A 57671-nucleotide genomic window follows, 5' to 3' on the forward strand; every position below is an offset into this window, starting at 1 on the left:
ACACCAGTTTCGAGGTCCATCTGGCCCAAAGCGGCCAAACCTTCGAAGTACCTGTCGGCAAGTCGGTTCTCGATGTCCTGATCGACGAAGGCGTCGATCCGCTTTACGACTGTAAAAAGGGCAATTGCGGAATCTGCACGTCTGTCGTCGTTGCGCATGACGGCGACCTGTCCCACCGCGACGCCTATCTCAGCGACAGCCAGAAAGCCCAGAACGACCAGATGTGCATCTGTGTCTCCCGCATGCAAAGCGGCGGTCGCCTGACACTTGATCTCTAAACAAAAACGGCCCGGAATTCCCGGGCCGTTTTGCGCACACAAATTCTCGGATCAGGCAAACAGCGGATCAATCAACCGTGCCGCTGCCAAGATCGCCTGATCATGGCCATGCGGCGCCCCGATCATCAGTGCTGCCGGGGCGGCCTCCCCCGCGACCGGCACCGGCATCGACAACGCACAGGCATCCACCAGGTTCAGATAGCTGGTATTGCGCAACATCAGGGCATTGAGGTTGTCAAAATCGGCTTCGACCTCGGCAATCTTTGGCGCCATCTGCGGCAATGTTGGCGCGATCATTACGTCAACATCCGCCATCGCCGCCCCGAACAACGACACAAGATCGGTTCGCTTGGCATAGGCATCAATCACTTCATCACTTGATAGCGTATCGGCAAACTTGATCCGCGACAGCACGCGCGGATCGCCAACAGTTTCAAGCTTTGCCAAATCCTTGGCATAGATCTGGTGCGCTTCAAAAGACACCAGCATTTTGTTGAGGATCGCATTCTTCGCAATGAAGCCAAGATCAATCTCGACCAACTCATGCCCCGCATCTTTAAGACGGGCACAGATCATCGCAAAACCGGACTTCACCCGATCATCAAGCCCATCAACAAACGCATTGACCGGCACACCGATGCGAAGCGTCTTTGATGGATTTTCCAGCGGTGCAACGGTGATGTCCGTCAGGACCTCAAACGCGCAGATGGCCGTTTCAAGATCACCTGCCAACGGCCCCGGCGTATCAAAGCTTTTCGCCAGCGGATGAACACCCTGCCCCGGCACCGCAAGGCGGCTGGGCTTGATGCCATAAAGCCCGTTGATTGCCGATGGAATGCGGATCGATCCGCCCGTATCCGTGCCAAGGGCGATATCAACAATGCCATGTCCAACAGTCAATCCACCGCCCGATGTCGACCCGCCCGGAATACCTTCCGTGTCAAAGATATTGCCCGGCGTGCCGTAATGCGGATTAAGCCCGACACCGGAATAGGCAAACTCGCTCATGGTGGTCCGGCCAAACGGAATGGCCCCCGCCGCCTTGATCCGAGCAACGCATTCGCTATCGGTTTCCGCAGGCGCGCGCCCCTTCAAAAGCTTGGATGCCGCCGTGGTGGCAATTCCGGTCTCGTCATACAAATCCTTGACCGACACCAGCATCCCGGCAAGCGGCGCACCGGGGTTTTGCGCGCAATAGTCTTCGGCTTCACTGGCGGTTTTTAAAATCCGGTCTTCGTCAAGCTCGGTAAAGATCTTGTCTTTCAGATCACCAAGCTGATTGACCTTGTCGATTGCCGCTTTTGCCTTGTCGATCATTGCACCCATCTGGCACCCCGATTTTGTTGTTTTCTGGCGGCGACGGCCCCGTATCCGATCCATCCCGCCAATTGGTGTTTCACTGTCATAAGATGCTGCTTGTGCACGATCAAGGATCAGATCGGCAAATTTCCCCGTACAAGATCACAGTTTCACCACCCGATCACCGAGCCGTGACTTGCCCAAATCGGTTTTTGCACGGACATTAGGATCAGGATCAACGGAGGACACCATGCTGATACGCCGCAAGAAGGGGTGGGAAATCCCCGAAAAAGACGCCACACCAGAATCGATCTATAAGAACCGCCGCCAGTTCCTCAAGGGGATCGCGGCTGGCTCGATTGGCGCGACAGCATCCAGTCTTCCGCTTGGCAGTGCATTGGCACAGGGATCAGGATCAACCGCCGATCTTTATCCGGTGGATCGCAACCCGGCCTATACGGTCGAACGCGAAATGACCGAAAAGGCCAAGGCGCTGACCTATAACAACTTCTATGAGTTCGGTTCACACAAATCGATCTCCGAAGCCGCTCAGGCCATGCGCATTCGCCCATGGACCGTTGTGATCGACGGGCTGGTTGAAAAGCCGATTGAAATCGATTTTGAAGACCTTGTGCGCAAGATGCCGCTTGAAGAGCGCGTCTATCGCTTCCGCTGTGTCGAGGCATGGGCGATGACCGTGCCATGGTCGGGTTTCCCGATGAAGGCGCTGGTTGATTTCGCCAAGCCCCTGTCGGGTGCGAAATATGTTGAAATGGAAACTGCCAGCCAAAAGGACACCATGCCGGGCCTGCGTCAGTTCTGGTATCCGTGGCCCTATATCGAAGGCCTGTCGATGGCAGAGGCCACCAACGAGCTGACCATGATCGCCACAGGCATTTACGGCGAAGAATTGCCCAAACAGAATGGTGCACCGCTGCGTCTGGTCACGCCGTGGAAATACGGCTTCAAGAACATCAAATCCATCGTTCGCTTTACCTTCACCGACAAGCGCCCCAAAAGCTTCTGGGAAGACATCAACGCCGATGAATATGGTTTCTGGGCAAACGTAAACCCCGAAGTCCCCCACCCGCGCTGGAGCCAGGCGCGTGAACGCCTGCTCAATAACGGTGAAAGTGTTCCGACCCGGATTTATAACGGTTATGGCGAATACGTTGCCGATATCTACAAAGGCATGGAAAACGAACGCCTGTTCATGTGATCCGTGACCTCTGTATCAAAACAGCAAAAGCCGGTGTTACCAAGCACCGGCTTCTTTGCATGAAGGTCACTCGGCATTCCTAATCAGTATGGGCGTAACGGCCATAGATATCGTCGAACGTTCCATCCTGACGCATCTCCACCAAATGCTGTTCAAGCGCGGTAAAACTGCGATCAAGGAAGAAGTCAGACTTGCGCGATATCGCAATGAATGAAGGTTGCCCCTGCAACACCAGATCAGACTTTTTGATCCGGAAAGGCCCGAATTTCTGAATATGTTGAATGGCAAGAAGTTCCGGCGCAATCAGTGCATCAATGCGACCAAGATCAAGCATTCGAAACAACGTCTCGTAATCGACCGCCTCGACAAAGCGAATATCGCGCGCCTCTTCGAGTTGCCAGCCATAATTGGCTCCACGCAGAACCCCGATCAACTTGTGCTCAAGATCTTCGATCTCGATCACATTGGCATCCATGGGAGCAGTATAAATCACCTTCGGCTCGCTCGGCAGCGCCGCGCCGAAATAGTACATGTATTTCAAACGTTCATCCGTGCGATTGGGCCCAAGCATCAGGTCTGCATCCCCGCTTTCCATCAGGAAAAGGGCACGCTTGAACGGAACGACCTCAAACACAAGGTCCAGGCCCGCACGGCGAGCGGCCTCGCGGACGACATCTACATAAATGCCTTCATATGATTGACCGTCGGGTGTGTCCGAGACAATGCGATAGGGCGGAGCATCATTTATGGCGACGACCAACGTGCGGGCGGCAACGTCATTTCCAAACCATCCCTCTCCAAGCAGGAATGCCGTGATGACCAAACACCAGGCTTTCAGACGCCGCATTATAAGTTTTCTCCATGGCGATCACATCTGCAGTAAGCGGTGAGTTCGTTATATGTATATGTGATCGCGATGAATATTCTCAACCACGAATACAACCTTGGTTTGTATTTTTAGAGACCTTTATGCCCCCTTGCGACGGCGGCCCTTGTATTTTGGTTTATTGGCCGATTTTGATCCAGGCCCAACAGTGCCAATGTCGCGTGCCATCGGTCCGGCCTCGGCAAGGCCAAGCTCCTGATCTTCAAGACGCTTGATCTCGTCACGCAAACGCGCCGCTTCCTCGAACTCAAGGTTCCCGGCCGCATCACGCATGCGTTTTTCCAGATCCTCAATATGGGCGCGTAGGTTATGACCGACCATGGTGTCGCCCGAAACCCCGGTATCGACGGTGACGTAATCCTGCTCGGCCACACTTTCGAGAACATCATTGATCCGCGACCGCACGGTTTCGGGCGTGATGCCATGTTCCTCGTTATAGGCCATCTGCTTTTCACGCCGACGATTGGTCTCGTCAATCGCATATTGCAGGCTGTCGGTCATCTTGTCCGCATACAGCAACACCCGCCCGTCAACGTTACGCGCCGCACGGCCAATCGTCTGTACAAGCGATGTTTTCGACCGCAGGAAACCTTCCTTATCCGCATCCAAAATCGCCACCAGCGCACATTCCGGGATATCAAGCCCCTCACGCAGAAGGTTGATCCCGACCAGAACATCAAACACACCAAGCCGCAAATCACGGATGATCTCGATGCGTTCCAGCGTATCGATGTCGGAATGCAGGTATCGCACCCGAATACCGTGCTCGTGCAGGTATTCGGTCAAATCCTCGGCCATGCGCTTGGTCAGGGTCGTCACCAGAACACGCTGCCCCTTGGCAGCACATTCCTTGGCCTCACCCAGCAAATCATCAACCTGGGTTTCAACCGGGCGCACGATACAGACCGGGTCGATCAGCCCTGTGGGACGAATGACCTGCTCGGCAAACACACCACCGGTGCGTTCCATTTCCCAATTACCCGGAGTTGCCGAAACAAACACGCTTTGCGGGCGCATTGCTTCCCATTCCTCGAATTTCAGCGGCCGGTTATCGACACAACTGGGCAGCCGGAAGCCATGCTCGGCCAGGGTGAATTTGCGATTATAGTCCCCTCGGAACATGCCACCGATTTGCGGCACGGCAACGTGGCTTTCATCAACAAACAGCAATGCATTTTCCGGAAGGTATTCAAACAGGGTCGGCGGCGGCTCCCCCGGGGCACGGCCCGACAGCCAGCGGGAATAGTTTTCAATACCCTTGCAGTGACCAACCGTTTCCATCATTTCCAGATCAAAGGTCGTGCGCTGCTCGATCCGTTCAGCCGCCAGCAATTTGCCCTCTGCCTGGAACTGCGCCAGACGGTCTTTAAGCTCCTGCTTGATACCGGTCATCGCCTGCACCAGCGTCGGGCGCGGCGTGACATGGTGCGAATTTGCATAAACCGTGACCGAGTCCATGGTGGCGAACTTATGCCCGGTCAGCGGATCAAATTCCGCCAGTTCCTCGATCTCGTCACCAAACATCGAAACGCGCCAGGCGCGATCTTCGGCGTGGGCCGGGAAGATTTCCAAAACGTCGCCCCGCACCCGGAAGGTGCCGCGCGAAAACGCCGCGTCATTGCGGGTATATTGCAATTCCACCAGACGCTTCATGATGTCGTTGCGATCAACTTCATCACCGACCGAAATACGCTGGGTCATCTCAAGGTAGGTTTCCACCGCCCCGATACCGTAAATGCACGAAACAGACGCCACGATGATACAGTCATTACGCTCAAGGATTGCACGCGTCGCGGCATGGCGCATCCGGTCGATCTGCTCGTTGATCGAACTGTCTTTTTCGATATAGGTGTCAGAACGCGGGATATAGGCTTCGGGCTGGTAATAGTCGTAATAGGAAACGAAATATTCCACCGCATTGTCCGGGAAGAAATGCTTCATTTCCGCATAAAGCTGGGCCGCCAATGTCTTGTTCGGCGCCAGAACCAATGCCGGGCGCTGGGTCTTGGCGATGATATTGGCCATGGTAAAGGTCTTACCCGACCCGGTGACACCAAGAAGAACCTGATCGCGCTCGCCGTCATCGATGCCAGACATCAACTCGGCAATCGCCTGTGGCTGATCGCCGGCTGGCTCGTACTCGGTCACCAGTTTGAATTCCCGCGAACCGTCCACGGGCGGGCGACGTTTGGTCAAAAATTCCGGCAGCGCATTCATCGGGCAGACCCCTGTTTTATACTGCTCCTAGTTATAGGTCAGATATGCCCAACCGCAACCCCCACCCCTGACAGTTCCTGTCAGGAAATGTCAGCAGACGTCAGGATGAAATCGGGGGAACATCCGGTGACCTGATGCGTTTGCACATCAGTTCTTTCCGCTCGGACTTCTTAAAGGCTGCGAAATTGGATAAAATCATCCCAAAGAACCCGCAGAAGGCCCTAAACAGCCTTGAATTGGAATTAAGGCAGGCGTAGGGTCCGAACCGAAAGAACACGATTCTTTTCACTTCTCATAAATTCCAGGGAAACAGACCAATGGCGTTCATTGCCGACCGTTTGAGCCGTATCAAACCCTCCCCCACCATTGCTGTCACCACCAAGGCTGCCGAGCTTAAGGCTGCTGGCGTTGATGTGATCGGTCTTGGCGCAGGTGAGCCGGATTTCGATACCCCCGACAATATCAAAGATGCTGCCAAAGCAGCGCTCGATGCTGGCAAGACCAAATACACTCCGGTCGCCGGCACTCCGGAGCTTCGCAAGGCGATTGTCGAAAAGTTCAAGCGTGAAAACGATCTGGAATACACCATCGACGAAATCACCGTCGGTTGCGGTGGCAAGCAGACCCTGTTCAACGCCCTGTTTGCAACGCTCAACCCGGGCGACGAAGTTGTTATTCCGGCGCCGTACTGGGTCTCCTATCCGGACATGACCCTGATGGCCGAAGGCACCCCGGTCATCGTCGAATGCCAGGAAGAAAACGACTTCAAGATCACGGCCGCCGAACTTGAAGCTGCCATCACGCCGAAAACCAAATGGCTGGTTCTTAACTCGCCGTCCAACCCGACCGGTTCGGCCTATTCGCGCGACGAACTGCGCGCGATTGCCGACGTTCTGCTCAAGCATGAAAACGTCTATGTCATGTCTGACGACATGTATGAGCACCTCGTCTATGACGGTTTCGAATTCACCACCATTGCCCAGGTCGAGCCGAAGCTCAAAGACCGTACGCTGACCTGTAACGGTGTCTCGAAATCCTATGCCATGACCGGCTGGCGTCTGGGTTATGCCGCTGGCCCCAAAGAGCTGATCAAGGCGATCAACAAGGTACAGTCGCAGTCGAGCACCCATACCTCGTCGATCAGCCAGGCAGCTTCGGTCGAAGCGCTTAACGGCCCGCAGGACTTCCTTGCAGAACGCGCTGAAGTATTCAAAAAGCGTCGTGACCTTGTCGTTGCGGCCATCAACGAATGCGAAGGCCTGTCGTGCAAAACCCCGGAAGGTGCGTTTTATGTCTATCCGTCCTGTGCGGGCGCAATTGGCAAAACCACCCCGGACGGCAAGAAAATCGAAACCGATACCGACTTCGTCACCTACCTGCTTGAGGCAGAAGGCGTTGCTGCGGTTCAGGGGTCGGCATTCGGTCTGGCACCGTATTTCCGCATTTCCTATGCGACGTCTGACGATGCCCTGATCGAGGCTTGCAAGCGTATCAAACGTGCGTGCGCAGCCCTGAAATAAGCTCCGCCAACCCGATCTTCGGGATTAAAACCCATCAAACAGGGTCCGGCACTTGCCGGGCCCTGTTTTTTTGTCCATGATTGCAATTAAACAATTACGCACCGAATTACCGATATACACCCAGTCAAAGCCCCAACAAAGTTTGCCCCCATGAATGCCACAAGCCCGATGAAGATTGAAAATTTCTACGCCACCGTGAATGGCATCAGCCTGTCCTGTCAGCGGATTATTCCTGATGACGTTCAGGCCGATGCGCCCACCATCCTGATGCTGCACGAGGCGCTTGGCACCATTCGCATGTGGCGTGACTTTCCCGCCAGGCTGGCAACTGCAACCCGCCACCCAGTGATCGTCTATGAACGGCGCGGTCATGGAAAATCCGATCCGCACGCAGTTGGCGACATTCCGCGCGCACTTGATTTCCACAACACCGAAAGTGATGTCTATCTGCACGGCCTGATCACCGAACTTGGCCTCACCAAACCGATCCTGTTTGGCCACAGCGACGGGGCGACCATCGCGCTTAAATATGCCGCCCGCTTTCCAAACAATGTGACAGCGGTGATTTCAGAAGCCGCCCATGTATTTGTCGAGGATGTTACAGTTACCGGCATTAACGAGGCCGCCAAGATCTATGCCGATACGGATTGGAAAACCAAGCTCGAACGCCATCACTTTGCCCAGACCGATGATGTCTTCCGCGCCTGGGTCGATACCTGGCGTCAACCGGCGTTTCTGGACTGGAACATGGTCGATGAACTGCCAAACATCACCTGCCCGCTTCTGGTCATTCAGGGCGATGATGACCAGTTTGGCAGCGACGAACAGGTCCATACCATCTGTGCCAACACGGGCGGCCCGGTCACCAAGATGCTGATCAGGGGATGCGGCCACATCCCGCATTTTGATCAACCTGATCAGGTGATCGCAGCAACGCTTCAACATCTCGGCATTACAGAACCCGCAACCGCTTAACGGCGTAACCAGCGAACCAATGCAAAAAAAGCCCCGGCGCCATCAGGCGACCGGGGCTTTCTGCTGGGCTAATGCCCGAATGTTTATGGCTTAGTCAGCCAGTGCGTCTTCGGCGTCAATCACGACGGCAACCGCATGGATCACAGATGCGATGCGGATGGCGTTCTGGATGGTTTCCTTTTTGACACCGGCGTTTTTCAGAACCTTGTCATGGGAATCAATGCACATACCGCAACCATTGATCGCCGAAACAGCGATCGAAAACAGTTCGAAGTCGGCTTTATCGATGCCCGGCTTGCCGATGATGTTCATCCGCAGACGCGCTGGCATCGAGCTGTATTCTTCATCTGAAACCAGATGGTTGAACCGGTAATAGATGTTGTTCATGCCCATGATCGCCGCCGCACCCTTGGCTGCCTCGACGGCTTCCGGGCTCAGTTTATCTGCGGCTTCGTTGGCAATCGCCTTGGTCAGCTTGGCATTGCGCGACGCAAAGGCGCACGCCAAGGCAGTGCCATAAACCTGCTGGTCGGTCATGCCCGGATTGTTGGCCATGCTCGAAAGGTTCAGCTTAAGGTCCTTGGCATAGGCCGGCATGGAGTCCTTGATTTCAACGATCGACGTCATGGGAAAAATCCTCTGAAACTGTCTGAAACGATAAACGGGTAATTTAAAAACGAATGCGTCATCAGCCTGGCCGGTGCCACGCCCGAATGGGGCAGGCAATTCAAAACTCGGTAAAACTCACAGGCTGAAAAGCGGGACCGGGCCAAAGCCCGATCCCGAAATCATGTCCGAACGGGACTTAGAGGGTTTCGTCACCCTGGGTCCAGTTGCACGGGCAAAGTTCGTCGGTCTGCAGAGCGTCGAGAATACGAAGCGCTTCCTGCGGGTTACGACCAACGTTCAGGTCGTTGACCTGTACGTGACGGATGATGTTGTCCGGGTCGATGATGAAGGTCGCGCGCAGCGCAACACCGGCGTCTTTGGCCAGAACACCAAGGGCGGTCGAGAGTTCTTTTTTCTCGTCAGCCAGCCATACGAACGGGCTGTCGCCAAGGTCTTCGTGGTGGGTACGCCATGCAGCGTGGACGAAGTCGGTGTCGGTCGAGCAACCCAGAAGAACCGCGTCACGGTCTTCGAAGTCACCATTCAGTTCGCCGTAACCGACGATTTCGGTCGGGCAAACAAAGGTGAAGTCTTTCGGCCAGAAGAACAGGATCTTCCATTTGCCTTCATAGGACTTGTCGGTAACCGGTGCGAAGCTGTCCGGGCTTTTGCCCGAAACGCCGGTAAGATTAAATTCTGGAAGCGTATCACCAACGGTAAGCATTATGGTTACTCCTAACCCAGTTTGTAAAAACGATGAGCGGCCCCCGACAGGCCGCAAAAATTTTTGTGTGCAGTTGCAAAAAATGCACTGCTTGCTAGCGATTTGTAGAGAAATGCATTACCTAAGACAAATAGATAAAACTTGGATTCTTGATAGGAAAAATTTATGGCTGCCCAACCGAGCATCAAGCAGCTCAAATATCTTGTAGCCCTGTCCGAGACCGGACATTTTGGCCGCGCAGCAGAGGCTTGCTTCATTACGCAGCCAAGTTTGTCGGCTGCAATCAGCGAGCTTGAGAACCTTCTGGGCGCCCAACTGGTCGAACGCAACAAGCGTCAGGTCCTGATGACTCCGCTCGGCGAAGAGGTCGTTTCGCGGGCGCGAAATATCCTGCAGGAAGTCGATGAACTGACCACCATGGCACAGGCCGCTTCCGACCCGCTATCGGGCCCGATCCACATTGGCGTCATTCCGACCATTGGCCCATATCTGTTGCCCGATGTGATGGCATCGCTGAAATCGGGATTCCCGAAATTGCAGCCGCTGTTGCGCGAAGATCAGACCGCCAAGCTGGTCGAGCTTCTGATGGCGGGCAAACTTGATCTTGCCCTGATTGCGCTGCCGATTGATGAAAACTGGCTCGAAGAGTTCGAACTGTTCGAGGACCGCTTTGTCTTTGCCTGCGCGCCGAACAATCCGCTGACGCACAAAAAGCATCTCGAAATCAGCGACATCAAGGATGAAAAACTCCTGCTGCTCGAAGATGGCCACTGCCTGCGCGATCAGGCACTGGAAGTCTGCCAGAAGGCGGGCTGGAACAAGTCGGCTGATTTTCAGGCCAACAGCCTGTCCACACTGGTTCAGATGGTTGGGGCCGGCATCGGTGCCACACTGTTGCCTGAAATGTCGCTTGAAGTTGAAGCACGTCGGCCCGATTTGCTGAAAATCGTTCCGTTTGAAAATCCGGTACCGATTCGGCGCATTGGCATGGTCTGGCGGCGCAGTTCGGCCCGCAAACGCGAATATCGCCAATTGGCGGCATATCTGCGTGATCGTCTGGCCCCGCGCGATGAGGCCGTCGTTGCCTGATCAAAAGCCCGTTGCCCGACGTAACACTTAGGACACACACAACAGACATAGCCGATGCTGCCGATCAAGGACAACAACCCGACCACCATCACGCCATGGGTCACCTACGCGATCATTGCCATCAATGTCGTGGTGTTTCTTGGCACCGTCACCCTTGATCCGCGCGCAACGGTTCTGATGAACCTGCAATATGGCGCCATCCCGGCCGTGCTGTTTGGTCATGCGGAATTGCCACCGGGCTTTTCGCCCTTCCCGGCCGGTTTCGGGTTCCTGTCGATCTTTTCGGCCATGTTCATGCATGGCGGCTGGATGCATCTTGGCGGCAATATGCTTTATCTCTGGATCTTCGGGAACAATGTCGAAGATTCCATGGGCCATTTCCGCTTTCTTGTTTTCTATCTCGCTTGCGGTGTTGCCGCCGCCCTTGGTCACGGGCTGCTTGATACCCAATCAGAAATTCCAATGATCGGCGCTTCCGGTGCGCTTGCAGGCGTCTTGGGGGCTTATTTCCTGCTTTATCCCAAGGCGCGCGTGCTGGTCTGGTTCTTCTGGGTGTTTATCTTTTATGTCCCGGCTGTCGTCGTGCTGGGTTTCTGGTTTGTCAGTCAGGTGATCAATTTCGGCAGTGGTGCCGGTGGTGGCATTGCATGGGTTGCCCATATTGCCGGCTTCCTTGCCGGACTTGCCCTGATCCCGCTATTCAAGCATCGCAATGTACCGCTGTGGCATGACGGATCACCCGCACCCGCCTTTGGCATCTATCGCCCGGGTCGCAAAACCCGCGGATCCACATCAAACATCCCGCCCTGGGCTGCGACCTATGAGGCAGAGCGTGCCGCCAGGCACGCCAATATGCGCCGCGATCAACGCGGGCCATGGGGCAAAGACGGCGAAGACCGCGACACATCACCATGGGGCCGCTATCAGCCAAAATCCCCATCTGAGGCAAAACCAAAGCCAAAGCCAAAATCCAAACCGTCAGTCGGCTTGCCCAAAGTTGTCCGCTTGCATCCGGACCGCAACAAGGATGATACTTAGGCCAAAGTAAAAAAGTCGTCCCCGGAGGAAGTCGTTATGCGCGCTGCCTATTTCACCGAATATCAGGGCCCGATAGAGGTCCAGAACGTCCCCGACCCGACCCCGCAAAATGGCGGTGTGGTCATCAAGGTCGGGGCGACCGGTCTGTGCCGTAGCGACTGGCATGGCTGGATGGGCCATGATTCCGATGTGCAGCTACCCCATGTCCCGGGCCATGAGTTTGCCGGCACCGTGGTTGCGGTCGGCAAGGATATCAAACGCTGGAAAGAAGGTGATCGCGTCACCGTCCCGTTTGTGTCGGGCTGTGGTCATTGCCCGGAATGCCATAGCGGCAATCATCAGGTCTGCGATCACCAGTTCCAGCCGGGCTTTACCGATTGGGGCAGCTTTGCCGAATATGTCGCGATTGATTATGCCGACACCAATCTGGTCCACCTGCCTGACGAAATGGATTTCGCCACCGCCGCCAGCCTCGGCTGTCGTTTCGCCACAAGCTTCCGCGGTGTGATTGATCAGGGCAAGCTTTCCGCCGGGCAAATCGTCGCCGTCCATGGTGCCGGCGGTGTCGGGCTTTCGGCCATCATGATTGCCGCTGCGGCCGGTGCCTATGTGGTGGCGGTCGATATTGATAACGCCAAGCTCGACTTTGCCAAGGAAATCGGTGCCAACGCAGTCCTGAATGCGCAGGAAGTCGATGATATCCCGACCGCGATCAAGGACATCACCCGGGGTGGCGCACATGTGTCGGTCGACGCACTTGGAAGTGCGGCAACCTGCTTTAACTCGGTCGCGTGCTTGCGCAAACGCGGCAAACATATTCAGATCGGGCTAATGACCGGCGACCATGCCCATGCCAAGGTGCCGATGGACCGCGTCGTCGCCCATGAACTTGAAATCCTTGGCAGCCACGGCATGCAGGCATTTCGCTATGACGCGATGCTTGACATGATCCAGTCAGGCAAACTCGCCCCGCAAAAGCTGATTGCTGATCACGTCACATTGGCCGAGGGGGCGACTGCGCTGATGAACATGGATAGCTTCGCCTCGACCGGTGTTACCGTGATTGATCGGTTCTGATCGATGCTGGCGGGAATTGCCTTTCAGCCCAAAGACCCGATTGACGATCTGCTTGCCGGAATTGCCGACGCCATGTTGGCAAACGGCAAGTCGGTCGCGGGTTATGTGCAAAAACGCCGCAAGGATGCCGATTGCGGCACCCTTGTCCATGTCCGCAATCTGCGCAGCGGCGATGAAATGCCAATCACGAAAAATCGTGGCAAAATGGCCAAGGGCTGCAAGCTTGATGGCGACGCGCTTTCCACCTTGGCCGAACAGCTTGCACGCGATGTTGAAGCCGGATCCGACATCCTGATCATCGCCCGCTTTGGCCGAAGCGAGGCCGAAGGACGCGGGCTACGTGATGTGATTTCACGCGCGCTGGATCTGGAAATTCCGGTTCTGGTCGGGGTGCGTGATGAATATCGCGATGCGTGGGAGGAATTCCATGGCGGCTATGCCGATGCACTTACCCTTGACGCAACAGCCATCGAAAACTGGCTGTCGGCAACAGCCGCGGATACCGTCACAGTCTAACGACCTGACGTCACGGCTCAAAGGTCAGACATCAGCAACTAGCTGCTTTGCCCAACGTCACAGGAAACCTGATTCTTGACGAGAACCTGCTTCGCAAAGCGTTCAAACCACGCCCCGAATGCCGCATCGTATTTCTCGCGGCCAGCACGTTGGGTATCGGGGCACTGGGCGTTCGGGCGGTCGGTCTTGTCCGCGGCATTTGAAAGCCAGCGTTCATGTGCTTCATCATCGACTTCCGGGTGGAACTGAATGCCCCAGATCCGCTCATCAATATGATAGGCCTGATGGGGGAATGTCGGCCCCGTCGCCACCAGCTCTGCCCCTTCTGGAAGTCCAAACCCTTCGCTGTGCCAGTGATAAACAACCATTTCCTCGGGAAACAAGTGTTGTCCGGCCTCGGTTGCCTGCACCGGGTAATAGCCGATCTCGGTCATGCCGTCGGGGTGGGGTAAAACGTCCGCGCCAAAGTGGCGGGCCATCATCTGTGCGCCAAGGCAAATGCCAAGATACATCGCATCACTGTCCACCACATGCGGCAGCCAGTTCATGATCGCACGGACATTATCAAGATGATCGTCATTGGCACTCATCGGGCCACCAAACACGACAACCAGATGGTATTTGCCAAGATCGGTCGGAAGCGGATCCCCCTCACCGGGCCGGCGGATGTCAAACTCGAACCCGTACTGGCGCATTACGGTTCCCAACCGTCCCGGTTGTCCGGTGGCGGAATTGAAAACCAGTAAGATGCGTTTTTTTGGGCTCAGATCGTTCATGCCATCCTCTTTGCTGCAAGAGCGAAGGTAGACCGCGTTTCACCGTTTTGACAAGCCCTGCATGGGTAAAACGATAGGCCCAAAAACCAAAGACCGCCCTAAAGCGTAGGGCGGTCTTTGAAATCATTATAAAAAACGCTGATTTAGACGTTGAATTTGAAGTGGAAGATATCGCCGTCCTTGACGACGTAGGTCTTGCCTTCCTGACGCAGCTTGCCGGCATCGCGCGCCCCCGATTCACCGTTGAATTCGATGAAATCGTCATAGGCGATGGTTTCGGCCTTGATAAAGCCGCGCTCGAAATCGGTGTGAATGACACCCGCGGCATTCGGCGCAGTTGCGCCCTTATGCACGGTCCATGCGCGCGCTTCTTTCGGGCCCACCGTGAAGAAGGTCAGAAGATCCAAAAGCTTGTAGCCTTCGCGGATGATACGCGCCAGACCGGTTTCAGACAGGCCAAGGCCTTCAAGGAATTCGGCTTTGTCTTCTGCACTTTCCAGAAGGGCAACTTCGGCTTCGATTGCGGCTGAAATCACAACCGAACGTGCACCTTGTGCCTCGGCCATTTCGGCAACCTTGGCGGAAAGTTCATTGCCCTCGGCCGCATTGTCTTCATCAACGTTGCAGACATACAGGATCGGCTTGCTGGTCAGAAGCTGCAGCATACGGAATGCCTTTTCTTCTTCCTCACCATCCACCTCAACAACACGGGCCGGCTTGCCTTCACGAAGCGCTTCAAGGCTGCGCTCGATCATATCCATGGTCAGCTTGGCGTCCTTGTCGTTCGAACGCGCCTTTTTCTGCAAGGCCGGAATACGCTTTTCCAAGCTTTCCATATCGGCCAGCATCAATTCGGTCTCAATCGTTTCCGCATCGCGAACCGGATCGACCGAGCCATCGACATGGGTGATGTCGTCGTCTTCAAAGCAGCGCAGAACATGCACGATCGCATCGGTTTCACGAATGTTGGCAAGGAACTGGTTGCCAAGGCCTTCGCCCTTTGATGCCCCCCGGACCAGACCGGCAATATCAACAAACTCAAGCTGGGTCGGGATGATGGTGGCCGATTTGCCGATTTCGGCAATCTTGTCGAGGCGCTCATCAGGCACACCAACACGACCGGTATTGGGTTCAATCGTACAGAACGGGAAGTTCGCTGCCTCGGCAGCCGCCGTCTGGGTCAGGGCGTTAAAAAGGGTCGATTTACCAACATTGGGCATACCGACGATACCGCATTTGAATCCCATCTTTCCGGGCTCCGTAACTTGAATTTCTGTTTATCTGGATCGGTTTGTGGCTTCACAAACCAACCTATTTCTTTTTGCCAAATGCCTTGGCAAGCGCCTCGGCCATTGCCGAGGCTGCATTACTTACCGGGGTATCGGCACGTTCAAGACGTACCTTTGCCGCCCCCGAAAGATTGTCGATACCCTGATCAGTCTGATCTTGATCGCTGGCATCAGCATTCTTTTCCGCCTTACCCTTGCCCGCCGCAGGCTTGTCCTTTTTCGGTGCCTTCGGCTTGGGCGGTGAAACGATGGCGGAAACCTTGCTCATAAAGCCACCATCATCGCCCTTGATCAGTCGGGCAAATTCGCCTGCCACCGCATCAAGAAGGGTCATCAGCCAGCCATCCTGTTCAGCCTTGGAGAAATCCCCAAGCACATGACCATGCACGCGCGACTTATCGCCTGGATGGCCGATCCCCAAACGGATACGGCGATATTCCTTGCCACAATGGGCATCGATTGATTTCAGACCGTTATGACCGCCATGGCCGCCGCCGCGTTTGACGCGCAGCTTGCCCGGTGGCAGGTCCAGCTCATCATGCAGGACAATAACGTCTTCGACCGGAATCTTGTAAAAGCGCAGCACTTCGCCAACGCTTTGCCCCGACAGGTTCATGAAGGTTTCAGGTTTGAGAACCAGAACCTTTTCACCGTTCAATTCACCTTCGGAGATTTGGCCCTGAAACTTCTTGCGCCAGGGACCAAAAGAATAGCGGCGGACGAGTTCGTCCGCCGCCATGAAGCCAATGTTGTGACGATTGGCGGCATATCCCGATCCCGGGTTTCCCAATCCAACCACCAGAAACATCGTAAGACCTCGATCTTATTCTTCGGTCGATTCTGCTGCTTCTGCTTCTTCGCCTTCTTCCTCGGAAGCTTCGTTTTCTTCCGATTTCAGAGCGGACGGAGCAGCAACGGTCGCAACCGTGAAGTCGCGGTCGGTGATGGTAAGCTCAACACCTTTCGGCAGTTTAATTGCCGAAATGTGGATCGAGTCACCAACTTCGACACCGCTAAGGTCGAAGACCAGCTCTTCAGGAATTGCGTTCGGAGCACACAGAACTTCAACGTCGTGACGAACAACGTTAAGCACGCCACCTTTTTTGAGGCCCGGGGATTTCTCTTCGTTTTCGAAGCGAACCGGAACTTCAACGTTGATGGTCTGGCCTTTGGAGAAGCGCAGAAGATCGACATGCATGATTTCGTCAGAAACCTTGTCGAACTGAACGTCGCGCGGCAGAACTTCGTATTTCTCTTTGCCGACCTCAATGGTCAGAACGTGGGAATAGAAGCCCGGCGCATGCAGAAGTTTCCAAAGCGGACGCGGGTCAATCTGGAACAGAACAGGTTCCTGTTTTGCACCATAGATAACACCAGGGACCATACCGGCACGACGCACGGCACGGGCGGCCCCCTTTCCGGCCCGTTCACGGATTTCCGCAGTGATAACAGAATTTGCCATCGGAAAATCTCCTTGAACTAAAAGTAATTTGTCCCCGCAGGTTGGTGGGATTCACCGCTGAAAGCCTGCGAAAACAAGTGCGGTGGCCTCCAGGGGTGCCACCGCAGCGAGGGCCTTATACCCTCAATCGAAAAGAACGGAAACAGATTTTTCTTCCGAAATGCGACGGATGGCTTCTGCCATCAGCGGTGCAATCGGAAGCTGTCGGATTTTTCCGCAATCACGCACCGCATCGGATGCCTTGATCGAGTCACTGGTAACGACTTCGCTCATCGGTGATTTGGCGATACGCTCAACCGCTGGACCGGACAGAACACCGTGCGAAACATACGCCGCAACCGAGGATGCACCACGTTCTTTCAGCGCACCCGCTGCATTGCACAGCGTACCAGCGGAATCGACGATGTCATCGACCAGGATGCAAGCTGCGTCCTTAACGTCACCAATCACGTTCATGACTTCGGAAACACCGGCCTGCGGACGACGTTTGTCGATGATGGCAAGTTCGGCGTCCAGACGTTTTGCAACGGAACGCGCTCGTGCCACGCCGCCAACGTCCGGGCTGACGATAACCAGTTTCTGACCTTCAAACTTGTTGCGGATGTCGCTGGTCAGAACCGGCGATGCAAACAGGTTATCAAGCGGAATATCGAAGAAGCCCTGAATCTGACCGGCATGGAGATCCATGGTCAGAACGCGGTCTGCACCGGCAACCGTGATCAGGTTGGCAACCAGCTTTGCCGAAATCGGGGTACGGGGGCCCGATTTACGGTCCTGACGGGCATAGCCGAAATACGGCATCACAGCCGTGATACGACGTGCCGAACCGCGGCGCAGCGCATCAAGCATCACCAGCAGTTCCATCAGGTTGTCGTTTGCGGGATAAGAGGTGCTCTGAATGACAAAAACGTCCTCACCGCGGACGTTTTCCTGAATTTCGCACCAGATTTCCTCATCAGAGAAACGCTTCACATCTGCACGGGTAAGCGGCAGGTTAAGATGGTCAGCAATTGCCTCTGCCAACGGGCGGTTACTGTTACCAGCGAGGATCTTCATAGCGGGGCCTCGGTTAATGGGTGCCGGGAAAGCGAATAATTAAATCCTGCGCGACTCCACCACCTGCAGACCAGCCGTCATCAGCCCTGCTTGCCCCTGTCGCCAAACAGCCCGGAAACTGGGAAATTCCCGCCGGTCCAACGACACATTCACGACACTCAAAGACCAAATCTCGGCGATTCTGCATATCGGCAGATCGCGGCGGCTTTATAACCAGCCGTTAACAGTCTGTAAATGGGGCCAATGCCGAATAACGACAAGGCAGTCATGCATGCCCTGCTCTGCCGCCTCTCACACCCCAGATCGCAAAGGCGATCAGCGCGCCAAAGCCGTCTTGTTCGCAGGACGCAATTGAAGCTTCTTGTTTGTCGCGATCTGGCCCAAAACCCCGTCAAGGGTCTCGACCGCGGCCTGTGCGGCAAGAGACGCCACCGTCCCCCATCTTTCATCAAGCTGGCCACGCGGCACGACATTGTTCTGGTTCATCTGCCCCAGTTCCGTGCCGTCGACTTCCATGATGATCCATTCAATCGACACACGATCAAGCGGCGTGGTGGTTTCTTCGGTGACCGGGCTGACATCAATCGTGGCGGACAGGATCACACTGTTTTCATCCATTTCATGATTATCAACCGTGATCCCGCGCGCCTGCAACAACGCGCCTGCTGACCGTGCAAGGGCCGTGTTGCCATCGCCCGGCGCGCCGGCAAAGTCGATCAGTGCGACCTTCATCACCGGTGCCGCACGCAACGAGGACCGATCACCTGTAATCATGAAGGCAATCTCATCTGCTGGCTGGGCAACCAACCCTTCATAGGTTCTTGCCAACGGATCATCCGCCTTGCCTTCAAGTTCACGGACTTTGTCAACCAGCTCCTTGGGAATGGCGAGGCTGCTTTCCTCCGGTCCCGTCGGTTGGTCGGCAAACCACTGATCTGCGGCAAGCTCCCCGGTCGAATGCGTGGTATCAATCGCAAGCCGGTCCGGGCGCATCAGAACCCATGTGATATCAAGCTCCGCGCCATTGTCGCTCAGGCTGGCATGAACATTGGGACGCAGGATGTAATCACCGCCAACATCAGATTCGCTATAGGCCGGAATATCGCGCAGCCTAAGCGCACGCGCCATCGCGCGTGCCAGATGGGCCGATGCCCCGTCGGGCAGATCATCGGTCGTCTCAACCCGAACAGTGCCGGTATCACGCAGCTCCAGCAATCCCGGATCACCGGCACGACCGGCCCCTTCGAACGGGCGCGGCAAATCACCACACGCCGCAAGCAAACCGGTCAGCGCAAAAACCAAAACAACAGAACGCAGGAAAGAATTCATCGGGGCAAGTTTCGTCGTCACATCATCACACAACCAACCATGGTCGCGATGATCATAAAAAAGAACAGCATGATCAAATGCGGCATGATGTTACGCCTCTGTCAACATGATCGCCGAAAGCTGCCGCCCGTAATCAGGCTCCTTGCGCAGCGTCGTTCGGCGATAACTGTAAAAAAGCTCTTCCTCGGCCAGCGTGTCACGCGCCACCAGCTCGACCGAGGCAATCCCGGTCGCAATCGTCCGGCGGCGAACATATTCGGGCAAATCAAACATGAAATGACCATCACGGACCGACGGGTCAAACAGGTCTTCCGCGCCTTCCGGCCCGGCTAGGATGGTGTTGCGGAAGTTACTGTCAACTTCGTAGGATTTGCGCGCAATACAAGGGCCAACAGCCGCATGGATATTTTCACGCTTGGCGCCAAGACGTTCCATCGCATCAACCGTGCTGGCCGACACACCACCATGCGATCCGCGCCAACCGGAATGGCACGCCCCGATCACGCCAGCCACCGGATCATGAAACAGAACCGGCGTGCAATCAGCGGTCAGTATGCCCAGCATGATGTTCGGACGATCTGTGACCATGGCATCTGCCTTGGGGGCATCATCGCGCGACACCGGTTTATCCAGAACGGCAACATCAATCCCATGCACCTGATAAACCGTACTCAGGCGGTCAGCACTGGTATCAAATGCGGATGCGGCGCGCGCACGGTTTTCGGCCACCCGGTCTTTGTCATCATCGGACCCGAAACCAACATTAAGTCCGCCATGAATACCGTCGCTGACCCCGCCCTTGCGGCTCAGGAACCCATGACGCAGGCCATCCTTCTCCGACAGGTTCCCGGCTTCAAACCAGGTCAGCCCGTTGGTGCTGCGTTCGATCCCGTTGGTAACCGGGCTGATCGGATGTGTCATGCTGGCCTGCTCCGTTCCCAAAACCGTTCCGGTCGCAATCAATTTAGCCCGCCACGCCGCTGACGCAAGGCGGCGGGGTGGTATCGCGACCATAGCCGATCAGAACTTTAAAAAGCGTTCCCATCTGATCTGCATCGATCAACCGCGACAGGGCCTGATCAATCGCAGTCTGCTGATCGTCATCGGCATTGGTTTTCAAAAGCTCCGCACGCTGCTCAATGCCCAGCATGCGCAAAAATGTCCCTTGGGTCAGGACCGCACCGGTGCGTGCTCCGGCCTCGTTCATTGCGCGCCCGATGGCGGCGAAATCAACATGCGCTGTCAAATCGGCATCGCCCGGATTGCTCAGAACCGGATGATATTGATGCCCCATCAGTGCCTGGAACGTATCGCCAAAGGCACTGCCGGGATGGCCATAATCAATAAACAGCGTCCCACCGCCGGTCTCGTTCAGACGCCGGGCTATCTGATCAGCAATAGCAATCGCTGGCGCGCAACTTTCAAAAATGTCGCCTTTTTTCGCTGCCCCACGCATGGTGGCCGGGATCAGTGCATCCGTGATCGGTGTTTCCGCGCCACGAACAAATCCAAGCGCACCGGTTGTAGCATCCACCCCAACGAGGCGCTCGGCCCAGCCTTTTTCCCCGCGTTCGAACTGACGGATCGGCAGCGCATCAAAGAACTCGTTGCCAATGACAATCGCCGGGACGTCGGCGCGTGTCGGAATCTCATCAAACGTTTCATGCCAGGTGGCCGGAATGCCATAGGCCATGATCGCGGTTTGCTGATGGGTGCGCAGAACCGGACTGGTTTCAACAAACCGCACGGTCAGTGCATCGCCAAAGCCCGGCACATTGCGCACCGCCCGCAGGGCGTCTGACATAAGGGTCCCGCGCCCCGGCCCCAATTCAATCAGATCAACTTTGCGCGGGCTGCCCATTTGCTGCCAGGTGACGGCGGCCCAAAGCCCGATCAGTTCACCAAACATCTGGCTGACTTCAGGCGCCGTGATGAAATCACCGGCACGGCCAAACGGGTCCTGCTTGCGGTAATAACCATGTTCGGGATGGGCCAGTGCCTCGGTCATGAAATCGGCGATGGTGATCGGCCCCGATACATTGATCCGGCGCTTGATATGGGCCAAAAGCGGGCTGTCGGTCTCGGAAGTCATGTTTACGCGTTTTCGGCTTCTTTGGGATGAATGCGGGTTTCAATCGGCTTGGATTTCAGCGCATAGACAATGCAACCAACCCCGACCAGAACCATCGGCACAGACAACAACTGTCCCATGGTAATGCCCCCGGCAAGGTACCCAAGCTGCGCATCGGGCTGGCGGAAAAACTCGACGATGATGCGCGAAATGCCATAACCCGCAACAAACGTACCGCCCAGAATCCCCGGACGATGGCGGATAAACGCATTGCGCGAAAGAATAAACAGCACAACAAACAGGATCAGGCCCTCAAGGACGGCTTCATAAAGCTGGCTTGGATGGCGCGGTTCCGGGCCGCCATTGGGAAACACAATGCCCCAAGCCACATCGGTGGTCCGGCCAAACAATTCACCATTGATGAAATTGGCAATCCGGCCAAAGAACAGACCGATCGGGGTTGCCACTGCCACCGCATCAAGCACGCCCATGGTCGAAATACCGCGCTTTCTGGCAAACAGAATGATCGCAAGGATGACCCCCATGAACCCGCCATGAAACGCCATGCCGCCCTGCCAGACCTTCAGGATATTGGCCGGGTTATCAAGATAGTAGTCCAGATTGTAAAACAGGATATAGCCCAACCGCCCGCCAAGGATCACACCAAGGGTTGCCCAGAACAGCAAGTCATCAACATCACGCTTGCTCATGATGTTTGGTGTCTTGGAGCAGTAATAGACCACATATTTCCACCCCAGCAGCAGACCGGCAATATAAGCCAGCGCATACCAGCGAATGGCAATCGGGCCGATGGAAATCGCAATCGGGTCTATCGCCGGAAAGGCAAGGCTCAGCATCTGGAAAACTCCGGATCAGCAAATGGGTGAGAGCACGCAGGTCGTTCTGACGTCGCAAAGGAGTGGGGCAGCATCATGGCAAACCGCGCGGCCATTGCCCGCCCCTTATCAGCGGAACGCATCCTCGGTGGCAAGGAAGTCCTGCACATAGCGCCGCACGCCCTCTTCAAGCGATGTCATTTCCTTGCCATAGCCAGCCTTGCGCAGCTTGGTCATGTTGGCTTCGGTGAAATACTGGTACTTGTCGCGAATTGACTCAGGCGTTGGCACGAATTTGATATCGGGCTCCTTGCCCATGGCCGCAAACACCGCCAATGCGAGGTCCTTGAAACTGCGTGCCTTGCCAGTCCCGATATTGAAAAGATCGCTGACTTCCGGGTTGTCGTAAAGCCACATGATGATGTCGACCACATCCCCGACCCAGACAAAGTCACGCAGCTGACCACCATCTTCGTAATCGGGGTGGTGCGATTTGAAAAGGGTTGCGGTTTCACCAGCCGACAGCTTGTCAAACAGCTGGGAGACCACCGAACGCATGCCGCCCTTGTGATATTCATTCGGGCCGTAAACGTTAAAGAACTTAAGCCCGGCAAACTGTTTTGGGCGGAACCCGTTCTGATCCAGAATGCGGCGGAACCGGCGATCAGTGGCATGTTTTGACCAGCCATAGGCATTCAGCGGTGCAAGCTTCGCCAGATCGGCCTCATCAAAGCTGTCATCAAAGCCCTGCTTGCCATCGCCATACGTTGCCGCCGAGGACGCATAAATAAGGCGTGCCGAATGGCGTGAGCACCATTCCCACAGCCAGGTCGTCAGTTTCAGGTTATTGGTAAGGATCTTGTCGGCATCGGTTTCCGTGGTCGCGGAAATCGCGCCCATATGGAAAATCGCCTCGACATCGCCGGCATGCTTTTCAAGGAAATCCGGCAGCTCGTCGGGATGAACAATATCGCGCAGGTTCCGCTTGGCGATATTTTTCCATTTGATGCCATCACGCAGACGATCAACGACAACGATGTCGGTTTCGCCGCGATCTTCAAGGGCGGCAACAATATTGGAACCGATAAACCCGGCGCCCCCGGTGACGATAAGCATTGCATTCTCCTGACGAAGCCCGCCTGCCCCCGCTGGGTCCAGACGACTGATCATGTTTGACGACACTTTATAAGACTGCCCCTGATCTGGAGCAAGAAAAGCCATCGAAAATAAAGCTATCGTCACCCTGGCCGTATGACGTGCGGCTTGCCCTGAGCCGATGATGCGCCATATTATGCCCAACAACAGATTCAAAAAGCCGGAGACCACCATGCAGATCAACAACCGCATTCTCGATGACCTGACCCGGGTTACCAATTCCGCATTGGGTACAATGACCGGTGTCAAAGGCGAAGTAGATGCCATGATCCGCCAGCAGTTTGAAAAGATCCTGCTCAACATGGATCTGGTCACCCGCGAGGAATATGACGTCGTCCATGATGTCGCGGTCCGTGCCGCTGAACGCATTGATGCGCTTGAAGCCAAGATTGCCGATCTCGAAAAGCGTCTGGATGCTGCCGAACCGGCCAAAAAGCCGGCCGCGAAACGCAGCACCGCCAAGGCAGCGCCGAAAACCGCGGCAAAAACAGCTGCAAAAAAAGACACCTGACCGGGCCAAACATCCCCATATAAGTTCCCATATATGTGTAAGGACGCAGGCGTTTATCATGCCTGCGTCGACATTTGCCGTCACAAGCAGGGCCGCCTGACGCTCGAAGTAAACAGGCCGGGCGACAGCGCTCGGAATATTCATTGCAGTCCTGCGCACGGCGGCGGTTGAAACAAAGCGTTCTCCGGCATATAGTGCGCGCCCTTTCGCACATGCTTGAACAGGCTGGGTATATATGAACGACCAAATGGAAGATATCGGCGACATCGGCGACGAAAACCCGCTGATCCTGGTCGAGGATATCGCCCGCACCAACCAGTGGCATCTGGAACGCCGCAGCTCGGACGAGATTGTGGTCGAAATTCCGGCACACTGGTGCACCTATCTGGTCTATTTCACCTGGCGTGAAGATGCCGAGGCACTTCATATCGCGTGCTGCTTTGACCTGTTCGTGCCCGAACCGCTGCGTCCGCGCATCTATGAACTGGTTGCCAAATGCAACGAGCAACTCTGGATCGGGCATTTCGGCCTGTGGCTTGAAGAAAACATGCCGCTATTCCGTCATACCCTGCTCTTTGGCGGCGACGTGCCCCCGATGGTCGAACAGTTCGAAGAGCTGATTGAAATCGCGCTTTCGGAATGCGAACGTTTCTTCCCGGCCTTCAATTTCGTACTCGGTCAGGGCAAATCCCCGGACGAAGCATTGGTGCACGCCATGCTCGAACCGGCCGGTCAGGCCTGACACCAGGATCTGTTTGATCGCAGCAAAAGCATCCGTGTGCCCGGCACCCGGTGCCAAACCGGTATTTGAGACACACGCCTCTTGCCCTCTGTGCTGACTTGACCCACCTTGAGAAGATCGCTACGGCATTATCAAGCGTGTTGATCGCCCAACGATCAACCAAACCCGATGGATAAAGCGGAGCAGAATTTATGAATACGCGTCTTTTGCTGGTTGGTTGTGGCAAGATGGGCAGCGCCATGCTCGAAGGATGGCTGGCCCGTGGGCTGATCGCATCCAACGTCTTTATCGTCGAACAAACCGAAACGGCTGAAAAGCTCGAATCGAAATACGGCATCAATGGCATCCCGGACATTGACCACATGCGCGAAGATTTCATCCCGCAGGTTGTCCTGTTTGCCGTCAAACCACAGGTTCTGCCCGACGTCATTGAGGCTTACAAACCACTGGTCCGTGCCGAAACCGTCTTCTTGTCCGTCGCGGCGGGCAAAACCATCGACTTTTTCGCAAGCCACCTTGGCGAAAATGCCCGCATCGTGCGCGCCATGCCCAACACACCGGCTGCTGTATCGCGCGGTATGACCGTCATGTGCCCCACCGAAAATGTCAGCCTCGCCCAACGCGAAATGTGCCAGACCCTGCTTGAAGCTGTCGGCATGGTGTCATGGGTTGAAGATGAAGGTCTGATGGATGCCGTTACCGGCCTGTCAGGCAGCGGGCCTGCCTATATCTTCCATCTGGTCGAAGCCATGGCGCATGCTGGCGTTGCAGCTGGCCTTCCCGCTGATCAGGCAATGATCCTTGCCCGCCAGACCGTGGTTGGCGCGGGCTTCCTGCTTGATGCCAGCGACGAAACCGCTGCGACCTTGCGGGAAAATGTCACAAGCCCTGGCGGCACCACCGCCGCAGCACTTGATGTTCTGATGGATCAGAAAAATGGCCTGCCCGAACTGATGACCCGCGCGGTTGAAGCCGCACGCAAACGTTCTCAGGAACTGGCAGGCTAGGCTAGACCAGACCGGAACAAACGCACAAACACTTCAAGGAGGACGTCATGCCATCGAAAAAGGATATCCCCAATCTTCTGATTGATGCGGCCCTGAAACTGGCCGCAGAGCGGAACTGGCATGACGTGACCATGATCGATATCGCAAACGCCGCCGGTGTATCGGTTGCTGACTGCTACGATCATTGCAGCAGCAAGGGCGATTTGCTTCGCCGCTTTGTCAAACGAGTCGACCGCGAAGTCCTTGCCGACCTTGATAGCGAAGATTTTAATGAACCCGGCCATGACCGGCTGATTGCGGTGATCATGGCCCGGTTTGATATTCTCTCGGAATATCGGCCAGCGCTCCGATCCATCATCACATCGGGCGGAGACCTTGGCCCGACCGACGGGCTACGTGCGATCAAAACACATTTCGGCGCCATGCGCTGGATGTTGGAGGCCGCCGGTTTTCAGACATCCGGCCTGCATGGCAGCATGCGCATTGCCGGACTGACCGCCGTCTATGCCAAGACCTTCAAGCACTGGCTGGATGACGACAGTACCGATTTCGGTCCGACCATGGCCTATCTTGATCGGGAACTTTCCAAAGCCGCCGACTGGGACCGCCAGGTTGAAAAGGGTCTTGGCAAGGCATCATCAATTTGTGGTAAAATCAGCAAACGGTGTCGAAATTTTTCGTTCAAAAAATCACCGTCCCGGGGCGATAACAGCCCTGCCGATGCACCATCAGATCAGGCGACGTCAACCACGACCAACACCTAATTCCCTGATCTGAAACGCAAAAACCACATATACACCCTAGGTTATTATTTTGACACAGAACAATAACCTATACGTTTTTGTGCAGTGCAAAATAATCCTTGACGAAAGCGGTTCGTTCCGGCATATTGCAGTTGAATTTGTGCGGCGCACAATAGCGCCTCATTCCATATCTGTTGCAAACTAGTGGAGTGCAAACCATGACCGCCGCAAAAAAGGCAACCAATCCGTTCTTTGATCTCGACTTCACCAAATACACTGCGGACTTCAAAATTCCGGGTGTTGACGTGAACGAAATGATGGCTTTCCAGCGTAAAAACGTGGAAGCCCTCACCAAAGCCAACAAGGTAGCCTTCGACGGTTTCCAGGCTGTCGCTCAGCGCCAGGGTGAAATCTTCAAAACGCTGCTGGATAAAGTTCAGACCCAGGGCAAAGATTTCACTGCTACTTCTGCTGACGACCCGATGGCTTCGGCTGCAAAACAGACCGAAGCTGCAAAAGCTGCTTATGAAGAAGCTCTTGCGAATGCCAAGGAACTGTCAGGTCTGGTAACCAAGTCCCAGGAAGAAGCTCTTGCTCTTCTGCAGACTCGTTTTACCGAATCCCTTGACGAATTCAAGGCTGCTATCGAAAAGACCGCAGCTACGAAGTAACAGCTTTGGCTGTTAAATTCCCGTAATCTACTTGATGGCAGGGCCTTTTGGTCCTGCCATTTTTCTTATGCCATATCCGGTGCCCGCGATTGTGCTCAAACTCCGGAATTAAGGATACACCGCTTGTTGGGGCTTATCAGGCGAACGTGATCTTACTAAGCTGCTCCCATAACAAGGAGACAGCCATGAGTGACGAAATCAGTTTTGATGATTTTCTCAAAGTCGATATCCGGGTCGGCACCGTGATCGACGCCCAGGAATTTCCCGAGGCCCGCCGCCCCGCTCTTAAACTCTGGGTCGATTTCGGCCCCGAGATCGGCACAAAGAAAACATCTGCCCAGATCACCAAACATTACACACCCGAAAAACTGATCGGCCGTCAGGTCGCCGGTGTGGTCAATTTCCCCAAAAAGCAGGTCGGCCCCTTCATGTCGGAATTCCTCTGTCTGGGCTTTCCCGATGCCGACGAAGACAAGGGTATTGTCCTGATCCGCCCGGATCAGGATGTCCCGAACGGATCACGCCTGTTCTAACCCAACAGCCCCGTCCCAAAAGAGCCAACCACAAAAGAAAAGGGCAGGTATCTTATAGCGATACCCGCCCTTTTCCCGCTCGTGTCACGCTCCCGGCAGGGTTAGCGTTCCAAAACTGCTAATGCTTCGCGCCCACGTCCGACAATCATGGCAATGTCATCTGACGCCGTGATCATGTCCTCGAATGGCCTCTGTGTTGTTTCAAGGACGGTTTGAATGCCGTGCATCTCGCCGCGAACCTGATGGGTGATCTCAGCTTGCTGATCAACGGCCAGCGACACCACCGCTACCCGGCAAAGCATCGCGTTGATATCCGCCCGCACAGTGGTTGAAATTCGCGCGCTCACGCCAATGCATTTTTCCAGAACATCGATTTGCTTTATGATGGCCGGATCGTCACGTGCGCAGTCACGCAGAACATCGATGGCCTCTTCAAGGGCGGAAACGGCCGCATCGCTCTCGATTGCATGATCAAACGCATAATCCGCAACCGATCTTAACTCCGTCATCCGTTGGGCTGTTTCATCCACACTGCTGACAAGACGTGCGGCAACCATCGCACTGACTTCCATATGCGCATGCGCCTTGCGCCAGGACGCCGAAAGCGTCTCATAACTCTCGTTAAACCTGCCAATTGCGTGATCTGCTTCGTCAAACCCGGTTTCGAGAACCGTTTTCAAATCCGTAAGCGATTCAACCTTATCGGTAATGTCATTGGCAAATTTTACAATCTTGCACAGTTTTCCGTCAGGTCCGTAAACCGGTCCATAGCTTGCCTCGAACCAAACTTCGCGACCATCTTTGCCAATGTTCTTGACCTGGCGGGCAATGGTTTTCCCTTTGACAAGGGATCGCCAAAAGGCACGGCTTTCCGCACTTCGCACAAAATCGGGATCAAGCAACATATCATGATGATTGCCGATGACTTCTGACGGGTCGTATCCCATCAAGCTCAGGAAATTGGAATTGGCATTCAAGATGTTGCCCGCCGGGTCAAACTCGACCACCGCCTGACTATGATCAATCGCCTCAACCTTGCCCTGCAGATCGGCCAAAATGTCATGCTGGTCTGTAACATCAACACCAATCCGGACGATGCGGATAACCTTGCCGTAGCGATCTTTGACCGGACCAACGGTTTCTTCAACCCACTTGAGCTCACCGGATTTGGTCACCCATGGCAAGATCACGCTTTTGGATTTACCGGCGCACAAATCAACCCAGCACAAATCATACTCTGGCGCTGCGGCCACATCATCACTCAAAAACAGCGAATGGTGCAGCCCCACAACTTCCTCTTCGTCATAGCCAGTCAGTGACAGGAAGTTGTCGTTTACACGAATGACATTGCCCTTCAGGTCGAACTCGGCAACGAAAAATGCTGCGTCGATCATACCGAAGATATCGGCAAACACATCATTGGGCTCAACCGTGATCGATGTCAGTAAATTCATGGAAAGCTCCGGCATCAGGCAATTTCGCTAAACTGGTTTCCTTGAGGACCGATTATTGCCGCCTGCTTCCCATCCCGACATCCCCATTTGGGGAGTATCACATACCTATGTATATATTTTCGTATAAACCCCTGAACCGCTTGCACATAGAAAGAGGCAGGATGCTTTTGCACCCTGCCTCTTCTGCTCAAATGGTCTGAACGTCGTGACCGATGCCGTTAACGGGCCAGCACCAGTGCCGCTTCGCGGGTTCGCCCGACATTGCCCAGCACAAGCGAGGACGCATCGCGGATAAAATTCACGCTACTGGCAAACTGTTCGACAGAATTCGCCATGCTCTGCATATTGCTTGAAACCTGCTGGGTCACCGCAGTCTGCTCTTCGACGGCTGAGGAAATCGTTGTTACGTTATTCAGGACACCTTCAACTTCTGAACGGATTGAACCAAGTACACCCGTTACTTCGCCAGCGATGTTCTGGACACCTTCGATCTCTTCGGTAATCTGTTCGGTGGCCTTCGCAACCTGATTGGCCAGGTTCTTGACTTCATTGGCAACAACCGCAAAGCCTTTTCCGGCCTCACCGGCACGGGCAGATTCAATCGTCGCGTTCAGTGCCAGCAAATTGATCTGCCCCGCAATCCCCTGAATAACATCAATGATGCTGCTCATGGCCGTGACGACTTCAGTCATCTTCTCAGTCGATGCACCTGCGGCGATGGATTTTTCGAACACCTGATCCGTTGATACACGTGCATCCGCCATACTGCGCGAGATTTCAGCGATCGATGCCGCAAGCTCTTCTGCTGCCGCGGCAACGGTTTGCACGTTCGAAGACGTTTCTTCGCAACTCGAATAGGCGACCGTGGATCGTTGATCAAGCTCGCTCAGGCTTTGGTCAATTTCGCCAAAATTATTATCGATCATCAGTTTCAGGTCCGTCAAAAGCTGGATCTGATCGGTAATATCCGTCGCGTATTTCACCACCTTGTAGGGCACACCATTGGCATCAAAGATCGGGTTATAGGACGCCTCGATCCAGACTTCCTTTCCGCCCTTGGCAAAGCGCTTGAACTGACCAGAATTGAAGTTCCCACGTCCCAGATCCCGCCAGAACTCAGCATATTCTTCACTTTTCGCGTAGGCAGGATCCGCAAACATGCTGTGATGTTTGCCAACAATCTCGGAAAGTTCGTAGCCCATCGCAGACAGGAAGTTGTCATTGGCATCAAGAATTTTGCCATTCAGGTCAAATTCGATCACCGCCTGACTGCGGTTGATCGCATTCACCTTGCCTTCGAAATCGGCCATGGCTTCCTGACGTTTGGTGATGTCCGAGGCAAACTTCACAATCTTGATGACATTGCCTTTGTCATCACACACCGGGTTATAGGTTGCCTCGATCCAGATCCGCTGACCGGTCTTGGTCGTGCGCGGGAACGCAGCACTTTTAAACACGCCCTTGCGCAAATCGGACCAGAAGACCTCATAGTCTGCACTGCGACGAATTTCCTCGGGCACGAACATGGCGTGATGCTTTCCGACAATCTCGGACAGCTCATATCCCATCACATCCAGAAAATTCTTGTTTGCACGCAAAACGTTGCCCTGCAGATCAAATTCGATAACCGCAAGCGATTTATCCAGCGCATCCAAAGTCATGGCAGCGGTCTGGGAACCGGATTGTTTGAAAAAGTTGAAAAAGCCCATCTTCGTTTCCTTTCACACGGCATCAGGGCACTTCTAACGCTTTAGAACCTGACGCTTCATGAGCCCAAAATAGCCAACAGCCAAACTTCCAAACATCCCCATTTGGGGAGGAACATATACCTACGTATGCAACCAAGTATAAGAACAGGATGATCCCCAAACAAAAAAGGCAGCACCCAAAGGGTACTGCCTTTCAATCTTCAAACGACCAGCTCGTCGAGCCGCTTATTTCTCGACAAATGCCTTTTCGATCACGAAGTGACCCGGCTCGTTCATATTGCCTTCCTTGCCACCCCAATCAAGAAGCATCTGGCGCGTGTCGGCAATCATCTGCGGGTTGCCACACAGCATGAAGCGATCATTTTCAAGGGTTGGCTTTTCCATCTCAAGGTCTTCATAAAGTTTGCCTGATGCCATCAATTCGGTAATACGGCCCTGATGCTTGAACTCTTCACGGGTCACGGTCGGGTAGTACAGAAGCTTGTTCTGCACTTCCTCGCCAAAGAATTCATTATGCGGCAGTTCGCTGTGAATGAATTCCTGATAGGCCAGTTCACGCACTTCGCGGCACCCATGCACCAGGATGACCTTGTCATAACGCTCATAGGTCTCGTAGTCGCGGATCACGCTCATGAATGGCGCCAGACCCGTTCCGGTCGACAGCAGCCACAGGTTCTTGCCCGGCAGAAGGTTGTCATGGATCAGGGTGCCGGTCGGTTTGCGCCCAACCAGAATCTTGTCACCAACCTTGATATGCTGCAAACGCGATGTCAGCGGTCCATTCGGCACCTTGATCGAGAAAAACTCAAGCTCTTCATCATAGTTTGCACTGACCATCGAATAGGCGCGCAGAAGCGGCTTGCCTTCAACTTCGAGGCCGATCATCGCAAACTGACCATTGATGAATCGGAAGCCCGGATCACGGGTGGTTTTGAACGTGAAGAGAGTGTCAGTCCAGTGGTGGACATAGGTGACGGTTTCTTCATTTAAATTGCTGGCCATAACGCTACATCAATCCGTTTCGTCTGTCTGTGTGTGGAACCGTGGCGGGAAACACGGAGTATATATCCCGGCACGCATTCCATGCCAAGTTGCCGCGATTTAACATCAATCAAACGTATATCGCAAGAAAACAATCAAAATTAATTGTCATTTTATGTTAATTACATAATTTTATGTATATTTAGTGTTAAATACTCTGGGCACCGGATCCCCAGCCGGAATCAAAACACTTGTCACAAGGGGTAAACCGCATAGCCGCTTGATACGCCCGCGCGCATTTCTGTTCAATGACACATCGCAATGAACATGTCCGTCAACGTCACCTCTATCGGACATGGTCACATCTGCGTGCGACGGGTGTTTGGGGCTTGCTGGGCAGTTTGAGCCCCCATAAGATCGGCAAATCACCATAAATAACAATGCATCAGGAAACGCCATGCCGGTTGAAAAAGCGCTGACCACGGATTTCGTTCCCATTCCCCTGCCCGACTATCAGGAGTATGACCTCAACGAAATGCGCGCCCGGGCGCAAGGCTTCTATGACGACATCAAAACCCGCCACACCGTGCGCGACTTTTCGGACCGGCCGGTTCCACGCGACATCATCGAAACCTGCATTCGTGCTGCGGGCACAGCACCAAACGGTGCAAATCATCAACCCTGGCACTTCTCTGTGATTGGGGATCCTGCAATGAAACGCAAAATCCGCCTCGCCGCCGAAGAAGAAGAACGCGCCTTTTATGAAGGCCGCGCAGGCGAGGAATGGCTTGATGCCCTCAAACCGCTTGGCACCGATGATGCCAAACCGTTCCTTGAAACAGCCCCGTGGCTGATTTGCATCTTTGGCGAACGCAAAAGCCGATCTGCCGATGGCAAGCTGCGCAAGAACTACTATGTGCCGGAATCCGTCTCGATCGCGACCGGCTTTCTGATTGCCGCCCTTCACCGTGCCGGCCTTGCCACCCTGACCCACACGCCAAATCCGATGAGCTTCCTGACCGATATCTGCGGCCGCCCGGATCACAACAAGCCCTATATCCTGCTGGTCACGGGCTACCCGGCGGCTGATGCCACCATCCCGGCGCATGCGACCGAGAAAAAGGACCTTTCGGAAATCGCGACATTCTTCTGAGTGCGCCAAAAACACGTAAACAAAAAGCCCCGCATATTGCAGGGCTTTTGCAATTTGACCTTCAGGTCTTAGTGCCCGATGGGCAATACCAGACGCACGCGAAGTCCACCGCCCGGCGCATCTTCAAGCAGAACCTCGCCGCCATGGCCGCGCGCAGAATCCCGCGCAATGGTCATGCCAAGACCAACCCCGCCGGTCGCCTGATTGCGCGACTCTTCAAGACGGTAAAACGGTTTGAACACCTCTTCGCGCTTGTCAGCGGGAATACCCGGACCGTCATCATCAAAGACAATCTCGTAATCCTGCCCACGGCGCCCGGCGCGTACTGACAGGTTGTTGGCATAACGCCCTGCATTGGACATGATGTTGGCAATACAGCGTTTGACCGATTGCGGGCGCAGCTCCATCTCAAGACTGTCTTCGATGTGAAGATCAATCTGCTGCCCGTCGCGCAAAGCTTCACCAACCTGATCGGTCAGAAGCTTGCCGATGTCGGTCAGAACCGCTTTTTCGCCTTCTTCGCCACGGGCGAATGCCAGATAGGCATCGACCATGCGCTCCATATCGACGACATCTTGCTTCAGCGCGTCCACACCCGGCGAGCTTTGCTGCATGGCAAGCTCAAGCTTCATGCGGGTCAAAGGCGTGCGCAAATCATGCGATACCCCCGCCAACAACGCTGTGCGCTGCGACAGATGCCGCCCGATGCGATCGCGCATCGACAAGAAGGACGTCGCAGCCATACGAACCTCGGCGGCGCCTTCTGGCTTGAAGTTTTCAACATCCACACCGCGCCCGAACTGATCAGCGGCCTTGGCAAGACGCCGGATCGGGCGAACCTGATTGCGCATGAAGATCACCGCCACCCCATACAGAATAAGGGCGGAGCCCGCGATCCACATAAAGAAGATATAGGTGGTGGAATTATAAAGGCGCTTGCGCGGGGCAATGATCGACATCACCCCGTGTTTCAGCTGCACCCGGATTTCAAGTTTGCGGTCATCCAGATCAAGATCAAAGAAGAACGGGCGCTGCAGGCGCTCATCCAAAGCCACGAAAAGCTCCTCGGACACCAATCCCAGTGGCGGTTCGGTGATCTCACGCTCAAGGATCGCATCGGGCTCGAACACCATATCAAGCTGCATGCGGGCGCGTGCGGTGTTTTGAATCCATTCGTAATGGTCTTCGTCGGGATACTGGCCAAGATAGTCGATCACGAAAACGACATCACCGGCCAACCCGCGGCTGAGCTGCCGGGCTACCGTGTCCCAATGGCGTTCAAAAAAGATCAGGACCGTGACGATCTGCAATAGCAGCATCGGCGTCATCAGGATCAGAAGCGACCGGCCCAAAAGCCCTGTCGGCATCAATGACTTGATCCATCCGTTCTGTTCGCTACCCACGCTGCTTATCCCTGTCCGTTTTCATGGTCGCTTATCTGACGCTCTTTAATCCGTATACAGGACATAGCCCTGACCACGCACTGTCTGCAAGTATCTTGGCTGTTTGGGGTCTTCTTCGAATTTGCGCCTAAGGCGGGTGACCTGCACATCGATGCTGCGCGATGCTGCGGGATCAGTGGCATTACCGCTGATCATGCCCTGAAGCTGTTCGCGTGACGTCGTCTGACCGCGCCGTTTGACCAGTGCTGCAAGCAACGCCTGCTCGGCCGTGGTCAGATAGATATGCTCATCGCCGCGTTGCAGGGTCATCCGCGTCAGATCAAAACGGTACGCGCCAAAGGATGCCGCGCTGTCGGCTTCTTCAGGTGCGGCAATATCTTGGGGTTCCGGCAACTCGCCATAGCGGCGCAAGATCGCCTCGATCCGCAGGACCAGTTCGCGTGGTTCAAACGGTTTGGCCAGGTAATCGTCAACCCCGGCCTCAAGGCCTGCAATGCGATCCGCGGTCTCGGAAAGTGCGGTCAGCAGCAGGATCGGCACCTTTGATCCGGTCTGACGCAAACTGCGCGCGAGATCGACACCCTTCTCACCGGGCATCAGGACATCAAGCACAATCAGATCAAACTGCAACCCCGACAGGCTTGCGCGCGCACTGGCTGCGTCACGTGCAGAAGACACGTTAAAACCGTTCTCGCCCAGATAACGGGTAAGAAGGTCACGCAAACGGTCATCATCATCGACCACAAGAACATGCGGCAGATCGGCACCGGTCATTGGGGTTTCCTGAACACCGAAATTAATCTGGACCTTTAAACAGTAACTTGGCCCCAAAATCTTTCAAAAGCGTAAGGATGACCACGGCAAAATTGTGGCCGGTCCAAAAGCCTGTTTCAGCCTGCACGGCGGCGCATGCCATCGGGCCCGTCATCCTCGAACCGTTTACGGTCCTTTTCTTCCATCATGCCCAGCATGACCTTGCGGAAACCTTCAACCGATTCTGCCCCGGCCTCGCGATAGGCTGCGGCAATCAGGGCACGCTGCTGTTCGGTCAGCTCGCGTTCAAGTGCTTCACCCTTTTCCGTCAGGGTCAGCAAGCGCTGGCGGCGGTCCTGCAGACCGGTCTTTTGTTCGATGAAACCTTCACGCACCAATTGGCCAAGTACACGTGACAACGACTGCTTGGTGATCTTGAGAATCGCCAACAGGTCGCTGACCGTAATACCGGGGTTTCGACTGACGAAATAGATGACCCGGTGGTGGGCGCGACCGAAATTATATTGCGCAAGCATCTGGTCCGCGACTTCGGTGAAATCACGGTACGCATAGAACAGCAATTCAATGCCTTGTCTAAGTTCTTCTTCCCGCAGGAAAAGCGGGTTTACCTTGCGTGTAGAGATATCTGCCATGCTTATCCGTTATGTCAGTTATATTGACACATTAATCTATGAATGTTACCCCGACCAGACAAATAAGGACATAAAGTTACGTCCAGGAACGTTCTTGAAATGGAATTTGGCAAATGACGACTCCGACCTTTGATAACCGGGATGGTTATATCTGGTATAATGGCGAACTTAAACCGTGGCGTGAAAGCACTTTGCATGTGCTGAGCCATGCTGTCCATTACGGGAGTGCAGTGTTTGAGGGCGAACGGTCCTATAACGGCAAGGTTTTCAAGCTGGCCGAACATGGCGAACGCCTGATCAAATCCGGCGAAATTCTGGACATGACCATTCCCTATAGCGCGGCCGAACTTGATGACGCTGTCATCGAAACACTGGCCGCCAACAATATTACCGAAGGCTATATTCGCCGTATTGCCTGGCGCGGCAGTGAAATGATGGGTGTTTCTGCCCAGACCACGCGCATCAATGTGGCGATTGCCTGCTGGGAATGGCCAAGCTATTTCGCACCGGAAGAACGCCTGAAAGGCATCCGTCTGGATCTGTCGAAATGGGCCCGTCCGGCACCGAATACCGCGCCGACCAACGCCAAGGCCGCTGGTCTTTACATGATCTGCACGCTTTCAAAGCACGAAGCAGAACGCAAAGGCTATGCCGATGCCCTGATGCTCGATTACCGCGGCCAAGTGGCTGAAGCCACTGGTGCCAACGTGTTCTTCATCAAGGACGGTCAGATCCATACACCGACCCCCGATTGCTTCCTGGATGGCATTACGCGCCGCACCGTGATCGGTTTGGCGAAGGCGCGCGGATACGAGGTTATCGAACGCGCGATCATGCCTGAAGAAATGGAAGGGTTCGAAGAATGCTTCCTGACCGGCACCGCTGCCGAAGTCACCCCGGTGGCCGAAATTGGTCCGTACAGCTTTGCGCCCGGCGAGGTTTGCAAAGCCATGATGGAAGATTACATGGCGCTGGTGCGCGGCGAAAATACCGCCGTTGCCGCTGAATAATTTTTTTGAATAATCAGATCGATTATTCACATTTATTGAAAAGCAACCCGTTCCCCGTGGGGCGGGTTGCTTTTTACGTGAAACAGTGCGTTAAATTCAAATACCCTACAGAGACGCCGCGAAGTTCAACTCCAGATTAACGCGGTTAAAAAAAGCGATTTGAATGCCGGGTAAAAGTGGACTGGGCATTGAGATATCGGATGGAAAAACGACCGCCGGATTCTGCCATGAACCAGCTTTCGAGCGCGATCAAAATCCTTTTCGCGTTGTTTCTGATCACCCTCGCCTTGCAGCCCCGTCAGACGCAGGCGCGCAGTCTTGTTGATATCCGCCTTCCGGTGCGCGAGAGCGATTTTGCAGTGGTACAGTACTGTCAGCGTGACAGCCGTCCCGACTGCCGTTTGTGCCTTAAGGGCTCCCCCGGCAATGCGTCACTCGTGAATTATTCGATCTTGCAGAAAGCCCTGAAAACCGGTGGTCTGCAGGCGATTGTCAAAGCCGTTCCCTCGCCAAATTCCGAGCGCAGCCGCAAAATGATCATTGATGGCATCGCCGACATCAAATCGGATTGGGGGTTCAATATCGATCCCGCCCAGAATGTCCTTAAATCCGCACCAATCATGCGCAACGGCGAGTTTCAGAAAGGGGTCTATGTCAGTCAGGAAACCTTGCACGCCCGCGCAGAAACCCCGATTTCAGATGTCCACCAAATGAGGGCAGTCTCCATCCGCACCTGGCGACTGGATTGGGAAGTGCTTCAAAGCCTTCGCCCCAAAAGCCTGATCAGCGCCCCGACCACCTTGCAAATGTCTGCCTTGATCAATGCCGGACGCGCGGATTTCACCCTGCTTGAATTTTCATCCGAGCCCGACATGGCACGGAAATACTTCGGGATACGTTTGTACCCCCTGCACGGTGTTAAGGTTGTCCTGCCCGGCAGCCAGCATTTCATGGTCTCGCGTCACCTGCCCGATGCGGAAAAGATCGTCGCGGCCCTTGATACCGGCCTTAAAGCCCTGCACCGCAGTGGATTTATCCACCAGTGTCTGGTCAATAGCGGGATCATCAATGAACGTGTCAAGGACTGGCGCATTTTAAACGCCCCCGACGATCCGACAGCCGCGGAACCAGAAAAACCATCACATTAAGGCACCCATCCGGCGGTGTTTGTGTATCGGTCGGCCACCCACATTCATAATTGTATGAGGATTTAAATCCACGTTGCACGCTCGTGAAACGTCAACATCTGCCTGCCAATTTTCTTTGCTGAAGGCAGGCAGTTGGCCAGCTTGTCAAAGGTCGGGCCCGCGCACCGGAATACCGAAAATCAATCCTCATACCAATTACCACAAGTACAGAAACCGCTGTGCGGCAAGCGACCACGAAAAACGGACCGCCCGGATATTCCGGACGGTCCGCTTCGCATTCTGGCAAGAATGTCTGGGCGTTGGCGTGCCTATTCAGCATGCCTTGGTGTGGTGATCGACGGCCCCGGGTGAACATCAGGGAGTTCGGTTTCGTCGACATAGGCATTGGGCAGGTTGTGTTCCGCCTCGTGCTCGGTCTCGTACCATTGCGTGTAGCGATAGAGCACAAGGGAATCTCGCCCAAGGCCGCGTAGCAACCCATACATCATCACCAGGATCACGGCAGCAAACGGGAAGCCCGCCACCACCGCTGCGGCCTGCAAGGCCGATAAGCCGCCTGCCACCAGCAGAACCGCGGCAATCACGCCTTCGGTCGTGGCCCAGAACAGACGCTGAATGCGTGGCGGATTGGCGTCGCCGCCTGCGGTCAGCATGTCGATGACAAACGACCCGCTGTCTGACGAGGTGACAAACCAGATCACGATCATGACAATCACCACGGTCGTGACAAACTTGGTTAGCGGCATGAATTCAAGCAGTTTGAAGATCGCACTGCCGTAACTTGCCTTGGTGGCCTCGATCAGGCCGGGATCACCGACCATTTCCATATGGATCGCTGCCCCGCCAAAAGCAGTGAACCAGAAGAACAGAATGAAGACCGGGATGAACAATACACCAAGGGTGAATTCGCGTACCGTGCGGCCCCGCGAAATACGGGCGATGAAGATGCCGACAAACGGTGACCACGAAACCCACCATGCCCAATAGAAGATTGTCCAGCCGGTCTGCCAGTTCGTGTCGGTGTAGGCTTCGCTCCAGAAACTGATCTGGACCAGACTGCTGACATAGTTGCCGACATTCTCAACAAAGCTGTCAAAGACAAACAGGGTCGGCCCGAAGATCAGGACAAAGGCCAGCAACACAAAGCTGAGCTGGATGTTGAGGTTACTGATCCGCTTGATGCCCCCATCAAGGCCCGCCATGACCGAAATGGTCGCAAACACGGTAATGATGGCAATCAGAATGATCTGAACCGGCATCGTGTCGGGAATACCAAACAACGAATTCAGGCCCGAGCTGATCTGCATGACACCAAGACCAAGGGTCGTGACGATGCCAAACATGGTGCCAAACACAGCAAGAATATCAACAACGTGGCCCCAGGTGCCGTAAATGCGTTCGCCAATGATCGGATACAGGGCGGAGCGGATCGAAAGCGGCAATCCCTTGCGGTAATGGAAATAGGCCAGCGACAGACCGACAATGCAATAGAGCGCCCAGCCATGAATGCCCCAGTGCAAGAACGATATCGTCATCGCCTGTTCGGCGGCCGCGATGCTTTCGGGTTCGGCCATGGGTGGCGCGAAATAGTGATAAAGCGGTTCGGCCACCCCCCAATAGAGCAACCCAATGCCGATGCCGGCACTAAACAGCATCGCCGTCCAAGAAAACAGACCATATTCCGGCTTGTCGGTCTGACGTCCCAGACGCACCCGGCCATACGGCCCGATGGCAAGATACAGACTGACCACCACGGCCAGATTGGCCACAATAATCAGGAACCAGCCGAAATAGTTGCCGATCACGGATTGCGCGGCTGAGAACAGCGCCCCGGCGGTTTCGGTAAAGACCGCGCCGAATATGATGAACCCCAAAATCAGGATCGCCGATACGGAAAAGACCGGCTTGCTGACACGGGGGAAGGGCCCAAGCGGCCCCACCTTCATTTTGTCGTCCATGCTTACCTCACTGTTTCGGGTACCCAACTTTTCGTTGTTTATGCCCCGTGATCAAACATGCGGTCCGTACCCGAGCCGGACTGCGAGGCGGTGTTGATTAGGCACTTTTGTCGTCTCGTACTCTGGTCGCTGGGTGGCGCGGTAGTCTGGCAAAAGAGTTGAGGCAGCGCCGGCCAGCCGTCCCACATGGCCGACCGACGCTGCTTCTTACTCCCCTCGCGGGAAGCGCTGTTTTTCTTCGACCTCGTTAAGATCCATGTGATTGCGCATATAGCGTTCGGATGCCTTTTGCAGCGGCTGGTAATCCCACGGGAAGTAGGAGCCGTTGCGAAGCGATTCATAAACAATCCAGCGTCGCGCCTGACTTTCGCGCACAGCCGCATCAAACGCATCCATGTCCCAGCGCGCCACGCGCTGGGCACGAAAAGCTTCAAGCTGGTCGGCATAAGCCGGATCGCCAGCAAGGTTGGTGAGTTCTTGCGGGTCGGCTTCCAGATCAAACAACTGTTCGGGATCAAGCGTGCAGTACGTGTATTTCAATTTGCCTTCGCGAATGCAGACCAGCGGGGCATAGGACCCCTCGGCGGCATATTCCATCAGGACCGGCTCGGTGCGTGCCTTGCCGCCGAGCATCGAACACAGCGACATGCCATCTGTCCAAGGCTGGACCTCTGCCATCGAAATACCGGCGAGATCGGCCACGGTCGGGGTGACATCAAGGCTTGAGACCGGGTCAGTATAAAGGCCCGGCAAAATTCCCGGCCCGGCCATCATCAGCGGCACCCGTGCCGAGCCTTCGAAGAAGCTCATTTTAAACCACAGGCCGCGTTCGCCCAGCATGTCGCCGTGATCAGAGACAAAGACGATGATGGTGTTATCAAGCTGCTGGGTGGTTTCAAGCACCTCCATGATCTGACCGATCTTGTCATCGATGTAGGAGATGTTGGCGAAATAGGCCTGACGGGACCGTCTGACGTCTTCTTTTGTGATGTCAAAGGCCGTGTGGTCGCTGGCTTCAAGCAGCCGCTTTGAATGCGGGTCCTGATCGTCGAAATCAAACGGCGCGATCTTGGGTTCAAGTTCCGGGCAATCTTCATAAAGATCCCAGAATTTCTTGCGCGCGACATAAGGATCATGCGGATGGGTGAAGCTGACCGTCAGGCACCAGGGACGTTCATCATGACCGCGCGACAGGTCATAAAGCTTATGCGTCGCGTTATAGGCAACCTCGTCATCATATTCCATCTGGTTGGAAATCTCGCCGATCCCGGCCCCGGTCACGGACCCCAGATTGTGATACCACCAGTCAATCCGTTCACCCGGTTTGCGATAATCCGGGGTCCAGCCAAAATCGGCCGGATAGATATCGGTTGTCAGGCGTTCTTCAAACCCGTGCAGCTGATCGGGGCCGACGAAATGCATCTTGCCCGACAGGCAGGTGTAGTATCCCGCGCGACGCAGATGGTGGGCATAGGTCGGAATGTCTGAGGCAAACTCGGCCGCGTTGTCATAAACCCGCGTGCGGTTGGGCAGCTGACCGGCCATAAACGACGCCCGTCCCGGCGCGCACAGAGGCGATGCCGTATAACAGTTGCGAAAACGCGCAGAACGTTCGGCGAGCTTACGCAAATGGGGCGTATGCAGGAAATCGGCCGGACCGTCAGGAAACAGGGTTCCGTTTAACTGGTCGGCCATCAGGATCAGGATATTCGGGGACGTCATTTATTCTGCACTCCTTCACAGGGTGCAATCCGCCGATCACCGGGACGGCAGTATTGACAAGAAAGCACCCCTGGGTCGTTTGGTGCGAGACAAAGCCAGCGCAAACCCAGCCCCTTTTCGGGTGTCATTTATCGGGTCTTCTTTTAATTCCGCTTGACCTTGATCGCGTGACCGACATTAAATCCACAAATCATTACTCAAAGAAACCCGGTGTTTTTTAATCACTTCCATAAAGAATTTTTATAATGCAAAGACCGCTCGACATTGGCTGGCTGAGAATTTTTGAAGCTGTTGGGCGGCTTGGCAGCCTGACGCGGGCCGCCAATGAACTGGGCCTGAGCCAGCCTGCGGTGACCTATCAGATCAAGCGGATCGAAGATCAGCTGGGCGTATCCCTGCTGCATCGTTCCCAAGGCGGCAGCCGGCTGACCGATGCGGGCGAAATCCTGTTTGAGGCCGTTCAAAGCAGTGTGGAAACCATCGACAAAGCCGCGCGTGATACGCAGCGATCCACAAAGGATCATGCGGTGCGGATCTTCACTGATTTCGGCTTTGCGGCCTTCTGGTTGATGCCACGTGTGACTGATTTCCGCCGCCTACATCCCGAGGCCGAAGTGCATATCATCGCATCCCAGGGCCTTGATGACGCAATGGCCAGCGAAACCGATGCGGCGATGTTATTCGGGGCGGCAGATGATTTTCCCGATACCGCACAGCTTCTGATCCCCGAACGGGTGGTGCCGGTTTGCACGCCGGGCTTTCTGGAGCGCTTTGGTCCGTTTGATGATCCGGCAGACTTTGCGCGCGCGCCGTTATTGCATCTTGAAGTGGACGGAAAATCACGTTGGTTGACGTGGGAAAGCTGGCTTGCCGATCATGGCATTACACGCAAACCGGCCCAAGGCGACCTTGGGCTTAATTCCTATGGCTTTGTCATTCAGGCTGCCCTTGCCGAACAGGGGGTTGCCCTTGGCTGGCGAGGGTTGGTTGACCCCCATCTTGAACAAGGAAGCCTTGTTGCGGTCGGGCGCGAAGTCAGCCGGGCGGATCGCGGATACTGGATGGTGCCCGGTAACTCGGTCAGCAATCAGACCACCACAACACTCCTTGATTGGTTGATCAACGAGACCTGATTTCCGCCAAGACCCTGAATTATTTGCTGCAATCGGGGAAACATATCCCCTAGAGTGGGGGCTTGCGCACACCACATTCGACAGGGGATTTTTTATGTCTGAGCATGGCTATAACAGCGGGCGGTTGAACCTGCCATTTGTCGGGATTTCGACATTTTCCAAAAGTCCTTATATCGAAAACTGGGATGCGATTGATGCCGATGTCGCCATCCTTGGCGCACCATTTGATTTTGGCACCCAGTGGCGATCGGGTGCGCGGTTTGGGCCGCGCGGCATTCGCGAGGCATCGACACTTTTTGCCTTTGGCCATGCCGGGGCCTATGACCATGAAGATGACGTGACCTATCTTGAAGGGGTCCGGATGGTCGATATTGGGGACGCCGATATCATTCATACCGACACGATCAACAGCCACGCCAATATCGAATTTGGCGTGCGCAAGATTTTGGGGGCCGGTGCCCTGCCCGTTGTTCTGGGCGGCGATCATTCGATCAATATTCCCTGCATCAATGCGTTTTCCGATCAGGAACCCGTGCATGTGGTGCAGTTTGATGCCCATCTCGATTTCGTTGATGAGCGCCACGGGGTGCGCAATGGTCATGGCAACCCGATGCGCCGCGCGATTGAAAAGCCGTGGGTGACGGGCATGACCCAGCTTGGCATTCGCAATGTGTCCTCGACCGCCAAGGAGGGCTATGACTATGCCCGTGAACAGGGCTCGGACATTTTGTCTGTGCGACAAGTCCGTGCCCTTGGCGTTGAAGGCGTTCTGGAGCGTATTCCGGCTGGAAAGCGGTATTACCTGACCATTGATATTGACGGGTTTGATCCGTCCATCGCGCCCGGCACCGGCACACCCAGCCATGGCGGGTTCCTGTATTATGACGTGCTGGAAATCATCGCAGGTCTGGCGAAGCGTGGCGACATTGTCGGCATTGATCTGGTCGAAGTGGCCCCTGATTATGATCAGACCGGATCGACCAGCATTCTGGCCGCGCAGATCCTGCTTAATACCATAGGGCGGATTTTTGCCGCGCGGAAGTAGGGGTTAGGATCGAGCTTCACGTCGAGAGATTCCCGCATTTGCGGGAGTCTCTCAATTCTTAGGCCAGATTGGCCCACCTTCCCCTCTTTCCGCGCATTCCTGTCAAACTGTCGCAGCCTTGATCAGGCTGTCGGTATGGGCTGCGATGAAATCCGCCATCGAGGTTTCGCCCATATCAACATTTTTGGCCGCCTCGCCATGAATGACCGTCACATCGGTAATGCCGATAACACCAAGAAGCAGCTTCATGTATTGCGGGGCAATATTACGATCCGCAATCGGTGAACCTTCGCCGTAGGTACCGCCAGATGCCACGATCAGGGATGCTTTGACACCAGTAACAAGACCAGCGCCATCGAACCCCAGTGTGATGCCCTTGCGCACGATATGATCGACCCAGGATTTGAGGTTAGAGGGGATATTGTAATTATAAACTGGCGTTGAAATCGCAATTTCATCAGCCGACAGAAGTTCCGCAACCAGTTCATCAGACAGCTTCAAGGCATCTTTCATTTCGGGCGTTTGTGCTTCGGGCGGGGTGAAATATGCCGCCAGCCAGGGCATGGAGATATGCGGCATTGATGTTTCGACCAGATCGCGCACAAGAACTTCGCCGCCGGGATGTGCCGTTTTCCAATTGGAAACAAAGCTTTGCATCAGGTTGCGAGAAACGGACGAAGCACCACGCGGGCTGGCTTCGATGACAAGAAGTTTTGACATTGTATTTTCCTGTGGTGATGAACTGTCAACCAAAGCGAAAGCCTTTGGCAGGGTCTTTCGGCATGAGAACCAGAACACCGTTTTGCGCAACGGATACGGTGCCGGGTCGAGGCGAAGATAAGTCTCTGAAAACTTCACCGGAAGTGATATAAAATTGATAAAGTCCATCTGTTTTGGTGATAGATTATGATTGGAAATCTTAGCCTTGATCAGTTACGGGTTCTGACCTGTATTGCCGAGACTGGGAGTTTTTCAGCTGCCGGGCGGAAATTGAACCGCGCGCAATCGGCCATCAGTCAATCAGTCGCGACACTGGAAGACGTGCAGGGTGTGCTTCTTTTTGATCGCAGCGGGCATCGGCCAAAACTGACCGAAGTTGGACGTGTTCTGGTGGCTGAAGCCAAGGCTGTGCTGTCGAGCGTCGAACGGTTTGAGGCCGTGGCCGCGGGGACACGCACCGGACTTGAGCCGGAACTTGGTGTCGCAATTGATCCGCTGGTACCGTCTGCCCCGCTTATCGACAGTCTGCGCGATTTGCACAAACGCCATCCCAATCTGCCCATCAGTTTTTCGACCGAAGGCCTTGGCGGCGCGTTACGCAGACTGCGCAGCGGTGATGTCTCGGTTGCGATATGCCTGTTATTGCCAACCGTCCCCGAGGATGTGATCGCAACCCCGCTGTTTAAAACCAGATTGATACCAGTTGTCGCGACGGGCCATCCACTTGCACTGCTGGATCGGCCGATCAATCGGGTCGATATCGAACAACATATTCAACTGGTTCTGTCAGATCCCGTGGATCGTGATGGTGCGCGCTATGGCATCACCGGGGCTGCACCTTGGCGCTTTGTCGATCTTGGACGACGCATGGATTTCTTGCTGGCGGGATTTGGCTGGTGCCGCATGCCCGAGCACCTTGTGGCCGAGGCACTGGCGACACGCAAACTTGTGAAGCTTAGTCTGGCAGAAGACGTGGCAGCGCCAGAAGAGATGCTTACAATTTATGCCGCACACTTGTCGGGCAAGGAACCCGGACCCGCAGGAAGATGGTTACTTCAAGACATCAAGCAACGCCCGATTTCCTAGCGCGCGGGCCAGATGGCGCATCCGACGAGGTCATGTGGATGCGACAACACCTGGGCGAAATGTCGCCGGAAGATCAATAGCCACTAGCCGTGTTGAGCGAGTTTAACGCCTGCGCGGGAATGATGGTGTGAGGCCTTAAGGCCAGTTGGCTTCGGGCGGCAGTGACATCAGGATGGCTTCGGTGTTGCCGCCGGTCATCAGGCCAAAGCGGGTGCCACGATCATGGAGCAGGTTGAACTCGACATAGCGACCGCGCTTGATCAGTTGGGCGCGGCGTTCGTCATCCGTCCAGGGTTTGTTGTAATGGCGTTTGACCAGTTCGGGATAGATGTCGCGGAACGCACGCCCGACATCCTGGGTAAAGGCAAAGTCCGCATCCCAGTCAGCATCAAGATAATCATAGAAAATCCCGCCAACCCCGCGCGGCTCACCCCGGTGTGGCAGCCAGAAATATTCATCGCACCATTTTTTGAAGCGGTCGTAATAGTCATCGCCATGGGCATCACAGGCGGACTTGAGCGCACCATGGAAGTCAGCGGTATCTTTGTCTTGCGGGAAGACCGGGGTCAGGTCGGCCCCACCGCCAAACCATGCCTTGGTGGTAACGATGTGGCGGGTGTTCATATGGACGGCCGGAACATGGGGCGAGCACGGATGGGCAACCAGTGAAATGCCCGCAGCCCAGAAGTTCGGGTTTTCATCGGCACCCGGGATTTCCTTGCGGAATTTTTCGGAAAATTCGCCATGCACGACCGAGATATTGACCCCGACCTTTTCAAACACCCGGCCCTTCATGACCGACATTTCGCCACCGCCTTCACTGGCGCCCTCACCTTCGCCGCGTTCCCATACGGTGCGTTCGAAACGCCCCGGTGCGCGGTCAGAAAGCGGTCCTTCATAGCTGTCTTCGAGGGCCTCGTAACTGGCACAGATGTCATCGCGCAGCTGCCGGAACCAGAGACGGGCGGTTTCCTTGTGCTGTTCGATCAGGTTTTCGTCCGTGCTGTTCATTCCACCCTCTTTGGAAAACTGTTTGTTTGTCTGAGCGCTTCGCCCAGTGTCATAGCGGTTGCCATGGCAACATTAAGCGATCGCATTTCGGGCTGCATGGGAATGACGACGCGGGCATCGACATACTCATGAACCTGATCGGGGACCCCTTTGCTTTCCGAGCCCAGCATCAGGATATCATCAGCGCGAAATTCAAAATCGCAATAGGGTTCGGCCCCCTTGGTCGTGAGCAAAACCAGACGCCCCGGCACCGTTCGGTTTTCGCGTGCGGCGACAAAATCGCGCCAATCGGCGTGGCGTATATAACTGGCCTTTGCAAGATAATCCATCCCAGCACGTTTAAGAGCGGCCGAGGTCAACAGAAACCCGCACGGTTCAATGATATCGACCGGCAGGCCAAAACACGCGGCCATGCGCAGGATGGTGCCGGTGTTTTGCGGGATATCAGGTTCGAACAAACAGATTCTCATGCGGCCCTATAGCTTGCCCAGGCAATTGGCGGATGTGGTGCTTTATCCTGAAAACACCTGTTCCCATCCTTTTAGCCTGCCCGCAAGAAAAAGCTCCAAAAAAATCCGAGTTCGCCTTTTGGCAAAATCCCTGCATGCCCCGCCCGTGCGAGAGACGTCTTTTCGCGGTAGAGCGCAAGCGCTGCCCGATCAGTTGGTCTCTCGCACGGGGGATCACGGCATAGGCCGTTATCAGGTAGCCTTGGTCTGTTTTACGACAGACAGCAACAGTTCAGCGGCCTCTTTGGAGGAGCCGGGGTTCTGGCCGGTGATCAACATGCCGTCTTGCACGACATAAGAACCCCAATCGTCACCCGCCGAATAGACCGCGCCGGTTTCCTTGAGCATGTTTTCAACAAGGAACGGCACAACATCGGTCAACTGCACGGCATCTTCTTCGGTGTTTTTAAAGCCGGTGACCTTTTTGCCACGGGTCAGCGGGGTTCCGTCCGGTGCCTTTACATGGCGCAAGACACCCGGTGCGTGGCAAACAAGTGCAACCGGTTTATCGGCAGCGTGAAAGCCTTCGATCAGGTTGATCGAGGTGCGATCTTCGGCAAGATCCCAAAGCGGACCATGACCACCCGGATAGAACACGGTATCGAAATCTTCCACGGACACATCGGCGAGCTTTACCGTATTGGCAAGGGCGTCGAGGGCCTCGGAATCTTTCTGGAAGCGACGGGTGTCATCGGTCTGGAAGTCGGGCTCGTCACTTTTGGGATCAAGTGGCGGCTGGCCACCTTTTGGCGACGCAAGGGTGATTTCGGCACCGGCCTGCTTGAAGACATAATAAGGGGCTGCGAGTTCTTCGAGCCAGAAACCGGTTTTCAGGCCAGTGTTTCCCAGTTTGTCGTGCGACGTCAGAACCATGAGTACTTTCATCTTTAAAATCCTTTCGAGATTTCATCTGTGTGGCAGGCCAAACTTGGCCCAGAGTCGAGTCCTGAAGTTTCAGGTTTGTGTTTTGAACGCGGCCCCGATTGGAGTGCTTTCCCCAACTAATAGACCGGTCGCCTAGTTCTTGCGCGGCAAGAATACGCCTCCTGGCATCATCCTAACGCCTACTTCACATTGAGAGTTCGATGCGTAGCTGCCAAGGCAGCCTGCAAAGGCGCGTCGTTCTTGGTAATCTTGGCCAAAAGGCTTGCACCGAGCCAAGATTGATAGAGCGTTTCAGCAAGCCATAAACTGTCTTCATCCACGCTGAGAGATCCATCGGCAACAGCATCGTCAATGGCATCAGCGATGCGCTTGACGATCTTTTTGGTGCCATCAAGCAGGACCTCACGCATTGCCTCAGACAAGTCGGCGACTTCGGCCGCCAGCTTTACCACGAGGCATTTGCTTTGGGCATCGGATGCGGTTTGCGTTTCCATCCAGTTTTGCCAGTAGCAATCAAGGCGCTCTGCCCCTGTAAGGTTCTTTTGACTAAACAGATCATCCATCGCCGCGAGATAATTGTCGAAATACCGGCGCAGCAACTCCTCGCCAAAAACTTCCTTTGACGAAAAGTAGTGGTAGAACGACCCCTTCGGGACTTCTGCCGCTGCCAGTATTTCACTGAGGCCAACGCCAGAGAACCCCTTGCCGCTCATGAGGGTATGAGCGGTATCGAGAAGACCTTGCCGGGCGTCGGTATGTTTGGTCTGTTTGTTCATAAGAGGCGTTGTAACGAAAAATAGACCAGTCGTCTAGTAAAAGAGTCACTTTCGGAAAAAGGTATTCCGCCCCCGTGGAAACCTGCCGGTTTTAAGGCCACCGCCGCAGGTCATCGCAACATGGCCCCGGCCCTTTGCGGCCAGGGACGGCTTGATAGACGGCACATCGGCGAAACAATCCAATCCGATGCCGGCACAAAACAGACCGGAAAATAAATCTGGTGGTGTCAGAATCGCTTTGCGTCGAAGATCGGATAAGCCGCCGATGTTATAAAATTACGGAAAGATGCCCCTATTAGACTTTTTTGGAATAGGACGTATAAAAGTCGCAAGTGTCTGGCGCATAAAGGGCGGGATACCTGCAATTGCGCTAGATTTTACCGAATTGTGCAGCGCGAAACCGGATGATCCAGTTGAATGCAAACAAATTGCAACTCCAAGTTCTCCTTAACAAACTGATTTTTTGTTAGTATACGGACCCACAAACAGGCCTAAGGGCTTTTGGCGGCATGAATGTTTGATTTCCATCAAGGGAATGTAAACATGTATGCCCTAAGTCTTGGTTTGGCATTCCGCATGCCTGTTTTGGGGGCAGAAAGAGGGATTAATTATGTCGCAAACGGTGCATTCCTCCGGCGAACACCAGCCGGACGAGAACCGCAGGGATTTCCTGACCTTGGCGACCACAGCAGTCGGCGCCGTCGGCGTTGGTTGCGCGTTGTTGCCGTTCGTGGACAGCATGAACCCGTCCAAGGACGTTCTCGCACTTGCCTCGGTTGAGGTTAATCTGGCCAACATCCCGGTTGGGCAGGCAATTAAGGTCATGTGGCGAGGCAAACCTGTCTTCATCCGCCATCGTACCGAACGCGAAATCAATGAGGCCGAAGAGGTCGCATTGAACGAACTCGTTGATCCGCAAACGGATGACGCGCGTGTCGAAAAGAAAGAGTGGCTGATTGTTGTCGGCGTCTGCACCCATCTGGGTTGCATTCCGATGGGCACGGCCACAGGCGAAACCCGTGGTGATTATGATGGCTGGTACTGCCCATGCCATGGCTCGCACTATGATACGTCGGGCCGTATCCGCCGCGGCCCCGCGCCGTTGAACCTTGTCGTTCCGGAATACGAATTCCTGACCGACACATCGGTCCGGATCGGGTAAGGAGCAGGTAGATGAGCGCACCTCAGTGGAACAATAAAGTGGTCAAGTGGGTTGACGACCGTCTTCCGGTCATCTCCATGCTGCACCACTCTGCATACGAATATCCGACACCGAAAAACCTGTCCTATATGTGGAACTTCGGTTCCCTGGCCGGGTTTGTTCTGGTGACGATGATCCTCTCCGGGATTTTCCTGGTGATGAATTACACCCCGCACACCAGCATGGCGTTCGAATCTGTCGAACGCATCATGCGTGATGTGAACTACGGGTGGTTGATCCGTTATATCCATATGAACGGCGCATCGATGTTCTTCATCGTTGTGTTCATTCACATCTTCCGTGGCCTGTATTACGGGTCATACAAAGCACCGCGTGAAATGCTGTGGTGGATCGGTATCCTGATCCTTCTGGCAATGATGGCGACCGCGTTCATGGGCTATGTCCTGCCGTGGGGCCAGATGTCCTTCTGGGGTGCAACGGTTATTACCAACCTGTTCTCTGCCTTCCCGATCATTGGCGATCCGCTGGTGACCTGGCTTTGGGGTGGTTTCTCGGTTGATAACCCGACGCTGAACCGGTTCTTCTCGCTGCATTACCTGATGCCGTTCGTCATTCTGGGCCTTGTTGTCCTGCATGTCTGGGCGCTGCACAGCGTGCGGTCGAACAACCCGACCGGCGTTGAAATCAAGACGCCGAAAGACAGCATTCCGTTCCATCCGTACTACACGATCAAGGATCTGTACGGTTTGGGCGTATTCCTGATCTTCTTCTCGGCGTTTGTGTTCTTTGCACCGGATTATCTCGGTCACCCGGATAACTACATTCCGGCGAACCCGCTGGTCACGCCGCCGCACATCGTTCCGGAATGGTACTTCCTGCCGTTCTACGCGATCCTGCGTTCGATCGACTTCACCATCTTTGGCATTCCGGCAAAACTGCTTGGCGTGCTGGCGATGTTTGCCTCGATCGTGATCCTGTTCGTGATCCCGTGGCTCGATACGTCGAAGGTTCGCAGCTCGAAATTCCGTCCGGTCTACAAATGGTTCTTCTGGCTGTTTGTCATCGACACCTTCATCCTCGGCTATTGCGGGGCGAAGGCACCGGATGACTACTTCCTGGGTATTCCGGGTCTGAAGGTCATCGTGATGGGTCAGCTTTCGACGCTGTATTATTTCGTGCACTTCCTTGTGGTGATGCCATTGGTTGGAAAACTTGAACGAACCAAACCACTGCCAGCAAGCATCAGTGAATCTGTTTTGAAGGAGGGTGCAAATGCGTAAGTTCGCACTGACCGCAATTGCTGCCGCCTTCGCGGTAACCGCATTCACTGGCGGTGCAGCCAAGGCTGCCGGCGGCGATCAGCCGGCACCCGCGGCACAGGATTGGAGCTGGCAGGGTCTGTTTGGCACCTATGACCGTGCCCAGCTGCAGCGTGGCTTCCAGGTCTTCAAGAACGTTTGTGCCGGCTGTCACAGCCTGCGCTTCATTGCCTTCCGTAACCTTGAAGGCATCGGGTTCAACGAAGACCAGATCAAGGCGATTGCAGCGGAGTATGACATCGTGGATGGTCCGAATGACGACGGCGACATGTTCGACCGTCCGGGCATCCCGGCTGATTACTTCCCGTCCCCGTTCCCGAACGAAAAGGCAGCTGCCGCTTCGAACGGCGGGGCAATTCCGCCGGATCTTTCGCTGATGAACAAGGCACGTGTGGGTGGCCCGGACTATGTGTTCGGCCTGCTGACCGGCTATGAGGAAGAAGCCCCTGAAGGCTTCGACCTTGCAGACGGCAAGTATTACAACCACTACTTCCCGGGCCATCAGATTTCCATGGCACCGCCGCTTTATGATGAAGCGGTCGAGTACACCGATGGAACGCCGATGACCCTGGAACAGCATGCCCGTGACATTGCGGCCTTCCTGAACTGGACGGCACAGCCGGAACTTGAAGCCCGCAAAGCGCTTGGCATGAAAGTGATCCTGTTCCTGATCGTGCTGACCGCGATGCTGTATGCGGTCAAACGCAAGATCTGGCGCGACGTCGAACACTAGGACGTTGTGATCAAGACCGATACTGAAACAGGCCACCTTCGGGTGGCCTGTTTTTTTGTGTGTCCGGCAAACGTGAGAACCGTGTCTTCCTTCAGTGCAACATCAATATGCGAAGTAGGAAACGACGAGGCGGTCTATTTCGCCGCTGTCGCGCATGTCGCGCAGGACCTGATCAAGGTCATCAGCAAACTGGTCGCGATACGGCCAGTAGTCTTCCGGGTCGGGGCCAAAGGCAACATAGCCGAATTCATGGCCGATGATGGCCACTTCATCAAACAGGCGTGACGTTGCCCTGTCGACATCAAGTTCCTGCATGGCCGCCAGTATGGCCATGCGTTCATTGACGTAACAATCCACCCGCCCTGCCATCAGGAAACGCAGGTTGCTTGCCGTGGTGTTGGCTTCTTCAAGCGTGATGTCACCCGCATCAACCATGTCGAAAAATTCGGGTCCGGCCAGACGATAGCCGGCATTATTGGCAAATCGCGCGCCTTTGAAATCATCCGGGAAGCGATTGAGCTCGTTGCTGTGGGCGTAGTCCTTGCTGCAGATCGCGACCACGGTTTCACGCAGAATCGGAATGGAATAGCGTTCGATCCAGCTGCGATCAGCACGTTCATAAGGTGGAAAGAAGCCCATGATCGCGCCGTTCTCAAGCAAATCCATTCCCCGGCGGAACGGCACACTGACGATATCAAGCCGATAGCCCGGCATGCGATCAAACGCCTCTTGCAATATCCGGACATAGATACCGTCTGCCGTCGTACCATCCAGAAAGGCATAGGGTTTGTTGCTGTCTTCGGCATAAAGCGTGATGGTTCGGGGGATATTGCTGTTCTGAACCGTTTGGGCTGCGGCCAGAGTGGCCCCAAGCAGCGCATGCCCGATAAGCATGCTGCCTGCAAACCTGACTGAATTTCGCAACGCGTTCCTGAATTTCATGGACGTATTATGCAGACAAATCTGTGGTGTCTGTCAATTGCGTTGGCGTAACAGCAGGTTTCAACTCAATCTTTGCTTTGCCCAACAGGATGGTCTGATGGCTTCTGGGCATTTGCCGCACGGTCATCATCTGCATCTTCGTGCGGTTCGCGGTGCTGCCGGTTGCCATCCGCCGGACGCAATGGCGGAACCGTCACCGGAATATGCACCAGACGACGTTTACGCTGTGGCGTGCCGGAACTGGCATAAAGCTGCTTGCCGGCCTCGACAATCGAAACGCCGGCAAAGGCCTTAAACAGGCGCGAGCCGATATTTTCAAACATTTGCGACCAGCGCAGCAAAAGCCGGATGTTGGTTGGCGGCATGAAAAGGGCACGGCTGTGCTGTACGGGCAGAAACATGTTTTCACGCATCAGGTTTTGCAGCTGTGACACGCTGTAGGGATGGCCAAAGCCAAACGGTGTCTTTTCCGACCACGACCAGAGCGAGCTTCGGTTGGGTGTCACCACCACAATCCGGCCATTGGGGGTCAGCACCCGCCAGCACTCGCGCATCAGACGCCGCATGGAATCGGAATGTTCGACCAGATGCACCAACAGGATACGATCAACCGAACTGTCGGGGAGCGGCAACATGGTTTCTTCGGTAAGCGCCACGCGGTTCTGTTCATCAGGCGGCCAATGTACGCAGCCCTGACGGGCAGGCATAAAGGCCATGACGCGTTCTGCCTCGCCGATAAACGGGCGCAAATACGGCGTGGCATAACCAAAGCCCAGCACCCGCATACCCCGGACATCTGACCACATGACGCGCAAACGCCTGCGGATCAGACGCCGGGCGGCCTGCCCGATGCTGCTGGCATAAAAACGGTGAAGATCAACGACATCCTGACGCATGGCGCAAGCCTATCATCCCCTATCGGTCACGGGAATGTTTTTGCAATCCATGCCGGACGGTTTTGCGTGATTGTTTCAAGACAGAAGTTGCTGCTAGTCTTTGGGCAAAGTGCAATTCAGGTTCAGAGGTACGTTATGGCCGCCGGTGAAGTGATCGTCATTCCCTGTCTTTCAGATAATTACACCTATCTTGTCCGCTGCCACCGCAGCGAAGTCACCGCCATCATTGATCCGGGCGAAGCAGCACCTGTGATCGACGCCCTTGAAGAGCGAGACTGGAACCTTGATCTGGTGATCAACACTCATCACCACCATGACCATATCGGTGGCAACGCCGAGCTGATGGAAGAATACGGTGCCAAATTGCTTGGCCCGACGGCGGAGAAAGCGCGCATTCCGAACATGGATGACACGTGCGGCGAGGGTGATCAGGTTCTGATTGGCGATCTGGAAGGTCGGGTGTTTGACGTGCCAGGCCATACCAGCGGCCATATCGCGTTCTATTTCCCGGCGATTACGGCGCTGTTTTCCGGGGACAGCTTGTTTGCGTTGGGCTGCGGACGCCTGTTTGAAGGCACGCCAGAGCAAATGTGGACCTCTCTTTGCAAATTCCGCAATCTGCCAGCAAGCACCCAGGTCTATTGCGGCCATGAATATACGCAGGCCAATGCGAAGTTCGCCAAAACGATTGAACCGAACAACGCGGTTCTGACCGCACGGTGTCAGGATATTGACGGGCTTCGGGCGCGTAACCTGCCGACCATTCCATCGCGTCTGGATGTGGAACTTGCGACCAATCCGTTCTTGCGCGCCGATGATCCGTCCGTTGCCGAGGCATTGGGCATGAGCGGCGAAAGCCCGGTTGCGATATTTACCGAGATTCGCAAACGCAAAGACAATTTCTAAGAAGCGACTGGATCAGGCCATCTGTTTGAACAGAACGTTCTGATCAAGCAGATAACGTGAAAACAGGGGCAGGCTGGCCGCACCGATGGCACGTGCGGCACTGCCCACCCGTCCCTGTTCGATATGCGGGCTTTCGATGCCCTGCAAATCCAGTTCGGAAATTGCGGCACGGGTTGCCGCCACCACCCGTTCACAGACGTCGGCCGGAAAGCCGCCATCGACAATTACCGCTTCGAAATCGATCACCGAACAGACCGAGGTAATGGCAATTGCCAGACTGCGTGCGGTATGGGCAATCCAAATATCAAGGGTGTTGCCCAAGTCATGCCAATAATCGGGATCACGCCACAACATTGCCGGATCGCGACCTTCGCGGGTCAGCATTTGTTCAAGCACGAAGATGGATGCCTGATCGATCAACTGGCTGGGATGGCCACTACGTGAGGATACCGGCATGGAGCCAAAAGCCCCGGCATTGCCTGTGCGCCCGGCATAAAGCGCCTGGTTCAGCACCACGCCACCACCAATGAACGAGCCGATAAAGAAATAGGCAAAATCGGAATAGTTCGGGCCAAGGCCAAAGACCAGTTCCGCCCCGCAGGCCGCCGTGGCGTCATTTTGCTGAAAGACCGGAAATGGCACGATGGCGCCGATGGTGTCGACCAGATCGACCTCGCGCCAGGCATTCATGTCTTCGACCGGGGCACCGACTTCATCGACCCAGTTCCAAAGCTCAAACGGGGCTGCGATGCCGATTCCGGCGATACGATCAATCTGATTGCGCGAAAGGCCGGTGATGATGTCATCAACCGATTGCCGGACAAAGCGCCGGATGCCATCGGGTGTCGGGTATTTGTAGGCTTCGCGCTTGGTCGCACGTACAGAGCCAACGAAATCAAGCAGGATCAATTCGGCACTGCGCCGCCCGATCTTCAGGCCAAAGGAATAAACCCCGTCGGGATTAAGCGCCATGGGAACCTTAGGCTTGCCAACCTTGCCGCGCACCGGCGTGCCCCGCATCAAAAGGCCGTCCTGTTCGAGCGCGCGCATGATGACGGAAACGGTCTGGGCAGACAGCCCTGAAAGCCTTGCGATATCGGCCTTGGACAGACCGGCATTGCGGCGCACGAGCGACAGCACAAGCCGTTCATTATAGGCGCGCACGCGAAGCTGGTTGGCGCCGCCGCCGGGATGCAACGGACGCGATATGCGATCATCCGCCCCGATATCATCCGGGTTCGCAGAGATGCTGTCTGACATTTGGTCCTCCCACTCAGACATTAGATAGCCTGATTACCGTCCAGAGTGACAGGAATAATTAATAAATCAATCGGATTTATTAATTGACAGTTTCGCCCATTTGGTGTGTCGTATGGCCCATGCAGGTTGAAGGCCCGGCACAAAAACTGCGCCACGACCTGTTGGAAAACAATCAAATCAGGCCCAAATGGCCACATATTCAGGTTATGTCCTGGGAGGAAACAAATGAAGAAAGCACTTCTTGGCGCAGCCCTTGGTGCGCTTGCACTTGGTATCTCTGCAGCCCCGAACACCGCAAAAGCCGAGGATATCGGCGCCTGCCTCATCACCAAAACCGACATCAACCCGTTCTTTGTGAAAATGAAGGAAGGGGCGTCTGCCAAGGCCGAAGAACTTGGCATCGATCTTTCGACCTATGCAGGCAAGATTGATGGCGACCACGAAACACAGGTTCAGGCCATCGAATCGTGCATCGCATCGGGTGCAAAAGGCATCCTTCTGACCGCATCGGACACCAAGGCGATTGTACCGGTCGTCAAAAAGGCGCGTGACGCGGGCCTTCTTGTGATTGCACTCGACACGCCGCTTGAACCGATTGACGCGGCCGATGCCACCTTTGCCACCGATAACTTCAAGGCTGGCGAACTGATTGGTCAGTGGGCCGCCGCCAAGCTGGGTGACAAGGCAGCAGAAGCCAAGATTGCCCTTCTTGACCTGGCACCAAGTGCACCGTCAGTCGATGTCCTGCGCGATCAGGGCTTCATGAAAGGATTCGGGATCGACATCAAGGACCCCAACAAGATCGGGGACGAGGATGACGACCGGATCGTCGGCCATGACGTGACCAATGGTAACGAGGAAGGCGGCCGTACCGCGATGGAAAACCTGATGCAGCGCGATTCTGACATCAATGTGGTTTACACCATCAACGAACCGGCAGCAGCCGGCGCGTATGAGGCGCTGAAATCGTTTGGCATGGAAGAGGGCGTTCTGATCGTATCAGTCGATGGCGGCTGCCCGGGTGTTGCCAACGTCAAGGATGGCGTGATTGGTGCGACCTCGCAGCAATATCCGCTGTTGATGGCATCCAAAGGCATTGAGGCGATCAAGGCATGGGCTGATAGCGGCGAAAAACCGCAGAACAGCCAGGGCCTTAACTTCTATAACACTGGCGTGAACCTTGTAACCGATCAGCCGGTCGACGGTGTGCCGTCGATTGACGTTGCCGAGGGCATGGATCGTTGCTGGGGTTAATCCTGAACTGATCCCGATCTGCTTCGAAGGAGGGCAGTATTATACCCTGCCCTCCTTGTCCCACTTTGCTTTACACTTGGTATGTCATGCGAACCAGCCACCAGAGCCGGGCGGGTGACGGTAAACGGATCAGGAATGCCTGAACCAGTTTTGACCAGGTCCGGAGGAAACGATGAGCGAGACACCCAAATCGTCGCGCCAGAAACAGGAGTTCGAGCACGCGCTTGACTCCAGCGACAGCAACGTCGCGCAATTCGACCATAAACACCGCAGTCTTTTTGACAGTGTGCAGCACTTCCTGCATGGCAACCCGACTATGGTGCCGGTCATTGTTCTGATATTTTCGATCATCATTTTCGGCTTTGTTGCCGGCAATAAATTCTTTTCGCCCTTTAACCTGTCGCTGATCATGCAGCAGGTGTCGATTATCGGTATTCTGGCCGCGGCGCAAAGCCTTGTGAT

General features: G+C 55.0%; 57 protein-coding genes (2 of these 57 cut by a window edge). 26 read left to right on the top strand and 31 right to left on the bottom strand.

All coding sequences use genetic code 11. The annotated features are described in order from the left end of the window. On the top strand, positions 1-278 hold the final stretch of the coding sequence (locus HED22_RS06830; protein WP_175581154.1) for a PDR/VanB family oxidoreductase. It extends 688 nt beyond the left edge of the window; the window shows 278 of its 966 coding nt (coding positions 689-966); the start codon falls outside the window, past its left edge; the stop codon is at positions 276-278. A 51-nt stretch (positions 279-329) separates the two neighbouring features. Here HED22_RS06830 and HED22_RS06835 read toward each other — a convergent pair whose 3' ends face one another. Further along, positions 330-1604 carry an amidase gene (locus HED22_RS06835; protein ID WP_167720507.1) on the bottom strand — a complete coding sequence of 425 codons (1275 nt, stop codon included), beginning with the start codon at positions 1602-1604 and terminating at the stop codon, positions 330-332. Between the two features lie 223 nt (positions 1605-1827). Between HED22_RS06835 and msrP the strand changes: the two genes are divergently transcribed. Next, the gene (gene msrP / locus HED22_RS06840; protein ID WP_167720509.1) at positions 1828-2796 is read left to right on the top strand and encodes a protein-methionine-sulfoxide reductase catalytic subunit MsrP; all 969 of its coding nucleotides are present in this window, start codon (positions 1828-1830) and stop codon (positions 2794-2796) included. Positions 2797-2875: 79 nt separating this feature from the next. On the opposite strand, the gene HED22_RS06845 is transcribed toward msrP, so the two are convergent. Together HED22_RS06845 and uvrB are read right to left on the bottom strand one after the other, a co-directional pair. Continuing rightward, entirely contained in the window at positions 2876-3643 is a 768-nt protein-coding gene (locus HED22_RS06845; protein WP_167720512.1) for an ABC transporter substrate-binding protein, read from the bottom strand. A 120-nt stretch (positions 3644-3763) separates the two neighbouring features. Beyond that, a complete protein-coding gene (gene uvrB, locus HED22_RS06850; protein ID WP_167720514.1) occupies positions 3764-5899 on the bottom strand; it encodes an excinuclease ABC subunit UvrB in 2136 nt (711 codons plus the stop codon). Between the two features lie 317 nt (positions 5900-6216). On the opposite strand from uvrB, the gene HED22_RS06855 reads away from it, so the two are divergent. Then, the gene (locus HED22_RS06855) at positions 6217-7419 is read left to right on the top strand and encodes an aspartate transaminase (protein ID WP_167720516.1); all 1203 of its coding nucleotides are present in this window, start codon (positions 6217-6219) and stop codon (positions 7417-7419) included. A 168-nt stretch (positions 7420-7587) separates the two neighbouring features. Further along, complete coding sequence (locus HED22_RS06860; RefSeq protein WP_167720518.1) at positions 7588-8394, top strand: alpha/beta fold hydrolase; 807 nt, start codon at positions 7588-7590, stop codon at positions 8392-8394. A 90-nt stretch (positions 8395-8484) separates the two neighbouring features. Here the strand turns inward: HED22_RS06860 and HED22_RS06865 are convergent, their stop codons facing one another. Both HED22_RS06865 and HED22_RS06870 read right to left on the bottom strand, forming a co-directional pair. After that, positions 8485-9021: a carboxymuconolactone decarboxylase family protein gene (locus tag HED22_RS06865; RefSeq protein ID WP_167720520.1), complete on the bottom strand. Its 537-nt coding sequence runs from the start codon at positions 9019-9021 to the stop codon at positions 8485-8487. A 178-nt stretch (positions 9022-9199) separates the two neighbouring features. Next, positions 9200-9727: a peroxiredoxin gene (locus HED22_RS06870; RefSeq protein ID WP_167720522.1), complete on the bottom strand. Its 528-nt coding sequence runs from the start codon at positions 9725-9727 to the stop codon at positions 9200-9202. A gap of 165 nt (positions 9728-9892) precedes the next feature. On the opposite strand from HED22_RS06870, the gene HED22_RS06875 reads away from it, so the two are divergent. The 4 genes from HED22_RS06875 to HED22_RS06890 are packed head-to-tail and all read left to right on the top strand — an operon-like array spanning position 9893 to position 13447. After that, positions 9893-10816 (top strand): LysR substrate-binding domain-containing protein, encoded by a 924-nt coding sequence (locus HED22_RS06875; protein ID WP_167720524.1) that lies wholly within the window; start codon positions 9893-9895, stop codon positions 10814-10816. Positions 10817-10870: 54 nt separating this feature from the next. Continuing rightward, positions 10871-11854, top strand: coding sequence for a rhomboid family intramembrane serine protease (locus HED22_RS06880; protein WP_167720526.1), 984 nt, complete (start codon positions 10871-10873; stop codon positions 11852-11854). A gap of 36 nt (positions 11855-11890) precedes the next feature. Then, entirely contained in the window at positions 11891-12931 is a 1041-nt protein-coding gene (locus tag HED22_RS06885) for a zinc-dependent alcohol dehydrogenase family protein (RefSeq protein ID WP_167720528.1), read from the top strand. 3 nt (positions 12932-12934) lie between these two features. Continuing rightward, positions 12935-13447 carry a DUF2478 domain-containing protein gene (locus HED22_RS06890; RefSeq protein ID WP_167720530.1) on the top strand — a complete coding sequence of 171 codons (513 nt, stop codon included), beginning with the start codon at positions 12935-12937 and terminating at the stop codon, positions 13445-13447. Positions 13448-13485: 38 nt separating this feature from the next. Here the strand turns inward: HED22_RS06890 and HED22_RS06895 are convergent, their stop codons facing one another. The 10 genes from HED22_RS06895 to rfaD form a co-directional block, all read right to left on the bottom strand. Next, positions 13486-14223 carry a GMP synthase gene (locus tag HED22_RS06895; protein ID WP_167720533.1) on the bottom strand — a complete coding sequence of 246 codons (738 nt, stop codon included), beginning with the start codon at positions 14221-14223 and terminating at the stop codon, positions 13486-13488. Between the two features lie 143 nt (positions 14224-14366). Next, positions 14367-15470, bottom strand: a complete 1104-nt coding sequence (gene ychF, locus HED22_RS06900; protein ID WP_167720535.1) for a redox-regulated ATPase YchF — start codon at positions 15468-15470, stop codon at positions 14367-14369. A 64-nt stretch (positions 15471-15534) separates the two neighbouring features. Beyond that, a complete protein-coding gene (pth, locus tag HED22_RS06905) occupies positions 15535-16320 on the bottom strand; it encodes an aminoacyl-tRNA hydrolase (protein WP_167720537.1) in 786 nt (261 codons plus the stop codon). A 15-nt stretch (positions 16321-16335) separates the two neighbouring features. Next, a complete protein-coding gene (locus HED22_RS06910; RefSeq protein WP_167720539.1) occupies positions 16336-16974 on the bottom strand; it encodes a 50S ribosomal protein L25/general stress protein Ctc in 639 nt (212 codons plus the stop codon). A gap of 123 nt (positions 16975-17097) precedes the next feature. Beyond that, a complete protein-coding gene (locus tag HED22_RS06915) occupies positions 17098-18030 on the bottom strand; it encodes a ribose-phosphate pyrophosphokinase (protein ID WP_167720542.1) in 933 nt (310 codons plus the stop codon). A gap of 315 nt (positions 18031-18345) precedes the next feature. Further along, positions 18346-19380 carry a hypothetical protein gene (locus HED22_RS06920; protein ID WP_368484481.1) on the bottom strand — a complete coding sequence of 345 codons (1035 nt, stop codon included), beginning with the start codon at positions 19378-19380 and terminating at the stop codon, positions 18346-18348. A gap of 69 nt (positions 19381-19449) precedes the next feature. Next, positions 19450-20280 carry a peptidoglycan editing factor PgeF gene (gene pgeF, locus HED22_RS06925; RefSeq protein WP_175581155.1) on the bottom strand — a complete coding sequence of 277 codons (831 nt, stop codon included), beginning with the start codon at positions 20278-20280 and terminating at the stop codon, positions 19450-19452. A gap of 43 nt (positions 20281-20323) precedes the next feature. Beyond that, positions 20324-21451, bottom strand: a complete 1128-nt coding sequence (locus HED22_RS06930; protein ID WP_167720543.1) for a class I SAM-dependent methyltransferase — start codon at positions 21449-21451, stop codon at positions 20324-20326. Between the two features lie 2 nt (positions 21452-21453). Then, positions 21454-22287 (bottom strand): prolipoprotein diacylglyceryl transferase, encoded by an 834-nt coding sequence (gene lgt, locus HED22_RS06935; protein ID WP_175581156.1) that lies wholly within the window; start codon positions 22285-22287, stop codon positions 21454-21456. A gap of 108 nt (positions 22288-22395) precedes the next feature. Then, positions 22396-23382 carry an ADP-glyceromanno-heptose 6-epimerase gene (rfaD, locus tag HED22_RS06940; protein WP_167720545.1) on the bottom strand — a complete coding sequence of 329 codons (987 nt, stop codon included), beginning with the start codon at positions 23380-23382 and terminating at the stop codon, positions 22396-22398. 211 nt (positions 23383-23593) lie between these two features. Between rfaD and HED22_RS06945 the strand changes: the two genes are divergently transcribed. From HED22_RS06945 to HED22_RS06970, 6 genes are all read left to right on the top strand, one after another. Next, positions 23594-23932, top strand: coding sequence for an accessory factor UbiK family protein (locus HED22_RS06945; RefSeq protein ID WP_167720547.1), 339 nt, complete (start codon positions 23594-23596; stop codon positions 23930-23932). Between the two features lie 235 nt (positions 23933-24167). Next, on the top strand, positions 24168-24674 hold the full coding sequence (locus HED22_RS06950; protein WP_254869826.1) for a YbjN domain-containing protein: 507 nt from the start codon (positions 24168-24170) through the stop codon (positions 24672-24674). 191 nt (positions 24675-24865) lie between these two features. Further along, on the top strand, positions 24866-25681 hold the full coding sequence (gene proC, locus HED22_RS06955; protein WP_167720549.1) for a pyrroline-5-carboxylate reductase: 816 nt from the start codon (positions 24866-24868) through the stop codon (positions 25679-25681). 47 nt (positions 25682-25728) lie between these two features. Continuing rightward, positions 25729-26445, top strand: coding sequence for a TetR family transcriptional regulator (locus tag HED22_RS06960; RefSeq protein ID WP_167720551.1), 717 nt, complete (start codon positions 25729-25731; stop codon positions 26443-26445). 197 nt (positions 26446-26642) lie between these two features. After that, on the top strand, positions 26643-27095 hold the full coding sequence (locus HED22_RS06965) for a phasin family protein (RefSeq protein WP_167720553.1): 453 nt from the start codon (positions 26643-26645) through the stop codon (positions 27093-27095). 185 nt (positions 27096-27280) lie between these two features. Continuing rightward, complete coding sequence (locus HED22_RS06970) at positions 27281-27628, top strand: tRNA-binding protein (protein WP_167720556.1); 348 nt, start codon at positions 27281-27283, stop codon at positions 27626-27628. Between the two features lie 101 nt (positions 27629-27729). On the opposite strand, the gene HED22_RS06975 is transcribed toward HED22_RS06970, so the two are convergent. The 3 genes from HED22_RS06975 to HED22_RS06985 all read right to left on the bottom strand — a co-directional run bounded on the left by HED22_RS06975 (position 27730) and on the right by HED22_RS06985 (position 31793). Beyond that, positions 27730-29082: a PAS domain-containing protein gene (locus tag HED22_RS06975; RefSeq protein ID WP_167720558.1), complete on the bottom strand. Its 1353-nt coding sequence runs from the start codon at positions 29080-29082 to the stop codon at positions 27730-27732. A 218-nt stretch (positions 29083-29300) separates the two neighbouring features. Then, positions 29301-30791 (bottom strand): PAS domain-containing methyl-accepting chemotaxis protein, encoded by a 1491-nt coding sequence (locus HED22_RS06980; RefSeq protein ID WP_167720560.1) that lies wholly within the window; start codon positions 30789-30791, stop codon positions 29301-29303. Positions 30792-31016: 225 nt separating this feature from the next. Continuing rightward, on the bottom strand, positions 31017-31793 hold the full coding sequence (locus HED22_RS06985) for a ferredoxin--NADP reductase (protein WP_167720562.1): 777 nt from the start codon (positions 31791-31793) through the stop codon (positions 31017-31019). Between the two features lie 436 nt (positions 31794-32229). Between HED22_RS06985 and HED22_RS06990 the strand changes: the two genes are divergently transcribed. Beyond that, positions 32230-32925: a nitroreductase family protein gene (locus HED22_RS06990; RefSeq protein ID WP_167720564.1), complete on the top strand. Its 696-nt coding sequence runs from the start codon at positions 32230-32232 to the stop codon at positions 32923-32925. A 68-nt stretch (positions 32926-32993) separates the two neighbouring features. Here the strand turns inward: HED22_RS06990 and HED22_RS06995 are convergent, their stop codons facing one another. The 3 genes from HED22_RS06995 to HED22_RS07005 all read right to left on the bottom strand — a co-directional run bounded on the left by HED22_RS06995 (position 32994) and on the right by HED22_RS07005 (position 35734). Continuing rightward, positions 32994-34328 (bottom strand): ATP-binding protein, encoded by a 1335-nt coding sequence (locus HED22_RS06995; protein ID WP_368484482.1) that lies wholly within the window; start codon positions 34326-34328, stop codon positions 32994-32996. Positions 34329-34373: 45 nt separating this feature from the next. Next, on the bottom strand, positions 34374-35102 hold the full coding sequence (locus HED22_RS07000) for a response regulator (RefSeq protein ID WP_167720566.1): 729 nt from the start codon (positions 35100-35102) through the stop codon (positions 34374-34376). A gap of 116 nt (positions 35103-35218) precedes the next feature. After that, on the bottom strand, positions 35219-35734 hold the full coding sequence (locus tag HED22_RS07005) for a MarR family winged helix-turn-helix transcriptional regulator (protein WP_167720568.1): 516 nt from the start codon (positions 35732-35734) through the stop codon (positions 35219-35221). Between the two features lie 113 nt (positions 35735-35847). On the opposite strand from HED22_RS07005, the gene HED22_RS07010 reads away from it, so the two are divergent. Together HED22_RS07010 and HED22_RS07015 are read left to right on the top strand one after the other, a co-directional pair. Beyond that, the gene (locus HED22_RS07010) at positions 35848-36744 is read left to right on the top strand and encodes a branched-chain amino acid aminotransferase (protein ID WP_167720570.1); all 897 of its coding nucleotides are present in this window, start codon (positions 35848-35850) and stop codon (positions 36742-36744) included. 227 nt (positions 36745-36971) lie between these two features. Further along, positions 36972-37892, top strand: a complete 921-nt coding sequence (locus tag HED22_RS07015; protein ID WP_167720572.1) for a hypothetical protein — start codon at positions 36972-36974, stop codon at positions 37890-37892. A gap of 308 nt (positions 37893-38200) precedes the next feature. On the opposite strand, the gene HED22_RS07020 is transcribed toward HED22_RS07015, so the two are convergent. Further along, a complete protein-coding gene (locus tag HED22_RS07020; protein ID WP_167720574.1) occupies positions 38201-39850 on the bottom strand; it encodes a BCCT family transporter in 1650 nt (549 codons plus the stop codon). Between the two features lie 207 nt (positions 39851-40057). Continuing rightward, entirely contained in the window at positions 40058-41572 is a 1515-nt protein-coding gene (gene betC, locus HED22_RS07025; protein WP_167720576.1) for a choline-sulfatase, read from the bottom strand. A 245-nt stretch (positions 41573-41817) separates the two neighbouring features. Between betC and HED22_RS07030 the strand changes: the two genes are divergently transcribed. Both HED22_RS07030 and speB read left to right on the top strand, forming a co-directional pair. Beyond that, positions 41818-42705: a LysR substrate-binding domain-containing protein gene (locus tag HED22_RS07030; RefSeq protein WP_175581157.1), complete on the top strand. Its 888-nt coding sequence runs from the start codon at positions 41818-41820 to the stop codon at positions 42703-42705. Between the two features lie 94 nt (positions 42706-42799). Beyond that, entirely contained in the window at positions 42800-43750 is a 951-nt protein-coding gene (speB, locus tag HED22_RS07035; RefSeq protein WP_167720578.1) for an agmatinase, read from the top strand. Positions 43751-43852: 102 nt separating this feature from the next. Here speB and HED22_RS07040 read toward each other — a convergent pair whose 3' ends face one another. After that, positions 43853-44470, bottom strand: a complete 618-nt coding sequence (locus tag HED22_RS07040) for an FMN-dependent NADH-azoreductase (RefSeq protein ID WP_167720580.1) — start codon at positions 44468-44470, stop codon at positions 43853-43855. Positions 44471-44656: 186 nt separating this feature from the next. On the opposite strand from HED22_RS07040, the gene HED22_RS07045 reads away from it, so the two are divergent. Beyond that, positions 44657-45556 (top strand): LysR family transcriptional regulator, encoded by a 900-nt coding sequence (locus tag HED22_RS07045; protein ID WP_167720582.1) that lies wholly within the window; start codon positions 44657-44659, stop codon positions 45554-45556. Between the two features lie 135 nt (positions 45557-45691). Here HED22_RS07045 and hemF read toward each other — a convergent pair whose 3' ends face one another. The 4 genes from hemF to HED22_RS07065 form a co-directional block, all read right to left on the bottom strand. Beyond that, positions 45692-46567 (bottom strand): oxygen-dependent coproporphyrinogen oxidase, encoded by an 876-nt coding sequence (gene hemF / locus HED22_RS07050; protein ID WP_167720585.1) that lies wholly within the window; start codon positions 46565-46567, stop codon positions 45692-45694. Beyond that, positions 46564-47037 (bottom strand): tRNA (cytidine(34)-2'-O)-methyltransferase, encoded by a 474-nt coding sequence (locus HED22_RS07055; protein ID WP_167720587.1) that lies wholly within the window; start codon positions 47035-47037, stop codon positions 46564-46566. The genes hemF and HED22_RS07055 overlap by 4 nt, the downstream gene beginning before the upstream one ends. A 231-nt stretch (positions 47038-47268) precedes the next feature. Beyond that, positions 47269-47961, bottom strand: a complete 693-nt coding sequence (locus HED22_RS07060; protein ID WP_167720589.1) for a type 1 glutamine amidotransferase domain-containing protein — start codon at positions 47959-47961, stop codon at positions 47269-47271. A gap of 179 nt (positions 47962-48140) precedes the next feature. Further along, complete coding sequence (locus HED22_RS07065; RefSeq protein WP_167720591.1) at positions 48141-48737, bottom strand: TetR/AcrR family transcriptional regulator; 597 nt, start codon at positions 48735-48737, stop codon at positions 48141-48143. Positions 48738-49347: 610 nt separating this feature from the next. Between HED22_RS07065 and petA the strand changes: the two genes are divergently transcribed. From petA to HED22_RS07080, 3 genes are read left to right on the top strand one after another with little or no spacing between them, the layout of a single operon-like run. Further along, a complete protein-coding gene (gene petA, locus HED22_RS07070; RefSeq protein WP_167720593.1) occupies positions 49348-49899 on the top strand; it encodes a ubiquinol-cytochrome c reductase iron-sulfur subunit in 552 nt (183 codons plus the stop codon). Between the two features lie 11 nt (positions 49900-49910). Further along, positions 49911-51179, top strand: coding sequence for a cytochrome b N-terminal domain-containing protein (locus HED22_RS07075; RefSeq protein ID WP_167720595.1), 1269 nt, complete (start codon positions 49911-49913; stop codon positions 51177-51179). Beyond that, a complete protein-coding gene (locus tag HED22_RS07080) occupies positions 51172-51951 on the top strand; it encodes a cytochrome c1 (RefSeq protein WP_167720597.1) in 780 nt (259 codons plus the stop codon). Before HED22_RS07075 ends, HED22_RS07080 begins: the two co-directional genes overlap by 8 nt. Positions 51952-52053: 102 nt before the next feature. On the opposite strand, the gene HED22_RS07085 is transcribed toward HED22_RS07080, so the two are convergent. Together HED22_RS07085 and HED22_RS07090 are read right to left on the bottom strand one after the other, a co-directional pair. After that, on the bottom strand, positions 52054-52845 hold the full coding sequence (locus HED22_RS07085) for an ABC transporter substrate-binding protein (protein ID WP_167720599.1): 792 nt from the start codon (positions 52843-52845) through the stop codon (positions 52054-52056). A 113-nt stretch (positions 52846-52958) separates the two neighbouring features. Then, complete coding sequence (locus HED22_RS07090; RefSeq protein WP_254869827.1) at positions 52959-53789, bottom strand: class I SAM-dependent methyltransferase; 831 nt, start codon at positions 53787-53789, stop codon at positions 52959-52961. Between the two features lie 135 nt (positions 53790-53924). On the opposite strand from HED22_RS07090, the gene gloB reads away from it, so the two are divergent. Continuing rightward, on the top strand, positions 53925-54695 hold the full coding sequence (gloB, locus tag HED22_RS07095; RefSeq protein ID WP_167720601.1) for a hydroxyacylglutathione hydrolase: 771 nt from the start codon (positions 53925-53927) through the stop codon (positions 54693-54695). Between the two features lie 12 nt (positions 54696-54707). On the opposite strand, the gene HED22_RS07100 is transcribed toward gloB, so the two are convergent. Further along, positions 54708-55955: an ROK family transcriptional regulator gene (locus tag HED22_RS07100; protein ID WP_217701869.1), complete on the bottom strand. Its 1248-nt coding sequence runs from the start codon at positions 55953-55955 to the stop codon at positions 54708-54710. A 225-nt stretch (positions 55956-56180) separates the two neighbouring features. On the opposite strand from HED22_RS07100, the gene HED22_RS07105 reads away from it, so the two are divergent. Together HED22_RS07105 and HED22_RS07110 are read left to right on the top strand one after the other, a co-directional pair. Next, positions 56181-57209, top strand: a complete 1029-nt coding sequence (locus HED22_RS07105) for a sugar ABC transporter substrate-binding protein (RefSeq protein ID WP_167720603.1) — start codon at positions 56181-56183, stop codon at positions 57207-57209. 172 nt (positions 57210-57381) lie between these two features. Next, positions 57382-57671: the 5' end (the start) of an ABC transporter permease gene (locus HED22_RS07110; protein WP_167720605.1), read on the top strand. 793 nt of this gene lie beyond the right edge of the window; only the first 290 of its 1083 coding nucleotides appear in the window; its start codon is at positions 57382-57384; the stop codon falls past the right edge of the window.

Origin of the sequence: Thalassospira sp. HF15, from assembly GCF_011806525.1 — a bacterium.
Taxonomy (GTDB): domain Bacteria; phylum Pseudomonadota; class Alphaproteobacteria; order Rhodospirillales; family Thalassospiraceae; genus Thalassospira.

Coding starts and splice junctions, on each gene's coding strand:
- HED22_RS06960 (WP_167720551.1), top strand. CDS start 25,729: ATGCCATCGAAAAAGGATATCCCCAATCTTCTGATTGATGCGGCCCTG.
- HED22_RS06835 (WP_167720507.1), bottom strand. CDS start 1,604: ATGGGTGCAATGATCGACAAGGCAAAAGCGGCAATCGACAAGGTCAAT.
- petA (WP_167720593.1), top strand. CDS start 49,348: ATGTCGCAAACGGTGCATTCCTCCGGCGAACACCAGCCGGACGAGAAC.
- HED22_RS06980 (WP_167720560.1), bottom strand. CDS start 30,791: ATGGGCTTTTTCAACTTTTTCAAACAATCCGGTTCCCAGACCGCTGCC.
- proC (WP_167720549.1), top strand. CDS start 24,866: ATGAATACGCGTCTTTTGCTGGTTGGTTGTGGCAAGATGGGCAGCGCC.
- HED22_RS06970 (WP_167720556.1), top strand. CDS start 27,281: ATGAGTGACGAAATCAGTTTTGATGATTTTCTCAAAGTCGATATCCGG.
- HED22_RS07005 (WP_167720568.1), bottom strand. CDS start 35,734: ATGGCAGATATCTCTACACGCAAGGTAAACCCGCTTTTCCTGCGGGAA.
- HED22_RS07045 (WP_167720582.1), top strand. CDS start 44,657: ATGATTGGAAATCTTAGCCTTGATCAGTTACGGGTTCTGACCTGTATT.
- HED22_RS06965 (WP_167720553.1), top strand. CDS start 26,643: ATGACCGCCGCAAAAAAGGCAACCAATCCGTTCTTTGATCTCGACTTC.
- HED22_RS06875 (WP_167720524.1), top strand. CDS start 9,893: ATGGCTGCCCAACCGAGCATCAAGCAGCTCAAATATCTTGTAGCCCTG.
- HED22_RS06870 (WP_167720522.1), bottom strand. CDS start 9,727: ATGCTTACCGTTGGTGATACGCTTCCAGAATTTAATCTTACCGGCGTT.
- HED22_RS07055 (WP_167720587.1), bottom strand. CDS start 47,037: ATGAGAATCTGTTTGTTCGAACCTGATATCCCGCAAAACACCGGCACC.
- lgt (WP_175581156.1), bottom strand. CDS start 22,287: ATGCTGAGCCTTGCCTTTCCGGCGATAGACCCGATTGCGATTTCCATC.
- HED22_RS06915 (WP_167720542.1), bottom strand. CDS start 18,030: ATGAAGATCCTCGCTGGTAACAGTAACCGCCCGTTGGCAGAGGCAATT.
- uvrB (WP_167720514.1), bottom strand. CDS start 5,899: ATGAATGCGCTGCCGGAATTTTTGACCAAACGTCGCCCGCCCGTGGAC.
- HED22_RS07010 (WP_167720570.1), top strand. CDS start 35,848: ATGACGACTCCGACCTTTGATAACCGGGATGGTTATATCTGGTATAAT.
- HED22_RS06975 (WP_167720558.1), bottom strand. CDS start 29,082: ATGAATTTACTGACATCGATCACGGTTGAGCCCAATGATGTGTTTGCC.
- HED22_RS07015 (WP_167720572.1), top strand. CDS start 36,972: ATGAACCAGCTTTCGAGCGCGATCAAAATCCTTTTCGCGTTGTTTCTG.
- HED22_RS06860 (WP_167720518.1), top strand. CDS start 7,588: ATGAAGATTGAAAATTTCTACGCCACCGTGAATGGCATCAGCCTGTCC.
- HED22_RS07030 (WP_175581157.1), top strand. CDS start 41,818: ATGCAAAGACCGCTCGACATTGGCTGGCTGAGAATTTTTGAAGCTGTT.
- HED22_RS07075 (WP_167720595.1), top strand. CDS start 49,911: ATGAGCGCACCTCAGTGGAACAATAAAGTGGTCAAGTGGGTTGACGAC.
- HED22_RS06885 (WP_167720528.1), top strand. CDS start 11,891: ATGCGCGCTGCCTATTTCACCGAATATCAGGGCCCGATAGAGGTCCAG.
- ychF (WP_167720535.1), bottom strand. CDS start 15,470: ATGGGATTCAAATGCGGTATCGTCGGTATGCCCAATGTTGGTAAATCG.
- HED22_RS06845 (WP_167720512.1), bottom strand. CDS start 3,643: ATGCGGCGTCTGAAAGCCTGGTGTTTGGTCATCACGGCATTCCTGCTT.
- HED22_RS07000 (WP_167720566.1), bottom strand. CDS start 35,102: ATGACCGGTGCCGATCTGCCGCATGTTCTTGTGGTCGATGATGATGAC.
- msrP (WP_167720509.1), top strand. CDS start 1,828: ATGCTGATACGCCGCAAGAAGGGGTGGGAAATCCCCGAAAAAGACGCC.
- pgeF (WP_175581155.1), bottom strand. CDS start 20,280: ATGACACATCCGATCAGCCCGGTTACCAACGGGATCGAACGCAGCACC.
- hemF (WP_167720585.1), bottom strand. CDS start 46,567: ATGAACAGCACGGACGAAAACCTGATCGAACAGCACAAGGAAACCGCC.
- HED22_RS07020 (WP_167720574.1), bottom strand. CDS start 39,850: ATGGACGACAAAATGAAGGTGGGGCCGCTTGGGCCCTTCCCCCGTGTC.
- HED22_RS06910 (WP_167720539.1), bottom strand. CDS start 16,974: ATGGCAAATTCTGTTATCACTGCGGAAATCCGTGAACGGGCCGGAAAG.
- HED22_RS07090 (WP_254869827.1), bottom strand. CDS start 53,789: ATGCGTCAGGATGTCGTTGATCTTCACCGTTTTTATGCCAGCAGCATC.
- speB (WP_167720578.1), top strand. CDS start 42,800: ATGTCTGAGCATGGCTATAACAGCGGGCGGTTGAACCTGCCATTTGTC.
- HED22_RS07080 (WP_167720597.1), top strand. CDS start 51,172: ATGCGTAAGTTCGCACTGACCGCAATTGCTGCCGCCTTCGCGGTAACC.
- HED22_RS06990 (WP_167720564.1), top strand. CDS start 32,230: ATGCCGGTTGAAAAAGCGCTGACCACGGATTTCGTTCCCATTCCCCTG.
- HED22_RS06855 (WP_167720516.1), top strand. CDS start 6,217: ATGGCGTTCATTGCCGACCGTTTGAGCCGTATCAAACCCTCCCCCACC.
- HED22_RS07105 (WP_167720603.1), top strand. CDS start 56,181: ATGAAGAAAGCACTTCTTGGCGCAGCCCTTGGTGCGCTTGCACTTGGT.
- HED22_RS06945 (WP_167720547.1), top strand. CDS start 23,594: ATGCAGATCAACAACCGCATTCTCGATGACCTGACCCGGGTTACCAAT.
- gloB (WP_167720601.1), top strand. CDS start 53,925: ATGGCCGCCGGTGAAGTGATCGTCATTCCCTGTCTTTCAGATAATTAC.
- HED22_RS06890 (WP_167720530.1), top strand. CDS start 12,935: ATGCTGGCGGGAATTGCCTTTCAGCCCAAAGACCCGATTGACGATCTG.
- HED22_RS07060 (WP_167720589.1), bottom strand. CDS start 47,961: ATGAAAGTACTCATGGTTCTGACGTCGCACGACAAACTGGGAAACACT.
- HED22_RS07040 (WP_167720580.1), bottom strand. CDS start 44,470: ATGTCAAAACTTCTTGTCATCGAAGCCAGCCCGCGTGGTGCTTCGTCC.
- HED22_RS06950 (WP_254869826.1), top strand. CDS start 24,168: ATGAACGACCAAATGGAAGATATCGGCGACATCGGCGACGAAAACCCG.
- HED22_RS07065 (WP_167720591.1), bottom strand. CDS start 48,737: ATGAACAAACAGACCAAACATACCGACGCCCGGCAAGGTCTTCTCGAT.
- HED22_RS06865 (WP_167720520.1), bottom strand. CDS start 9,021: ATGACGTCGATCGTTGAAATCAAGGACTCCATGCCGGCCTATGCCAAG.
- HED22_RS07100 (WP_217701869.1), bottom strand. CDS start 55,955: ATGTCAGACAGCATCTCTGCGAACCCGGATGATATCGGGGCGGATGAT.
- HED22_RS06985 (WP_167720562.1), bottom strand. CDS start 31,793: ATGGCCAGCAATTTAAATGAAGAAACCGTCACCTATGTCCACCACTGG.
- HED22_RS06930 (WP_167720543.1), bottom strand. CDS start 21,451: ATGACTTCCGAGACCGACAGCCCGCTTTTGGCCCATATCAAGCGCCGG.
- pth (WP_167720537.1), bottom strand. CDS start 16,320: ATGTTTCTGGTGGTTGGATTGGGAAACCCGGGATCGGGATATGCCGCC.
- betC (WP_167720576.1), bottom strand. CDS start 41,572: ATGACGTCCCCGAATATCCTGATCCTGATGGCCGACCAGTTAAACGGA.
- rfaD (WP_167720545.1), bottom strand. CDS start 23,382: ATGCTTATCGTCACCGGGGGCGCCGGGTTTATCGGTTCCAATATTGTT.
- HED22_RS06880 (WP_167720526.1), top strand. CDS start 10,871: ATGCTGCCGATCAAGGACAACAACCCGACCACCATCACGCCATGGGTC.
- HED22_RS07085 (WP_167720599.1), bottom strand. CDS start 52,845: ATGCTTATCGGGCATGCGCTGCTTGGGGCCACTCTGGCCGCAGCCCAA.
- HED22_RS06895 (WP_167720533.1), bottom strand. CDS start 14,223: ATGAACGATCTGAGCCCAAAAAAACGCATCTTACTGGTTTTCAATTCC.